Annotated in this window: 37 protein-coding genes and 1 tRNA gene (2 of these 38 only partly in view); 28 read left to right on the top strand and 10 right to left on the bottom strand. The window is 70.5% G+C overall.

Annotated elements, in window-relative coordinates:
- Positions 1-804: the 5' portion of an ATP-binding protein gene (locus ABD236_RS25960; RefSeq protein WP_344077424.1), read on the bottom strand. 183 nt of this gene lie to the left of the window's left edge; only the first 804 of its 987 coding nucleotides appear in the window; it begins with the start codon at positions 802-804; the stop codon falls past the left edge of the window.
- Positions 805-906: 102 nt separating this feature from the next.
- Here ABD236_RS25960 and ABD236_RS25955 point away from each other — a divergent pair, with 102 nt between their 5' ends.
- Positions 907-1734 carry a Fic family protein gene (locus ABD236_RS25955; protein WP_344077422.1) on the top strand — a complete coding sequence of 276 codons (828 nt, stop codon included), beginning with the start codon at positions 907-909 and terminating at the stop codon, positions 1732-1734.
- Positions 1735-2127: 393 nt separating this feature from the next.
- On the opposite strand, the gene ABD236_RS25950 is transcribed toward ABD236_RS25955, so the two are convergent.
- Entirely contained in the window at positions 2128-2964 is an 837-nt protein-coding gene (locus tag ABD236_RS25950; RefSeq protein WP_344077420.1) for an HAD family hydrolase, read from the bottom strand.
- A gap of 443 nt (positions 2965-3407) precedes the next feature.
- On the opposite strand from ABD236_RS25950, the gene ssd reads away from it, so the two are divergent.
- The 7 genes from ssd to ABD236_RS35075 all read left to right on the top strand — a co-directional run bounded on the left by ssd (position 3408) and on the right by ABD236_RS35075 (position 8986).
- Positions 3408-4511 (top strand): septum site-determining protein Ssd, encoded by a 1104-nt coding sequence (ssd, locus tag ABD236_RS25945; RefSeq protein WP_344077418.1) that lies wholly within the window; start codon positions 3408-3410, stop codon positions 4509-4511.
- Positions 4512-4555: 44 nt separating this feature from the next.
- Positions 4556-5749, top strand: a complete 1194-nt coding sequence (locus ABD236_RS25940; protein WP_344077531.1) for a TadA family conjugal transfer-associated ATPase — start codon at positions 4556-4558, stop codon at positions 5747-5749.
- Positions 5746-6621: a type II secretion system F family protein gene (locus ABD236_RS25935; RefSeq protein WP_344077415.1), complete on the top strand. Its 876-nt coding sequence runs from the start codon at positions 5746-5748 to the stop codon at positions 6619-6621. Before ABD236_RS25940 ends, ABD236_RS25935 begins: the two co-directional genes overlap by 4 nt.
- Complete coding sequence (locus ABD236_RS25930; protein WP_344077413.1) at positions 6618-7469, top strand: type II secretion system F family protein; 852 nt, start codon at positions 6618-6620, stop codon at positions 7467-7469. Before ABD236_RS25935 ends, ABD236_RS25930 begins: the two co-directional genes overlap by 4 nt.
- Positions 7470-7603: 134 nt before the next feature.
- Positions 7604-7804 carry a DUF4244 domain-containing protein gene (locus ABD236_RS25925; RefSeq protein ID WP_425543955.1) on the top strand — a complete coding sequence of 67 codons (201 nt, stop codon included), beginning with the start codon at positions 7604-7606 and terminating at the stop codon, positions 7802-7804.
- Positions 7805-7976: 172 nt separating this feature from the next.
- The gene (locus tag ABD236_RS25920) at positions 7977-8336 is read left to right on the top strand and encodes a TadE family type IV pilus minor pilin (protein WP_344077408.1); all 360 of its coding nucleotides are present in this window, start codon (positions 7977-7979) and stop codon (positions 8334-8336) included.
- Positions 8333-8986, top strand: a complete 654-nt coding sequence (locus ABD236_RS35075; protein ID WP_425543954.1) for an Rv3654c family TadE-like protein — start codon at positions 8333-8335, stop codon at positions 8984-8986. The genes ABD236_RS25920 and ABD236_RS35075 overlap by 4 nt, the downstream gene beginning before the upstream one ends.
- On the opposite strand, the gene ABD236_RS25910 is transcribed toward ABD236_RS35075, so the two are convergent.
- Positions 8886-11414: a DEAD/DEAH box helicase gene (locus ABD236_RS25910; RefSeq protein WP_344077406.1), complete on the bottom strand. Its 2529-nt coding sequence runs from the start codon at positions 11412-11414 to the stop codon at positions 8886-8888. The two genes, ABD236_RS35075 and ABD236_RS25910, sit on opposite strands and share 101 nt — an antisense overlap.
- 79 nt (positions 11415-11493) lie before the next feature.
- Between ABD236_RS25910 and ABD236_RS25905 the strand changes: the two genes are divergently transcribed.
- The 13 genes from ABD236_RS25905 (at position 11494) to ABD236_RS25845 (ending at position 30216) form a co-directional block, all read left to right on the top strand.
- Complete coding sequence (locus ABD236_RS25905; protein ID WP_344077404.1) at positions 11494-11847, top strand: STAS domain-containing protein; 354 nt, start codon at positions 11494-11496, stop codon at positions 11845-11847.
- Positions 11848-11932: 85 nt separating this feature from the next.
- Positions 11933-12376, top strand: coding sequence for an ATP-binding protein (locus tag ABD236_RS25900; RefSeq protein WP_344077400.1), 444 nt, complete (start codon positions 11933-11935; stop codon positions 12374-12376).
- A gap of 249 nt (positions 12377-12625) precedes the next feature.
- A complete protein-coding gene (locus tag ABD236_RS25895) occupies positions 12626-15019 on the top strand; it encodes a sodium-translocating pyrophosphatase (RefSeq protein WP_344077398.1) in 2394 nt (797 codons plus the stop codon).
- Positions 15020-15219: 200 nt separating this feature from the next.
- Positions 15220-15954, top strand: a complete 735-nt coding sequence (locus ABD236_RS25890) for a small secreted protein (RefSeq protein WP_344077396.1) — start codon at positions 15220-15222, stop codon at positions 15952-15954.
- A gap of 135 nt (positions 15955-16089) precedes the next feature.
- Positions 16090-17613, top strand: a complete 1524-nt coding sequence (locus ABD236_RS25885; protein ID WP_344077394.1) for a DUF7059 domain-containing protein — start codon at positions 16090-16092, stop codon at positions 17611-17613.
- Positions 17614-17927: 314 nt separating this feature from the next.
- Positions 17928-18143: a hypothetical protein gene (locus ABD236_RS25880; RefSeq protein WP_344077392.1), complete on the top strand. Its 216-nt coding sequence runs from the start codon at positions 17928-17930 to the stop codon at positions 18141-18143.
- Positions 18144-18413: 270 nt separating this feature from the next.
- Entirely contained in the window at positions 18414-21218 is a 2805-nt protein-coding gene (gene topA, locus ABD236_RS25875; RefSeq protein WP_344077390.1) for a type I DNA topoisomerase, read from the top strand.
- A gap of 142 nt (positions 21219-21360) precedes the next feature.
- Positions 21361-24741 carry a dTMP kinase gene (tmk, locus tag ABD236_RS25870; protein ID WP_344077388.1) on the top strand — a complete coding sequence of 1127 codons (3381 nt, stop codon included), beginning with the start codon at positions 21361-21363 and terminating at the stop codon, positions 24739-24741.
- 430 nt (positions 24742-25171) lie between these two features.
- Positions 25172-26377 (top strand): DNA polymerase III subunit delta', encoded by a 1206-nt coding sequence (locus tag ABD236_RS25865; protein ID WP_344077385.1) that lies wholly within the window; start codon positions 25172-25174, stop codon positions 26375-26377.
- A 350-nt stretch (positions 26378-26727) separates the two neighbouring features.
- Entirely contained in the window at positions 26728-28275 is a 1548-nt protein-coding gene (locus ABD236_RS25860; protein WP_344077383.1) for an alpha/beta hydrolase, read from the top strand.
- 96 nt (positions 28276-28371) lie between these two features.
- Positions 28372-28445: transfer RNA gene (locus tag ABD236_RS25855), tRNA-Thr, on the top strand.
- 219 nt (positions 28446-28664) lie between these two features.
- Entirely contained in the window at positions 28665-29453 is a 789-nt protein-coding gene (locus tag ABD236_RS25850) for a GntR family transcriptional regulator (protein WP_344077529.1), read from the top strand.
- Between the two features lie 4 nt (positions 29454-29457).
- Positions 29458-30216, top strand: coding sequence for a glycosyltransferase family 2 protein (locus ABD236_RS25845; protein WP_344077381.1), 759 nt, complete (start codon positions 29458-29460; stop codon positions 30214-30216).
- Positions 30217-30263: 47 nt separating this feature from the next.
- Here ABD236_RS25845 and ABD236_RS25840 read toward each other — a convergent pair whose 3' ends face one another.
- The gene (locus ABD236_RS25840; protein ID WP_425543953.1) at positions 30264-31175 is read right to left on the bottom strand and encodes an FkbM family methyltransferase; all 912 of its coding nucleotides are present in this window, start codon (positions 31173-31175) and stop codon (positions 30264-30266) included.
- 102 nt (positions 31176-31277) lie between these two features.
- The gene (locus ABD236_RS25835; protein ID WP_344077377.1) at positions 31278-32516 is read right to left on the bottom strand and encodes an amidohydrolase family protein; all 1239 of its coding nucleotides are present in this window, start codon (positions 32514-32516) and stop codon (positions 31278-31280) included.
- A gap of 178 nt (positions 32517-32694) precedes the next feature.
- Between ABD236_RS25835 and ABD236_RS25830 the strand changes: the two genes are divergently transcribed.
- The 5 genes from ABD236_RS25830 (at position 32695) to ABD236_RS25810 (ending at position 41352) form a co-directional block, all read left to right on the top strand.
- Positions 32695-33144: a DoxX family membrane protein gene (locus tag ABD236_RS25830; protein WP_344077375.1), complete on the top strand. Its 450-nt coding sequence runs from the start codon at positions 32695-32697 to the stop codon at positions 33142-33144.
- Positions 33145-33296: 152 nt separating this feature from the next.
- Positions 33297-34064, top strand: a complete 768-nt coding sequence (locus ABD236_RS25825) for a hypothetical protein (protein ID WP_344077373.1) — start codon at positions 33297-33299, stop codon at positions 34062-34064.
- A gap of 1479 nt (positions 34065-35543) precedes the next feature.
- A complete protein-coding gene (locus ABD236_RS25820) occupies positions 35544-36047 on the top strand; it encodes a hypothetical protein (protein WP_344077371.1) in 504 nt (167 codons plus the stop codon).
- Between the two features lie 502 nt (positions 36048-36549).
- Complete coding sequence (locus tag ABD236_RS25815) at positions 36550-36684, top strand: hypothetical protein (protein ID WP_344077369.1); 135 nt, start codon at positions 36550-36552, stop codon at positions 36682-36684.
- A gap of 621 nt (positions 36685-37305) precedes the next feature.
- Positions 37306-41352 carry an nSTAND1 domain-containing NTPase gene (locus ABD236_RS25810; RefSeq protein ID WP_344077367.1) on the top strand — a complete coding sequence of 1349 codons (4047 nt, stop codon included), beginning with the start codon at positions 37306-37308 and terminating at the stop codon, positions 41350-41352.
- 832 nt (positions 41353-42184) lie between these two features.
- On the opposite strand, the gene drmB is transcribed toward ABD236_RS25810, so the two are convergent.
- The 5 genes from drmB to ABD236_RS25785 form a co-directional block, all read right to left on the bottom strand.
- The gene (gene drmB / locus ABD236_RS25805) at positions 42185-44050 is read right to left on the bottom strand and encodes a DrmB family protein (protein WP_344077365.1); all 1866 of its coding nucleotides are present in this window, start codon (positions 44048-44050) and stop codon (positions 42185-42187) included.
- Entirely contained in the window at positions 44047-47298 is a 3252-nt protein-coding gene (locus tag ABD236_RS25800; protein ID WP_344077363.1) for a helicase-related protein, read from the bottom strand. Before ABD236_RS25800 ends, drmB begins: the two co-directional genes overlap by 4 nt.
- The gene (locus ABD236_RS25795; protein ID WP_344077361.1) at positions 47295-49199 is read right to left on the bottom strand and encodes a UvrD-helicase domain-containing protein; all 1905 of its coding nucleotides are present in this window, start codon (positions 49197-49199) and stop codon (positions 47295-47297) included. The genes ABD236_RS25800 and ABD236_RS25795 overlap by 4 nt, the downstream gene beginning before the upstream one ends.
- Complete coding sequence (locus ABD236_RS25790) at positions 49196-53959, bottom strand: DEAD/DEAH box helicase (protein WP_344077359.1); 4764 nt, start codon at positions 53957-53959, stop codon at positions 49196-49198. The genes ABD236_RS25795 and ABD236_RS25790 overlap by 4 nt, the downstream gene beginning before the upstream one ends.
- A 171-nt stretch (positions 53960-54130) precedes the next feature.
- Entirely contained in the window at positions 54131-54343 is a 213-nt protein-coding gene (locus ABD236_RS25785; RefSeq protein ID WP_344077358.1) for a hypothetical protein, read from the bottom strand.
- A gap of 542 nt (positions 54344-54885) precedes the next feature.
- On the opposite strand from ABD236_RS25785, the gene ABD236_RS25780 reads away from it, so the two are divergent.
- Both ABD236_RS25780 and ABD236_RS25775 read left to right on the top strand, forming a co-directional pair.
- Positions 54886-57033 carry a helix-turn-helix transcriptional regulator gene (locus ABD236_RS25780; RefSeq protein ID WP_344077527.1) on the top strand — a complete coding sequence of 716 codons (2148 nt, stop codon included), beginning with the start codon at positions 54886-54888 and terminating at the stop codon, positions 57031-57033.
- 3 nt (positions 57034-57036) lie between these two features.
- A protein-coding gene (locus ABD236_RS25775; protein WP_344077357.1) for a hypothetical protein crosses the window boundary here: on the top strand, positions 57037-57671 show its 5' portion. Its footprint extends 361 nt past the window's final position; only the first 635 of its 996 coding nucleotides appear in the window; its start codon is at positions 57037-57039; its stop codon lies off the right edge, out of view.

The raw sequence follows: 57671 nt of genomic DNA, 5'->3' as shown, positions 1-57671 counted from the left end.
GAGGGCCTGGAGGGCGAGCCGGTTGTCGGCCTCCAGGAGCTCGAAGCGCGGTGGGCGCCCCTTCTCCATCGCGCGCACCCAGTCGGAGTGTCCGACCGTCACCAGCAGGTCGTCGCCGACCTCGGACCGCAGGAAGTCCAGGTCGTCCTGGCCCTGCACCTTGTTGCCGACGACCTTGAGGGCGACCCCGAAGTCCCGTGCGTACTCCCGGTACTGGCGGTAGACCGAGACGCCCTTGCGGGTCGGCTCGGCCACCAGGAAGGTCATGTCGAAGCGCGTGAACATCCCGGAGGCGAACGAGTCCGACCCGGCCGTCATGTCGACGACCACGTACTCGTCGGGCCCGTCCACCAGGTGGTTCAGACACAGCTCCACCGCCCCGACCTTCGAGTGGTAGCAGGCCACCCCCAGGTCGGACTCGCTGAACGGGCCGGTCGCCATCAGCCGGATGTCCCCGTCGTCGAGCACCACCCGCCGCGCGCACGCCTCGTAGACGGGATTCGACTCGCGCAGCCGCAGCAGGCGGGAACCCCGGCCCGGCGGAGTCGTCTTGATCATCGTCTCGGCGGAGGCGATACGGGGGTTGGTGCCGCGCAGATAGTCCTTGATCAGCGGCAGCTGCGCGCCCATCGCGGGCAGCGCGGCCGCCTCCGGCTCGTCCAGGCCGAGGGCTGCCCCCAGATGCTGGTTGATGTCGGCGTCGACCGCGAGCACGGCGGCCTCGTTGGCGGTGAGGTGGCGGATGAAGAGCGAGGACAACGTGGTCTTGCCGCTGCCGCCCTTTCCTACGAAAGCGATCTTCATGTTCACCAACGGTAATCGCGCGACCGCGTGAGGTAGGGGTGGTGAGTGAAGAAGACCACTCGAAGGTGGGGTGTGGGCGCCGGGCGCGTAGCCTCGCTACTTATGAGTACGAACGCCTCGTCCGCCGCCGATCCGCTTGTCGCCCTGGGCTCGCTGCCGGGTGTCCCGGACGCCGTGGACTCGGTGCGCAAAGCCGTCGACCGGGTCTACGGGCACCGTGTCATGCGGCGCCGCAGCAACGAGATCACCTCGGAGGCGGCGCTGCGCGGGGCGCGCGGCAGCGCGGCGCTCTCCGGCGCCGACTGGGCCCTCGAAGAGGTGCGGCGGCGCAGCGACTTCGGCTCGGAGGCCGAGGCGCGCACGGTCGGCGCGGCCCTGCGGCTGACCGCCGAGGCGGGTCAGCTGCTCTCCATCTGGCGGCAGTCGCCGCTGCGGGTGCTGGCCCGGCTGCATCTGGTCGCGGCCGCCGACGCGGCCGACACGGTCGGCCGGCCCCGCCGGCAGGGCGAGCCGGTGGACGAGCCGCTGATCGAGCTGCCGCTGCCGGACGCGGACGAGGTGGCGGGCCGGCTGGAGGGCCTGTCGCAGCTGATCATCGCGGGTTCCTCGGCCCCGGCGCTCGTCACGGCCGCCGTGGTGCACGGCGAACTGCTCGCCCTGCGCCCGTTCGGTACGTACAACGGGCTGGTGGCGCGGGCCGCCGAGCGGATCGTGCTGATCGGCAGCGGTCTCGACCCCAAGTCCATCTGCCCGGCCGAGGTCGGCCATGCGGAGCAGGGGCGCGCGGCGTACGCGGCGGCGCTGGACGGCTATGCCTCGGGGACGCCGGAGGGCATGGCCGCCTGGATCACCCACTGTGGGCGCTCGGTCGAGCTCGGTGTACGGGAGTCGACGGCCGTCTGCGAGGCGCTTCAGCGCGGGGCGGCGTAGACACCGGCGTAGTCGGCCCGGCGCGAGGGGCGAGGCCCGGAAAAGGGTTGCGGCGGTACCGGATCGGTACCGCCGCTGGCATGTCCACCGTGTTACCAAGCGTCCTCGAATGTTGCCCATCAGGTCGGGAACTTCTGCCCGTCACCTGGTGCGGCTGGCCCGTAATCGACGGGTCGACGTCGCGTGGGTGCTCGATGTCCATGCTTCGGTCCGTGGGGCCGTGTTGCGTAGAAGGTGATCCTCTCGGATGTCCCAGGTCTCGCGGGCCGTTGACTTATTTGTACTCCAGGCCGGGGTGAAGCGGAACCCCTGGATGCACTTCTTTACTTTTAGGTTCAAACAGGGCAGAACGGCCAAGGCGCCTGACAGGGCCTTCGGGGCGGCGCCGCCGGGTCAGCCCGCGGCCGCCGCGCGCCGCCGGCTGGCGTACCAGACGAGTCCGGCGGTAGCCGCCGCGGCGCCCACGGCCGCCGCCGCGACCAGTGCCGGACGGGGCGGCATGGAGAGCGCGGGCAGTCGCTGCTTGAGCCGAACGGGTCGGTTAAAGACGAGAACCGGCCAATCTCGAATGGCCGCTTCGCGCCGGAGTGCCCGATCCGGGTTGACCGCGAACGGGTGGCCGACCGACTCCAGCATCGGCACGTCGGTGGCCGAGTCGCTGTACGCGTAGCAACGGGCCAGGTCGTAGCCCTCGGAGGCGGCGAGCTCCTTGACGGCCTCCGCCTTGGTGGGGCCGTAGGCGTAGTACTCGACGTCGCCCGTGAAGCAGCCGTCGGGGCCCACCACCATCCGGGTGGCCACCACCCGGTCCGCTCCGAGCAGTTCGCCGATCGGCTCGACGACCTCGGCGCCCGAGGTCGAGACGATCACGACGTCGCGGCCCGCGGTGTGGTGCTCCTCGATGAGGGAGGCGGCCTCGTCGTAGATGATCGGGTCGATCAGATCGTGCAGCGTCTCGGCGACGATCTCCTTCACCTGCTGGACGTTCCAGCCCTTGCAGAGCGCCGACAGATACTCGCGCATCCGCTCCATCTGATCATGGTCAGCGCCGCCCGCGAGGAACACGAACTGTGCGTAGGCCGTACGCAGCACGGCCCGGCGGTTGATGAGTCCCCCTTGATAGAAGGACTTGCTGAACGTGAGAGTCGACGACTTGGCAATGACTGTCTTGTCCAAGTCGAAGAAGGCGGCGGTCCGCGGCAAGGAGTGGTTTTCCACGAAGGCGAGCATAGGCGCCCACCATTCGGCGTACGCTGGGGCGTGTGGGTTTGCCTGAGAAGGCTCTCGGGTACACCATGGAAGTCACGGATCGTTCGCGACCGTGCTAACCCGGTCCGGCTCCTCCCCCCCCGAGTCGGCCGGAGAGACGACCCCCGCTCTCCCCCCCGGCGGGGGTCGTCGCATGTCCGGATGCATTTTCGGGCCTCGCGCACGATCCAGCTCCCCTCCCTCGGGCCGCGTCGGCTCCTCCCTCCACCTGTCCAGACTCGTCACCGTGCGTAACGGTTCCGGTGCGCTCTGGAAGTCACCGGTATAGGTGAACGGAATATTCACAACCGTCGAGTTGTCCACAGTTTTTGACCAAGATCCACTTTATTTCTGGAACCGCTCCACCGTGATTCCAGTTCGCGAGATCCGCGGACACCGGAATCACAGTGGAGGGGGCGGAGATCATGGACGGACGCATCGTGTCCGACCGGTCACCGAGTGCTCGGGGGAGGCGTTCGGGACCGCTGATCGTCACCGAGGACGAGGCGTTGCTCGACGACCTGCTGCGGCTGTGCGCCGCCGCCGGGGCCGAGCCGGAGGTGCACCACTCGGTGCCCGAGCGGCGGTCCGGCTGGGAGAGCGCGCCGCTGGTCCTCGTCGGGGACGACGCGGCGGCCCGGGTGCGCGGCGCCGCGCGAAGGCGCGGGGTGCTGCTCGTCGGACGGGACCAGGACGACCCGGGGGTGTGGCAGCGGGCGGTGGAGATCGGCGCCGACCATGTGCTGCGGCTGCCCGACGCGGAGCAGTGGCTGGTCGACCGGATCGCGGACGCGGCGGAGGGCGTGGGCCGCCCGGCGCTGACCGTCGGAGTCGTCGGCGGGCGCGGCGGGGCCGGGGCGTCGACGCTGGCCTGCGCCCTGGCGGTGACCGCCGCGCGGGCCGGCCGGCGCACCATGCTCATCGACGGCGACCCCCTGGGAGGCGGCCTGGACGTGCTCCTCGGGGGCGAGCAGACCGAGGGCAGACGGTGGCCGGATTTCGCCGCTTCGCGCGGCCGGGTCGCCGGAGGCGCGCTGGAGGAGTCGCTGCCGCATCTGCACGCGCTGCGCGTGCTGAGCTGGGACCGGGGCGACTCGGTGGCGATCCCGGCCGAGGCGATGCGGGCGGTCCTCGCGGCCGCGCGCCGACGCGGGGGCGTCGTGGTCGTGGATCTGCCGAGGCGGGTGGACGACGCGGTGGCGGAGGCGCTGGCGCAGCTGGACCTGGGGCTCCTGGTCGTCCCCGCCGAACTGCGGGCGGTGGCGGCGGCCAACCGGGTCGCCTCCTCGGTCGGCATGGTGCTGCGGGACCTGCGGGCGGTGGTCCGCGGGCCGTACGCGGCGGGGCTCGACGAGCAGTGGGTGGCGGCAGCCCTCGGCCTGCCCCTCGCCGGAGAACTCCCCGTGGAGTACGGCCTGCTGGAGGCCCAGGAGAAGGGTGCCCCGCCGGGCAGCGAGGTGCGCGGCCCCCTCTCCCGCTTCTGCACGGCGTTCTGGGAGCAGGCGCTGACAGGGGGTGCGGTCGCATGAGCGAGGCACGCGCGCGTACGGGACACATGGCCATGAGCAGCGCCATGCCCGCAGAGGGCCCTTCGGGTACGAGAGGTCGGGCGGCCCCCTCTCCGAGGCCGCTGCTCGACGCGGTGCGCCAGCAGCTGGCGGAGAGCGGGGAGGAGCCGACACCGGCCCGGGTCGCGGCGGCGCTGCGGGCCCAGGGGCGCCTCCTCGGGGACGCGGAAGTCCTCGGCGGAGCGCAGGAGTTGCGCTCGGAGCTGGTCGGCACCGGCCCGTTGGAGCCACTGCTCGCCGACCCCGAGGTGACGGACGTGCTGGTGTCGGCCCCGGACCGGGTCTGGGTGGACCGGGGCGCCGGGCTGGAACTCACCGGGGTCCGCTTCAGCGACACGGCCGCGGTGCGCCGACTGGCCCAGCGGCTGGCCGCGGTCGCCGGGCGGCGGCTGGACGACGCCCGGCCCTGGGTGGACGCCCGGCTGCCGGACGGCACCCGGATGCACGCGGTGCTGGCCCCGGTCGCGGTCGGGGCGGACTGTCTGTCGCTGCGGGTGGTGCGGCCGAGGGCGTTCTCGCTGGACGAGCTGGTGGCGGCCGGGACGGTGCCGCCGGGCGGCGACGGGGTGCTGCGGGCGCTGCTCGCGGCCCGGGTCTCGTTCCTGGTGAGCGGTGGCACGGGCTCCGGCAAGACGACGCTGCTCGCCACCCTCCTCGGCCTCGTCCCGGAGCGGGAGCGGATCGTCCTGGCCGAGGACTCCGCCGAGTTGAGACCCGACCACCCCCACGTGGTGCGGCTGGAGGCACGGCCCGCCAACCAGGAGGGCGCGGGCCTGGTGACCCTGCGGGACCTGGTGCGCCAGGCCCTGCGGATGCGGCCGGACCGGCTGGTCGTGGGCGAGGTGCGGGGTGCCGAGGTCACCGACCTGCTGGCCGCGCTCAACACCGGCCACGAGGGCGGCTGCGGCACGGTGCACGCCAACACGGCCGCGGACGTGCCCGCCCGCCTCGAAGCCCTGGGCACCGCGGCCGGGCTCGACCGGGCGGCCCTGCACAGCCAGTTGGCGGCGGCGCTCTCCGTGGTGCTCCATCTCGTACGGGACCGGGGCGGCCGGCGCCGGATCGCCGAGGTCCGGGTGCTCGAACGGGACGCGGCGGGGCTGGTGGTGGCCGTCCCGGCGCTGCGCTGGGGCCTGGGCGGCTTCGTCCAGGAGCGCGGCTGGGAACGGCTGCGGGTGCTGCTCGGAGGTGCGTGGTGACGGCCTGGGCGGCGGCGGGCCCGCCCGGGCTGACCCCGGCCTCGGCGGCTGCCGTGTGCGCCTTCGCGGCGGCCTGTCTCTCGGTGGGGCGGGAGCAGGGGCTGCGCAGGGCCCGGCTGATCGTCGCGGGAGGCGCGGTGGAGCCCGAGGAGCCGCCGTGGGGGCGGCTGCGGGAGCGGTTGCGCGCCAAGGCGCGTCCGGAGTGGCTGTGCCTGCCGGTCGCGGTGCTCGTGGCGGCGCTGGCGGGCTCGCTGCTGCCGCTGGCGGCCGGAGCGGTAGCGGTGCCGCTGGTGGGGCGGCGGTTGCGGGCCCGGGAGCGGGAACGGGCGAAGTGGCGCCGGGGCGACGAGGTGGTCGCCTGGTGCGGGGCGGTCGCCGGAGAGCTGCGGGCGGGCCGCCAGCCCGGCCAGGCGCTCACCCTGGCCACCCAGGACACCCGGGCGCTGGGCGGCGCCGAGCCGAAGGTGCTGGCGGCGGCCCGGTTCGGCGGCGATGTGCCCGGCGCCCTGCGGGAGGCGGCCCGTGAGCCGGGCGCGGAGGGGCTCGCGGGAGTGGCGGCGTGCTGGCAGGTGGCCGTCGACGGCGGCGCGGGCCTCGCGTCCGGCCTGGAGCGCCTGGAGGCGGCGCTGCGGGCCGAGCGCGACCAACGGGAGGAGCTGACCGCCCAGTTGACCGGGTCGCGCACGACGGCCCTGCTGCTGGCGCTGCTGCCCGCTCTCGGCCTCCTGCTCGGCACGGCGATGGGCGCGAGCCCCTTGCGGGTGCTGCTGCACACCCCGGCCGGGCTGGGCTGTCTGGCGCTGGCCGGGGTGCTGGAGGCGGCGGGCCTGTATTGGACGGCGCGGATCACCCGGGCGGGGGAGGGGAGATGAGCAGCGAGCTCGGGCTCGCCCTCGGGAGCGTCCGTGGGGGAGGAGTGCTGCCGGATGTTTTCCACAGGCTGGGGGTGACGGCGGCGATCGTGGCGCTTGCCCTGTGGACGGGGTGGGAGTTCGCCCGGCGGGGCCGGGAGAGGACGGTTCGGAGGCGGCTGGTGGCCCTGGGGGCGGGGCCGGGGCCCGTGCGGGGGGCTAGGTGGCGGGTGTGGACGCCGGGCGCCTGGCCGGCGGGCGGCGCCCGTGCGGCCCACGCCCTGGCTTGGGCCGGGCCACTGGGGGTGCTGGCCGCTGTGTACGTACTGATCGGCGGGGTGTCCGGAGCCGCGATGGGGCTGGTGGCGGCGTACGGGGCCAGCCGCTGGGCCCGTCGTCGTACGTCGGGCGGGGGGCGTCCCAAGGCGGAGCCAGACCCCGAACTGCCGCTCGCGGCCGATCTGCTGGCCGCCTGTCTGTCGGCCGGGGCGGGGCCGCGCGAGGCGGCCGGAGCGGTGGGGGAGTCGCTGCACGGCCCGGTCGGGCGACGGCTGGCCCAGATCGCCGCCGAGCTGCGGTTGGGCGGCGAACCGGCCGAGGTGTGGGGGAGGTTGGGGGAGATACCGGGCGCGGCTGGGCTGGCCCGGTGCCTGGAGCGGGCCGCCTCCTCCGGGGCACCGGCGGCGGGCCCGGTCGGCCGGGTGGCCGAACGCTGCCGGGCCGAGCGGGCCCGGACGACGGCGGCCCGGGCCCGGCGGGCGGGCGTACTGATCACCGGGCCGCTGGGGCTCTGCTTCCTTCCCGCGTTCCTGGCCGCCGGAGTGGCACCCGTGGTGATCGGGCTGGCGGGCGGGCTGCTCGGACGCTGAACGCCGATGGCCAGGCGAATGGCGCAATGCGACACGGAGGGTGCGAGACGGCTGCGTGACGCGGCCACGACTCACGAGCGCACGCGCCCATGCGCGTGATGGCGCGCGAACTCAACAGGCAGGACTGAAACGACATGGGGGTTGGCATGAGGACATGGATGCGGTGCGTCGCGCGACGGGTGCGCGGGGACGCCGGGATGACGACCAGCGAGTACGCGGTCGGAACGATCGCCGCGTGCGGCTTCGCGGCGGTGCTCTACAAGGTGGTCACGAGCGGGGCCGTCTCGTCGGCGCTCCAGTCGGTGGTGGAGAGGGCGCTCGATGTGCAGTTCTGAGGGCGGGGGCTCGGGGCCGGACGGCACTGGGCTGGGCGGCACCGGGTCGGGTGGCGGGTTCGGGTCGGGCGGCGCCGGGCCGGATGGCACCGGATCGGGCGGCGCCGGGCCGAGGAGAAGGCGTCGGTGTCAGCCAGCAGGCGGGCGCGGTCTCCGGGCCGACTGGGGCTTCGTGACGGCCGAGGCGGCCGTGGTGATACCGGCGCTGGCCGCGTTCGCCCTGGCGCTGATGTGGGGGCTGATGGCGGCCGCAGCCAAGATCGAGTGCCTGGACGCGGCCCGCGCCGGGGCCCGGGCGGCCGCGAGGTCCGAGCCGGAACCGGCGGTGCTGGCCGCCGCCCGCTCGGCGGCCCCGTCCGGGGCGCGGGTCGAGCTGCGCCGGGACGGCGACCTGTGGCGCGTACGGGTGGAGGCCCCCACCCGGGGCCCCCGCGCGCTGGCCCTGACGCTGAGCGGGGACGCGGCGGCGCTGGCGGAGGACACGGTGGGGACGCCCGCGCTGGGGACGCCCGCGGTGGGGGAGGAGCGATGAGGCCGGGGGTGCGGGGTGGCCGTGCGGCGGCCGCCGGAGACCGCGGCTCGGCGTCCGTCTGGGTGGCGGTGGCCGCCTCCGCGCTCTGTGTGGTGTTCGCTGCCGTCCTCGCCCTCGGGCAGGCCGTGGCGGCCCGGCACCGGGCGGGTGGCGCGGCGGACCTGGCGGCACTGGCGGCGGCCGACCGGGCGCTGTGGGGGACGGCCGAGGCCTGTGCCGGCGCCCGCCGGGTCGCCGGGGCGCAGGGCGGTGAGGTGGTGCGGTGCACGGTGACGGGGGAGATCGCCGACGTGACCGTACGGGCGAGGTTCGGCCCGTACGCCCCGGAGGTCAGGTCCCGTGCGGGACCGGCGGCTCCTCCGCCGTACCGGTACCGGCCACTGGGCCAGGGCCCACCGGAGCTCCCGGCACCTGCGGCTCCGGCGCCTCCCGGCCCGGCGCCTCCCGGCCCGGCGCCTCCCGGCCCGGCGCCTCCCGGCCCGGCGCCACTCGCTCCGGCGCCACCCGCTCCGGGACCGCCCGGCCCGGGACCACTCGCTCCAGGGCCGGCTAGTCCCGCGTCTCCCCCTCCGGCGCCGCCCCCTCCGGCATCCCCCGCTGCGCCGTCCCCTGCTCCGGCGCCTCCGGCGCCTCCCGCAGCAGTTCCGTAAGGAGCCGCAGTGCGCCGCGTTTGTGGAGGGGTTCGTTGCCGTTGCCGCACTTGGGGGACTGGACGCAGGACGGGCAGCCCGCCTCGCACTCGCAGGCGGCGATGGCCTCGCGGGTCGCGGTCAGCCACTCCCGCGCGGTGTGGAAGGCGCGCTCCGCGAACCCGGCGCCGCCCGGGTGGCCGTCGTACACGAAGACCGTCGGCAGCAGGGTGTCCGGGTGCAGCGGGACGGAGACGCCGCCGATGTCCCAGCGGTCGCAGGTGGCGAAGAGCGGCAGCATGCCGATGGAGGCGTGCTCGGCGGCGTGCAGGGCGCCGCCGAGGATCTCCGGGTTGATCCGGGCGGCGTCGAGCTGGTCCTCGGTGACCGTCCACCACACGGCCCGGGTGCGCAGGGTGCGGGGCGGCAGGTCCAGTTTGGTCTCGCCGAGCACCTCGCCGGTGATGAGTCTGCGACGCAGGAAGGAGACGACCTGGTTGGTGACCTCGACGGAGCCGTAGCAGAGGCGGCCGGCTCCCCAGGGGATCTCGGTGTCGGTGTCGAGTACGGAGATGGAGGTGGTGTCACGGGCGACGGTCGAATAGGGCGGACTGGCCTCCTCGACGAGGGCGACCGAGCCGTCGGGGTCGTCCAGGTCCAGACGCTTCACCAGGTACGTACGGCCCTGGTGGAGGTGGACGGCGCCGTCGTGGACGGCGGTGTGGGCGGCGGACGCGTCGACCGTGCCGAGCAGCCGTCCCGTGGACGCCTCGACGATCTGGACCGGGCGGCCCCCCTGGCCCCGGATGTCGGCGAGGTCGGCGGCCCGCTCGCGGCGGGTCCAGTGCCAGCCCGAGGCCCGGCGTCGGAGCAGCTTCGCGGCCTCCAGCTGCGGCAGCAGCCCGGGGCTCGCCGGACCGAACAGCTCCAGGTCGGTCTCGGTGAGCGGCAGCTCGGCGGCGGCCGCGCACAGGTGCGGGGCGAGGACGTAGGGGTTGTCCGGGTCGAGCACGGTCGACTCGACGGGCTGGCGGAACAGCGCCTCGGGGTGGTGGACGAGATAGGTGTCCAGCGGGTCGTCCCGGGCGACCAGGATCGCCAGCGCGCCCTCGCCCGACCGCCCGGCCCGCCCCGCCTGCTGCCACAGCGAGGCCCGGGTGCCCGGGTAGCCGGAGATGACCACGGCGTCCAGGCCGGACACGTCGATGCCGAGCTCCAGGGCGGAGGTGGCGGCGAGGCCGAGGAGCTCGCCGGAGTGCAGGGCCTGCTCCAGGGCCCGGCGCTCCTCGGGGAGGTAGCCGCCCCGGTAGGCGGCGACGCGGCGGGCGAGGGCGCGGTCCACCTCGTACAGCCGCTCCTGGGCGATCACGGCGGTGAGCTCGGCGCCGCGCCGGGAGCGGACGAAGGCGACCGTGCGCACTCCCTGGACGGCCAGGTCGGTGAGGAGGTCGGCGGTCTCGGCGGTGGCGGTGCGGCGGACCGGGGCGCCCTTCTCGCCGAGGAGGTCGGTGAGCGGCGGCTCCCACAGGGCGAAGACCAGTTCGCCGCGCGGGGAGGCGTCGTCGGCGACCTCGACGACGGGCAGGCCGGTGAGCCGGCGCGCGGCCACGGAGGGCTGGGCGGCGGTGGCGGAGGCGAGGAGGAAGACGGGGTCCGCGCCGTAGCGGGCGCACAGCCGGCGCAGGCGCCGCAGGACCTGGGCGACGTGGGAGCCGAAGACGCCACGGTAGGTGTGGCACTCGTCGATGACGACATAGCGCAGCGCGCGCAGGAAGGAGGACCACCTGGGGTGGCCGGGGAGTATGCCCAGGTGCAGCATGTCCGGATTGGTGAGGACGTAGTTGGCGTACTGGCGCACCCATTCGCGTTCCTCGACCGGCGTGTCGCCGTCGTAGACGGCGGGGCGGATCGCGTGGCCCAGGGGCTGGGCGAGGGCCTTCACCGAGCGCCGCTGGTCGGCCGCCAGGGCCTTGGTGGGGGCCAGGTAGAGGGCGGTGGCGCCGCGTCCGTTCGGGGCCTCGGAGCCGTCCAGGAGCGTGCTGAGGACCGGGGCGAGGTAGGCCAGCGACTTGCCCGACGCGGTGCCGGTGGCGATCACGACGGACTCGCCGTCCAGGGCGTGCTCGGCGGCCTTCGCCTGGTGCTCCCAGGGGTGCTCCGCACCGGCCCGCTGAATGGCGTTGATCACTTCCGGGCGGATGCGGTGCGGCCAGACTGCATGCCGACCCTCACGTGGGGGCAAGTGCTCCGTATGAGTGATGCGCGCAGCCCGGTCCGCTCCCGAGGCGAGCCGGTGCAGGACCGTGCCCGGGTCGGGTCGTTCACCCGTGCCCGTGGCGGGTGTTCTGGGGCGGAGATTCCTGGCCATCGGCACCGAGTGTGTCACTGGCGTGACGGACAATGGGCCCAAGGCGTCGTGCATGGCTGCTGGTAAGTGATTGAATGCCATCGCGGCTGGCGATCCGTTCTCTGGCTCCGCCGGGGAGACTCAGGGGGCGGCCGCTCGATAGCAAGGTGCTGGAGGATCCGTGGACCTGTCCCTGTCGACTCGCAATGTGTCCGGCCCTGGTGGCGACCGTACGGTCGTCGAGGTCGGTGGCGAGATTGATGTGTATACCGCGCCCAAGCTGCGCGAGCAGTTGGTCGAGTTGGTGAACGACGGCAGCTACCACCTGGTTGTCGACATGGAGGGCGTGGACTTCCTCGACTCCACCGGCCTGGGCGTGCTCGTGGGCGGACTCAAGCGTGTCCGCGCCCACGAGGGCTCTCTGCGGCTCGTCTGCAACCAGGAGCACATTCTGAAGATCTTCCGGATCACCGGGCTCACCAAGGTGTTCCCGATCCATGGCTCGGTCGACGAGGCCGTCAACGCCACTGACTGACGGCTCCGGAGGAAGGACAGGGGCACCGGGCCCTTCACGGCCCGGGGCCCCTGACAAGCACGCCCGTACGTCCGAGGGGGATCGCATGGCCACCGTTGAACTCCGCTTCAGCGCCCAGCCCGAACACGTCCGGACGGCCCGCCTGGTGGCGGCCGCCGTGGCGCGCCGAGCCGGGGTGGACGAGGCGGTCCTCGACGAGGTCAGGCTCGCTGTCGGCGAGGCGTGCAGCCGTGCTGTGGGGCTGCACCGCGCGTACGGGGTGACGGCGCCGGTGCGCGTCGTGCTGACCGAGGAGGAGAAGGCGTTCTCCATCGAGGTCGGGGACGAGGTGCCCGGTCCGGGTTCCGGGGGTGCCGCGCCGGGCGTGCGCGGTGCCGCGCCCGAGGACGAGCCGGACGACGGCGGGGAGGACGGGATGGGCCTCGCGGTCATCAGCGGCCTCGTCGACGACGTGGAGGTCACTTCGGACGACTCCGGCGGGGTCATCCGTATGACCTGGCCGATCACCGGGGCGACCGCCGAGCCCTGACCGACCTCTCACCACCCCGTGAACAGGCCCTGCTGAGCAGGGCCTTTTTCATTTTTGGCGATTATTCTCTAGATCGTTGATCAGCCGTCAATGCTTTTGCCCCATTACCGCTTTCGGGGGCCTTTTCGTGGCGCGATCATTTGCTGATGAGCGACTGAAGGTCAATTCCGCTGGCCGCGCCCTGTTTTGATCGTGTTCCGCTCCCTACAATCCGTCCACATCTTGAGCTCTGAACGTCAAGGAGGACGAATGGCGGGGCTCTTCAACCCACAAGAACTCGATCACCCCACTTCACTCGCGGCCGCGGTTCTGACCGACGACAACCGGTTGATCGTGATCGTCATCGCGGCCGTGGCCCTCGCGGCCCTGGTCGTGGCCCAACTGCTGGTCCGCCAGGTGCTGGCGGCCGGCGAGGGCAGCGAGTCGATGAAGAAGATCGCGGCAGCCGTACAGGAAGGCGCGAATGCCTATCTGGCCCGGCAGCTGCGCACTCTCGGCGTCTTCGCCGTCGTGGTGTTCTTCCTGCTCTTCCTGCTGCCGGCCGACAACTGGTCGCAGCGCGCGGGCCGGTCTGCCTTCTTCCTGATCGGCGCGCTCTTCTCGGCGACGACCGGATACGTCGGCATGCGACTGGCCGTACGCGCGAATGTGCGCGTGGCGGCCGCCGCCCGTGAGGCGACCCCCGCGGAAGGCGCACCTGAAAAAGATCTCACGGCCGTTTCGCACAAAGCCATGAAGATCGCTTTCCGTACGGGCGGCGTGGTCGGCATGTTCACGGTGGGCCTCGGCCTGCTGGGTGCCTCCTGCGTCGTCCTGGTCTACGCCGCGGACGCCCCCAAGGTGCTGGAAGGCTTCGGCCTCGGCGCCGCGCTGATCGCCATGTTCATGCGTGTCGGCGGCGGCATCTTCACCAAGGCGGCGGACGTCGGCGCCGACCTCGTCGGCAAGGTGGAACAGGGCATTCCGGAGGATGACCCGAGGAACGCCGCCACCATCGCCGACAACGTGGGCGACAACGTCGGCGACTGCGCGGGCATGGCGGCGGACCTCTTCGAGTCCTACGCCGTGACCCTGGTCGCCGCACTGATCCTCGGCAAGGCGGCCTTCGGCGACTCGGGCCTCGCCTTCCCGCTGATCGTTCCGGCGATCGGCGTGGTCACCGCGATGATCGGCATCTTCGCGGTCGCCCCGCGGCGCGCCGACCGCAGCGGGATGTCCGCCATCAACCGCGGCTTCTTCATCTCCGCGGTGATCTCCCTCACCCTGGTGGCGGCGGCGGTCTTCATCTATCTGCCGTCCACGTACGCCGAGTTGGACGGGGTCACCGACTCCGCCATCAAGTCGCACGACGGCGACCCGCGGATCCTGGCGCTGGTCGCGGTGGCCATCGGCATCGTGCTCGCCGCGGTCATCCAGCAGCTGACGGGGTACTTCACCGAGACCACCCGGCGCCCCGTCCGCGACATCGGCAAGTCGTCGCTCACGGGCCCCGCGACGGTCGTCCTGGCGGGTATCTCCATCGGCCTGGAGTCGGCGGTCTACACGGCCCTGCTGATCGGTCTGAGCGTCTACGGGGCCTTCCTGCTGGGCGGCACCTCGATCATGCTGGCGCTGTTCGCGGTGGCGCTGGCCGGTACCGGTCTGCTCACCACGGTCGGCGTGATCGTCGCCATGGACACCTTCGGCCCGGTCTCCGACAACGCCCAGGGCATCGCCGAGATGTCCGGCGACGTCGAGGGCGCCGGCGCCCAGGTCCTCACCGACCTGGACGCCGTCGGCAACACCACCAAGGCCATCACCAAGGGCATCGCCATCGCCACCGCGGTCCTCGCGGCGGCGGCGCTGTACGGCTCGTACCGCGACGCCATCGCCACCGCGGTGAACGACGTGGGCGCCAAGGGCAGCGAGATGACGCTCAGCATGGACATCTCCCAGCCCAACAACCTGGTGGGTCTGATGCTGGGCGCGGCCGTCGTCTTCCTGTTCTCGGGCCTCGCGATCAACGCGGTGTCCCGGTCGGCGGGCGCGGTGGTCTTCGAGGTGCGGCGGCAGTTCCGCGAGCACCCCGGGATCATGGACTACAGCGAGCAGCCGGAGTACGGCCGAGTCGTCGACATCTGTACGAAGGACGCGCTCCGCGAGCTGGCAACCCCCGGCTTGCTCGCGGTGCTGGCGCCCATCGCGGTCGGCTTCACGTTCGGCGTCGGCGCGCTCGGCGCGTACCTCGCGGGCGCGATCGGCACCGGCACGCTGATGGCCGTCTTCCTCGCCAACTCCGGTGGCGCGTGGGACAACGCCAAGAAGATGGTCGAGGACGGCAACTTCGGCGGCAAGGGCAGTGAGGCCCATGCCGCCACCGTCATCGGCGACACGGTGGGCGACCCGTTCAAGGACACCGCGGGCCCGGCCATCAACCCGCTGCTGAAGGTGATGAACCTGGTGGCGCTTCTGATCGCCCCCGCGATCGTCAAGTTCAGCTACGGGGCGGACGCCAGCCCCGCCGTGCGCGCGGTCGTGGCGGTGCTGGCCATGGCCGTCATCGTCGGCGCGGTCTACGTCTCCAAGCGCCGCGGAGTGGCGGTGGGTGACGAGGGAAACCACGAGATGGCCGCCAAGTCCCCTGACCCGGCGGTCGTTTCGTAGCGGCAGCGCGACAAGGACGGGCGGGCGGTGCGGATTGACGCACCGTCCGCCCCTCTCTTTGGGTCGGCAGCCGGGTCGTGAGCCTTGTCTCCCTTGGTGCAAATGGCTGCAAATACGAGCAGATCAGACGTACGGCACGCGGTTGTCGCCCACTTGGCGTGTATGTTCCGGGGCCGAGAGCCTTGGAAGGGACCGATCCGGTGAACAAGAAGCTTGCGGCCGCACTGTCCGGCGGCGCGGTACTGGTGCTCGCACTGTCGGGTTGCGGCGACGACGACTCCGACAAGAAGGTGAACGACTGGGCCAAGACCTTCTGCGACCAGGCCCAGCCGCAGATCAAGAAGATCACGGACGCCAACGCCGCCATCGAGAAGCAGACGGCCGACGAGAGCAAGCCGGCCGACGTCCAGAAGACCGACTCGACTGCCTTCCAGCAGATCTCCGACGCGTACAAGTCGCTTGCCGGCAGCCTCGACAAGGCCGGCGTGCCGCCCGTCAAGGACGGCGACAAGACGCAGCAGGAGGCGGTCAAGGAGCTGACCGCGTCGTCCACCTCGTACGCCGACCTCAAGAAGAAGGTCGACGCGCTCGACACCGGCGACCAGGCGAAGTTCGCCGACGGCCTCAAGGGCGTCGCCGACCAGCTGAACACCATCAGCAAGAGCAGCGACGACGCCCTCAAGAGGCTGGAGTCCGGCGACCTCGGCAAGGCCATGCAGAAGCAGCCCGGCTGCCGCAAGCAGAACGCCTCCGCGCCCTCCTCGGCCTCGCCCGCCGCCGGCGGCGACGCCTCCAAGCAGGCCTCACCCTCGGGCTCGGCCTCGCAGTCGGCCAAGCCGTCCGGGTCGGCGAAGCCCTCGGAGTCCGCCAAGGCCTCGGAGTCGGCGAAGCCCTCCGACTCGGCCAAGCCGTCGTCCTCGTCGAGCGGCGAGTAGCCCCCGGGCCGCGGCGGCCGAGCAGCACCGGACCGCGGCGGCCCCACCGCGCGCGAAGCGCCCTTTCGGACGGCCCGGACCCATGTGGGTGCCGGGCCGTGGGTGTTTGTCAGTGCCAGCCGCCACAATGGCGGGGTGAGTACGACCAGTGTTTCCGCCACCTCGCCCGCCGGCCTGCCCGTGCCCGACCGCGCCGCCCGGCTGCGCGACGCCCTGCTCGCGGCCGACTTCACCGCCGACGGCCTGCTCGACCTGCTCGGCGCCCCCGCCTACGCGGCGCTGGCCCGCAGCGAGACCGTGCCCGCCCTGCGGGCCACGCGGGGCGACGCGCCGCTCGACACGCTCGTACGGCTGTTCCTGCTCCAGCAGCCCGTGGCGTACGAGCGCGCCAGAGCGGCCCTGCCGGGCGACGAGGCCTTGGAGGACGGCTGGCTCGTCCGGACGGGCGACGAGGTGCGCGCCACCGTTGACGTGCGTCCGTACGGCGGCCCCGAGGGCGAGGACTGGTTCATCGTCTCCGACCTCGGCTGCGCGGTCGGTGGCGCGGGCGGGGCGAGCGGGCGCGACGAGGGCATGGTCCTCGGCGTCGGCGGCGCCTCCACCACGCTCGCCGGGCTCACCGTGCGCACCCCGGTGGCCTCCGCCCTGGACCTGGGCACCGGCTCCGGCATCCAGGCGCTGCACGCGGCGCAGCATGCCACCCGGGTCACCGCCACCGACCTCAACCCGCGCGCGCTCGCCTTCACCCGGCTCACCCTCGCCCTGTCCGGCGCGCCCGAGGCGGAGCTGCGCGAGGGCTCGCTCTACGAGCCGGTCGGCTCCGAGACGTTCGACCTGATCGTGTCCAACCCGCCGTTCGTCATCTCCCCGGGCGCCCGCCTCACGTACCGCGACGGCGGCATGGGCGGGGACGACCTGTGCCGCACGCTCGTCCAGCAGGCGGGAGACCGGCTGAACGAGGGTGGATACGCGCAGTTCCTCGCCAACTGGCAGCACGTGGAGGGCGAGGAGTGGCAGGAGCGGCTGCGCTCCTGGGTGCCGCGCGGCTGCGACGCCTGGATCGTGCAGCGCGAGGTCCAGGACGTCACGCAGTACGCGGAGCTGTGGCTCAGGGACGCCGGCGACCACCGCACCGGCCCCGAGGCCTACGCGGAGCGGTACGAGGCGTGGCTCGACGAGTTCGAGGCGCGCAGGACGAAGGCGATCGGCTTCGGCTGGATCACGCTGCACAAGTCGGGGTCCGAGCAGCCCTCGGTCACCGTCGAGGAGTGGCCGCACCCGGTCGAGCAGCCGCTCGGAGAGGCCATCCGGGCGCACTTCGCCCGCCAGGAGTATCTGCGCACCCACGACGACGCGGCCCTGCTCGGCGACCGGTTTCGGCTCGCCGACGAGGTGGTGCAGGAGCAGGTCGGGCTGCCGGGCGCCGAGGACCCGGAGCACGTGGTGCTGCGGCAGAACCGGGGCATGCGCCGGGCGACCACCGTGGACACCGTCGGCGCGGGCTTCGCGGGCGTCTGCGACGGCCAGTTGGACGCCGGCCGGATCCTGGACGCCATCGCCCAGCTGCTCGGGGAGGACCCGGTCCGGCTGCGCGACCGCACCCCCGAGTCGATCCGGATGCTGGTCGGCCAGGGCTTTTTGGAGCCGGTCGGGGAGTGACGCGTGCGCCGCTGGGCCGCCGCCGGGACGGGCGCGCGCGAAGGGGCGGCGTACGACAGGTGAGGTAGGGGCGCTCCGGCATGCGGCGGGGGCGCCCCGGCGGAAGCCGTCGGCGGCGGGGAGGGAAAACAAGGGTGTGAATTCGGCCAACCCCGCCGGAGTCCACCGCGCCCCGCCGCACCACCCGTCCCAGCCGCCCGCCCGAGGCACAACCGCCCCAACACGCCCGGAGGCCCCGCAGTGGGCCGGATGGAGGGGTGGCCGTTCACCTGGAGTTCGCCGGGGCTCCTCCCGCGGGTGCCAGGATCCGCGCCATGAACGGGATGGGTGGGGCGGAGGCCGGTCCGGCCGTGTTCGCGGGGACGGTTTTCGTCCTGTTCGGCGGCGCGCTGCTGCTGTGGACGGGGGCCCGGCTGCGGCACGGGGCGCCGGTGGCGGACGGCGCGGGGCCGCTGGCCTCGGCGGTGCTGGCCGTCTTCTTCGGCGCGGTCCTCCTGCTCGCCGGGGTGTGGTGCTTCACACGCCTGTGAGCTCCGGCGGTGCCCTCGCGCGCGCCGCGGCCCGCCGTGGCGCCGCGCCGGGCCGGACGGGCTCGTGCCCAGGTCGCCGCTGGGACGAAACGCTTTTCAGAACGGATCGGGACGGTCCAGGCGGCAGACTCGCCGTAAGTCGGGTTACCGTTCGAGTGGCCGCTGCGGGCTTTTGCTGTTTGACACGGGGGCGGGTTGTACCGTCACACTCCGCAGCGACCGTACAGCTCGTACGTGCCACCCGAGTGCCGACCGGAGAGAAGAGCGAAGTTGTCCCCGACCAGCGAGACCGCAAAGGGCGGCCGCCGACTCGTCATCGTCGAGTCTCCTGCCAAGGCGAAGACGATCAAGGGCTACCTGGGCCCCGGTTATGTCGTCGAGGCGAGCGTCGGGCACATCCGCGACCTCCCGAACGGCGCCGCCGAGGTGCCCGACAAGTACACCGGCGAGGTGCGCCGCCTCGGCGTGGACGTCGAGCATGACTTCCAGCCCATCTATGTCGTCAACGCCGACAAGAAGGCCCAGGTCAAGAAGCTGAAGGACCTGCTGGCCGAGTCGGACGAGCTCTTCCTCGCCACCGATGAGGACCGCGAGGGCGAGGCCATCGCGTGGCACCTCCAGGAAGTCCTCAAGCCCAAGGTCCCGGTCCACCGGATGGTCTTCCACGAGATCACCAAGGACGCCATCCGGGACGCCGTCGCCAACCCGCGCGAGCTCAACCAGCGCATGGTCGACGCCCAGGAGACCCGCCGCATCCTCGACCGCCTCTACGGCTACGAGGTCTCGCCGGTGCTGTGGAAGAAGGTCATGCCGAGGCTCTCGGCGGGCCGCGTCCAGTCGGTGGCGACCCGGCTCGTGGTGGAGCGGGAACGCGAGCGCATCGCTTTTCGTTCTGCTGAGTACTGGGACCTGACCGGGACGTTCTCCACCGGCCGGGCGGGCGACGCCTCCGACCCGTCCTCGCTGGTGGCACGGCTCGCGTCGGTCGACGGCCGCCGGGTGGCGCAGGGCCGCGACTTCGGTCCCGACGGAAAACTGAAGAGCGACGTCCTCCACCTCGACGAGACCAACGCCAGGGCACTGGCCGCCGCCCTCGCCGACTCGGCCTTCGCCGTGCGCTCGGTCGAGTCCAAGCCCTACCGCCGCTCGCCGTACGCCCCGTTCCGTACGACGACCCTCCAGCAGGAGGCCTCCCGCAAGCTCGGCTTCGGGGCCAAGGCCACCATGCAGGTAGCCCAGAAGCTGTACGAGAACGGCTTCATCACCTATATGCGTACGGACTCCACCACGCTCTCCGAGACCGCGGTCTCGGCGGCCCGTGCGCAGGTCACGCAGCTGTACGGCGCGGACTACCTCCCGGAGAAGCCGCGTACGTACGCCGGGAAGGTCAAGAACGCGCAGGAGGCGCACGAGGCGATCCGTCCGTCGGGTGATCGTTTCCGCACCCCCGCGGAGACCGGTCTGACCGGCGACCAGTTCCGGCTCTACGAGCTGATCTGGAAGCGGACGGTCGCCTCCCAGATGAAGGACGCGACGGGCAACTCCGTCACCGTGAAGATCGCGGGCCGGGCGAGCGACGGGCGGGACGCGGAGTTCACCGCGTCCGGCAAGACGATCACCTTCCACGGCTTCATGAAGGCCTACGTCGAGGGCGCCGACGACCCGAACGCGGAGCTGGACGACCGCGAGCGGCGGCTGCCCCAGGTCGCCGAGGGCGACGCGCTGTCGGCCCAGGAGATCACCGCGGACGGCCACGCGACCAAGCCGCCGGCCCGCTACACCGAGGCCTCCCTGGTCAAGGAGCTCGAAGAGCGCGAGATCGGCCGTCCGTCGACGTACGCGTCGATCATCGGCACGATCCTCGACCGCGGCTATGTCTTCAAGAAGGGCACGGCCCTGGTGCCGTCCTTCCTGAGCTTCGCCGTCGTCAACCTGCTGGAGAAGCACTTCGGCCGGCTGGTCGACTACGACTTCACCGCGCGCATGGAGGACGACCTCGACCGCATCGCGCGCGGCGAGGCCCAGTCGGTGCCGTGGCTCAAGCGCTTCTACTTCGGCGAGGGCGAGGCCGGCGCGGGCGCCGCCTCCGACGCCGGGAACGGCGACGGGGACCACCTCGGCGGCCTCAAGGAGCTGGTGACGGACCTCGGCGCGATCGACGCGCGAGAGATCTCGTCCTTCCCCGTCGGCAGCGGGATCGTGCTGCGCGTCGGGCGGTACGGGCCGTACATCGAGCGCGGGGAGAAGGACGCCGAGGGCCACCAGCGCGCCGACGTGCCCGAGGACCTGGCACCCGACGAGCTGACGGTGGAGCTCGCGGAGGAGCTGCTGGCCAAGCCGAGCGGCGACTTCGAGCTGGGCGCGGACCCGGTGAGCGGCCACCAGATCGTGGCGAAGGACGGCCGGTACGGGCCGTATGTCACCGAGATCCTGCCCGAGGGCACCCCGAAGACGGGCAAGAACGCGGTGAAGCCGCGCACCGCCTCGCTCTTCAAGACGATGTCCCTGGACACGGTCACGCTCGAGGACGCGCTGAAGCTGATGTCGCTGCCGCGCGTGGTGGGCGCCGACGCCGAGGGCGTCGAGATCACCGCGCAGAACGGGCGGTACGGGCCGTATCTGAAGAAGGGCACGGACTCGCGCTCGCTGGAGTCGGAGGACCAGCTCTTCTCCATCACCCTGGAAGAGGCGCTGGCGATCTACGCGCAGCCGAAGGCGCGCGGCCGCGCCGCCGCCAAGCCGCCGCTCAAGGAGCTCGGCACCGACCCGGTCAGCGAGAAGCCGGTCGTCGTGAAGGACGGGCGCTTCGGTCCGTACGTCACGGACGGCGAGACCAACGCGACCCTGCGGACCGGCGACAGCGTGGAGGACATCACTCCGGAGCGCGGCTACGAGCTGCTCGCCGAGAAGCGGGCCAAGGGCCCCGCCAAGAAGACGGCGAAGAAGGCCACGGCCAAGAAGGCACCCGCGAAGAAGACCGCGGCGAAGAAGACGGCCGCCAAGAAGACCGCGGCCACGGCCAAGAAGGCTCCGGCCAAGAAGACGGCCGCGAAGAAGACGGCCGCGGCCGAGTAGGCGCCACAGGCGCTGACAGCGCCGAAACGACGCCGAGTACGCGGCCGGGGGTGATGCCCCCGGCCGCGTCCCGGTGAGCGGATCCCGCCCGTATGTTCGGGCGGCCCCTCGGGGATCTGGGCGCTCCGGATAGGCTGGGCGGATGACGCGAGCCGAGCATCCCCAGAGCTCCGAAGGCGTAGGAGCGACCCCCACGGTCGTGAGCCCCGTCTCCGACGCCCTAGCCGCCGACTCACGCGAGCGCGCCGTCCGGGCCCTGTTGCGCATCCCGCCGCTCAGGCGGTTGTGGAGCGCGCAGTTCGTCGGCGGTGTCGGCGACGCCCTCGCCGTACTCGTCCTCCTGCTGCTCGCCCTGCAGGCGGCGGTCTCGGAGGACGCCCTCGGCGGTGGCTACCGGGGCGCGGCCTTCGCCGTGGCCGCGGTGCTCGGCGCCCGGGCCCTCGCGACGTTCCTCTTCGGGGCGGTCCTGCTCGGACCCGTCTCCGCGCTGACCGCGCCCAGCGGTCCCCTCGACCGGCGCTGGACGATGGTCGGGGCGGACGGCCTGCGCGCCGCGCTGCTGATCATCGCGCCGCTGTGGATCGACTGGACCCCCGACAACGCGCTGTTCTTCCTGCTGGGCACGGCCTTCGTGGCCGGGGGTGCGGAGCGGTTCTGGACGGTGTGCAAGGAGAGCGCGGCGCCCGCGCTGCTGCCCGCGCCCCCGCTGGAGGGCGCCGCCGTGCGCCCCCTGCCGGACCATCTGGACGCGCTGCGGCGCCTGTCGCTGCGTACGACGTTCGCCTCCGTGCCGACAGCGGCCGCCGCCCTGCTGGTGGCCGCGCTGGTGAGCATGGGGCTCGGCAAGGGCGTCGACTGGTTCTCGCTGCACCAGGCCGCCCTCGGCTCGTATGTGGCGGCCGGGCTCTTCGCCGCGTCCGTCTCCGTATTGGTGCTGCTGGAGCTCCCGGACTCCCCGACCCCGCGCGCCCGCTCGCCCCTGGAGGGCCTGCGCAGGCCCTCGACCGGCGCGGGCCCCGACAAGGGCCGTACGGGCGCGGTGCCGCTGCTCGTCCTGGCCTGCGGGTCGGTCGCGGGCGCCGTCGCCGCCGCCGCGGCCGTCGCCGTACTGCACGCCGCCGACCTGGACGGCGGCCCGGCCTCGTTCGCGCTGCTGGTCCTGGCGCTGGTGGGCGGCACGGGCGTCGGCGTCCGGGTGGCGCCCAAGGTGCTGCCGGTGCTGTCGCGGCGCCGGCTGCTCGCGCTCGCGATCGCCGTCACGGGTGTCGCGCTGCTCGCGATGGGCCTGGTGCCGGACACGGCGACCGTGCTGTTCATCGCGCTGGCCGCCGGTCTCGCGGCCGGTGTCGCCGCCAACAGCGGCCACACGCTGATCGACCAGGAGACCGAGGAGTACCGCCGGGCCCGCACCACCGACCACCTCCAGGCGGTCGCCCGGGTCGCGATCGGCCTCGGCGCGATCCTCGCCCCGCTGGTCGCCGCCGCCATCGGCCCGCACCGGCTCGCGGGCGACGGGTTCGTCTTCGCGCACGGCGGCGCCGGCTTCACGCTGATGCTGGCCGGCGCGCTGCTGCTGCCGGTCGCCGCGGTCGTCCTGGCCAAGACCGACGACCGGCAGGGCGTGCCGCTGCGGCGCGATCTGCGGGACGCGGTGCGCGGCGCCGACCCGGCCCAGGCCCCGGCCGCCACCGGCTTCTTCATCGCTCTGGAGGGCGGCGACGGCGCGGGCAAGTCGACGCAGGCGCAGGCGCTGGCCGAGTGGATAAGGGCCAAGGGCCACGAGGTCGTGGTGACCCGTGAGCCGGGCGCGACCCCGGTCGGCAAGCGGCTGCGCTCGATCCTGCTCGACGTCTCCAGCGCCGGGCTCTCCAACCGCGCGGAGGCCCTGCTGTACGCGGCGGACCGCGCCGAGCACATCGACTCGCTGGTCCGCCCCGCCCTGGAGCGCGGCGCGATCGTCATCTCGGACCGCTACATCGACTCCTCCGTCGCCTACCAGGGCGCCGGCCGCGATCTGTCGCCGACCGAGATCGCCCGGATCAACCGCTGGGCGACCGGCGGTCTCGTACCGCACCTGACGGTGCTCCTCGACGTGGCGCCGGAGACCGCCCGCGAGCGGTTCACGGAGGCGCCGGACCGGCTGGAGTCGGAGCCGCCCGAGTTCCACGCGCGCGTACGTGCCGGGTTCCTCACCCTCGCCGCCGCCGACCCGTCCCGCTACCTGGTGGTGGACGCGGGCCAGGAGCCCGAGGCGGTCACCACCGTCGTACGCCACCGGCTCGACCAGGTGCTGCCGCTCTCCGAGGCCGAGGTGAAGGCCCAGGAGGAGGCGCGCAAGGCGGCCGAGGAGGAGGCCCGGCGCAGGGCCGAGGAAGAGGCCGCGCGCAAGGCCGAGGAGGAGCGCCTGGAGCGCGAGCGCCAGGCGCAGCTCGCCAAGCTGCGCGCCGAGGAGGAGGAGCGCAAGCGGCGCGAGCTGGAGGAGGCGCGCCGCCGCGAGGAGGAGCGCCAGGCCGAGGAGGCCCGGGCGCGGGCCGAGGAGGCCAGGCGCCTCGCCGAGGAGGAGCGTGTCCGGCGCGAGGCGGAGGCCAAGGCCGCCGCCGCCGAGCAGGAGCGGTTGCGCAAGGAGCACGAGGAGCAGGCCCGGCTGCGCGCCGAGGCCGAGGAGCGCCGCCTGGAGAAGCAGCGCAAGGCCGAGGAGGCGCTGCGGCGGGCGGAGGAGGCCCGGCGCCTGGCGGAGGCGGCGACCGCCGCGGCCGCCGCAGCGGCGACGGCCACGGCCGCCACCGCGTCTCCCTCTGCCCCGGCCCCGGCCGCTGCCAAGGACGCGGCGGGCACGTCGGCCGCGCCTGCTTCGGCCACGCGCGCGAAGCGGAAGCCCGTGGGGGAGTCGGCCTCCGAGGTGACGGTGCCGACGCCCGTCGTGGACCCGTCCGCGGACCCCTCTGCGGGTCCGTCCGTGGACCCGTCCGTGAACCCGTCCGCGGACCCCGAGGTGAGCCCCAACGAGGTCACGCAGGAAGTCCGGGTGCCGGGCAAGGCCGCCCCGGACTCCGCCGAGACCACGGTGCTGCCGCAGGTCCCGGCCGATGCCGAGGAGACGACGGTGCTGCCGTCCGTGAAGGACGCGGACGAGACGACCGTGCTGCCGCCTGTACGGGAGGGGGCGCGGGGCGCCGACGCCGACGCCGACGCCGACGAGACGACGGTGCTGCCGTCCGTGCGGGAGGCGGCGGGTTCGGGCTCGGCGCGGGACGCGGACCGCTTCCCGCCGGGGATCTTCCGCGACGAGCAGCAGCCTGAGCGCCCGAACGAGCGGACGCGCGAGCTGCCGCAGGTCGACCCCCAGCAACTGGGCGCCGAGCCCGGGGCGGGTCGGGAGCCGGAGGCGGAGCGGGGCCGTCGGCCCAGGCGGCGTTCGGACTGGGCGGAGGAGACCCCCCTGGACGATCTCCCCACCCTCGCTGACGAACTGCTCGGGCCGCACCCGGACGAGGACGACGACCGCAGGGGGCGCCGCCGCTGACGTGGGGGCGGGTCACGGCTGCCGGACCCGCTGGCTTGGCCGCCGCTGACCTGCGGGCGGCCGGGGCACGGTGGTTGGTTCCGCTGGGGGCGGGGCCGTGATCTGCGGGCAGGTCGCCGCTGTCGGTCCTGGCGGGGTCGCCGCGCCGCTGACGTGTGGGCGGGTCACGGCTGCCGGGCCCGCTGGCTTGGCCGCCGCTGACCTGTGGGCGGCCGGGTCACGGCTGTTGGTTCCGCCGGGGTCGTCGGCGGTGGCCTGCGGGCGGGGCGCGGCCGCTGGTTCCGCCGCTGCCGCAGCCCGTGACCTGTGACCGGGTCACCGTCGTTGACCTGCGGGAAGGCCGCCCTGAGCGGGATTGTCCGACCCCTCCCTCACAATGGGGTCGTAGCGGGGACGTACGGGGCGGAACAGAGCGCGGAGGCGGTGACCCATGACGGTGTGGGACGACCTGGTCGGCCAGGACCGGGTGCAGGAGCAGCTGGCCGCTGCCGCACGCGACGCCGACGCGCTGGTGACCGCCGCCTCGTCCGGCGAGGCCGCCCCGGACGCATCGAAGATGACGCACGCGTGGCTGTTCACCGGTCCGCCCGGCTCGGGCGGACCGACGGCCGCGCGCGCGTTCGCCGCCGCGCTCCAGTGCGTCAGCCCGGACCGGGCGCTGGGCGGCCAGCCGGGCTGCGGCTTCTGCGACGGCTGCCACACCACGCTGGTCGGCACGCACGCGGACGTCGAGATCGTCCGCACCGACCTGCTCTCCATCGGCGTCAAGGAGACCCGCGACCTGGTCCGGCGCGCGCAGCTCTCGCCCGCCGTCGGCCGCTGGCAGGTGATCGTCCTGGAGGACGCGGACCGGCTCACCGAGGGCGCGGGCAACGTTCTCCTGAAGGCCGTGGAGGAGCCCGCGCCGCGTACGGTGTGGCTGCTGTGCGCGCCTTCGCTGGAGGACGTGCTGCCGACGATCCGCTCGCGCTGCCGCCACCTGACGCTGCGGACCCCGCCGGTCGAGGCCGTCGCCGATGTGCTGATCCGCCGGGACGGCATCCCGCCGGAGACCGCCCTCGCCGCCGCCCGCGCCACCCAGGGGCACATCGGCCGGGCCCGCCGCCTGGCCACGGACGAGCGCGCGCGTGCCCGCAGGGCCGCCGTCCTGAAGGTGCCGCTGCGGGTCGAGGACGTGGGCGGCTGCCTCAAGGCCGCCCAGGAGCTGGTCGACACCGCCACCGAGGACGCCAAGCAGCTCGCCGAGGAGGTCGACGTCAAGGAGACCGAGGACCTGAAGGCGGCGCTCGGCGCCCAGGCGGGCGGGCGGATGCCGCGCGGCACGGCGGGGGCGATGAAGGAACTGGAGGACCGCCAGAAGCGCCGCAAGACGCGTACGCAGCGGGACAGCCTGGACCTCGCCCTCACCGAGCTCACCGGCTTCTACCGCGACGTGCTGGCCCTCCAGCTGGGCTCCCGTGTGGCCCTGGCCAACGAGGAGGTACGGGACGGGGTGGATCGCATCGCGCGCGCCTCGACGCCCGAGTCCACCCTGCGCCGTATAGAGGCGGTGCTCGCCTGCCGCGAGGCGCTGGACCGCAATGTGGCACCGCTGCTGGCGGTGGAGGCGATGACGTTGGCGCTGCGGGCGGGGTAGGGGCAGGGCCCGGGGCTGGGGGCCCGGGAGGCGGCCCCGGCCGACCGGGACGGCCCCGGCTGACCGGGACGGCCCCGGCTGACCGGGACGGCCCCGGCTGACCGGGACGGCCCCGGCTGACCGGGACGGCCCCGGCTGACCGGGACGGCCCCGGCTGACCGGGACGGCCCCAGCCGACGGGGATGGCTCCGGCCGCCGGTGGTCGTGCCGCTCACCCACCACCCCCGTTGCACCACCCCCGCTGCACCACCCCCGTCGACCTCCCCCGTACGTTCACCGCCTCACTCGTACGAGCCCTCGTCCGCCCGCCGACAGGGCACGTGCCGTCACTCCCCGGTTACGCTCCGGGGATGGACTCCAGGCGTCTGTTTCGTTTCTCCGCCCTCGCCGTCGTGACCGCCGGGCTGCTCGCCTCCGGCTGCTCGTCGGGCGGCTCGTCCACCACTGCGACCGCGTCCACCGCCTCGGCCGGGGGCGCCCAGACGTCGGCCGCCGCCCTGCGCCCGTACTACCAGCAGAAGCTCAGCTGGCGGGCGTGCGGCGTCCCGGGCTTCGAGTGCTCCACGATGAAGGCGCCGCTCGACTACGCCAAGCCGACCGGCCCCTCCATCGACCTGGCGGTCGCGCGCAAGAAGGCCACGGGCCCGGGCAAGCGGATCGGTTCGCTCCTGGTCAACCCGGGCGGCCCGGGCGGCTCGGCGGTCGGCTACCTCCAGCAGTACGCGGGCCTCGGCTACCCCGCCCCGGTGCGGGCCCGGTACGACATGGTGGCCGTCGACCCGCGCGGGGTGGCCCGCAGTGAGCCGGTCGAGTGCCTGTCGAGCGGGCAGATGGACGCGTACACCCAGGTCGACCAGACCCCGGACGACGAAGGCGAGAAGCGGGCCCTGGAGACGTCGTTCCGCAACTTCGCGCGCGGCTGCGAGAAACACTCCGGGAAGGTGCTGCCGCATGTCTCCACGGTCGAGGCGGCGCGTGACATGGACATCCTGCGGCAGCTGCTCGGCGACGAGAAGCTGCACTACGTGGGCGCCTCCTACGGCACGTTCCTGGGCGCGACCTACGCCGAGCTGTTCCCGGACCGCACCGGCCGCCTGGTGCTGGACGGCGCGATGGACCCGTCGCTGCCGGCCCTGGAGATGAACCGCGACCAGACGGCGGGCTTCGAGACGGCGTTCCAGTCGTTCGCGGCGGACTGCGTGCGGCGCACGGACTGCCCGCTGGGCACGACATCGGTGGCGGACGCGTCGACGCGCCTGAAGAAGTTCTTCGCGGACCTCGACGCGAAGCCGGTCGACACGGGCGAGTCCCGCAAGCTCGGCGAGGCGCTCGCCACGACCGGTGTGATCGCCGCGATGTACGACGAGACGACCTGGCCCGAGCTGCGCAGCAGCCTCACGCGCGCGACGCACGGCGACGGCGGCGGCCTGCTGACCCTCGCCGACTCGTACTACGAGCGGGACGCGGAGGGTAAGTACGCCAACCTCATGTACGCCAACGCGGCCGTGAACTGCCTGGACCTGCCCCCCGCCTTCTCCGGCCCCGACGCGGTCGCCGCCGCGCTCCCGTCCTTCCAGAAGGCCTCCCCGGTCTTCGGCGAGGGCTTCGCCTGGGCGATCCTGAACTGCGCGTACTGGCCGGTGAAGGCCACCGGCACCCCGCACCGCATCGAGGCGAAGGGCGCCGCCCCGATCGTGGTGGTCGGCACCACCCGCGACCCCGCCACCCCGTACAAGTGGGCGAAGTCCCTCGCCTCCCAGCTCTCCTCCGGCCGCCTCCTCACCTACGACGGCGACGGCCACACGGCGTACGGCCGCGGCAGCGACTGCATCGACACCGCGATCAACACCTACCTCCTGGAGGGCACACCCCCGCCCGCCGACAAGAAGTGCACCTGAGCTGCACGACTCCCTCGAACAGGGGTGGTCAGGAGCACCCCGGGAAACTGTGTAGACTTGGCCGCGTTGCTGATCGCACCATCGTGCGGACGGCGTGCCGCCTTAGCTCAGTTGGCCAGAGCAACGCACTCGTAATGCGTAGGTCTCGGGTTCGAATCCCGAAGGCGGCTCAGAAAAAGCCCAGCTCAGACATGTTCTGAGCTGGGCTTTTCTGGTTTCTGAGCCGGGGGGGGGGCGGCCGGCCCCGGTGTGGCCAGCTCCGCTCTTCTGAAGACCCAGGAGACGTTTCTTGCCACCCGCCGCCACGAGCAGGCTCCGGAGGTCGCCGAAAAAGTCCTCTTGATGACTCGTATGCTGATCGAGGTCGTACGACGGGAACGGTGAGCAAGGTGGCAAAGGTCTACGAGCGGATCGCCGACGAGCTCAGGGAGTCCATCCGGGCCGGTCAGCTGGCTCCGGGGGACCGGCTGCCCACGGAGGCAAAGCTCTCCGACCGCTTCGGGCGAAGCGTGCCGACGATCCGGGAGGCCCTGCGTCTTCTGCGGGACGAGGGGCTGATCGAGAAGCAGCACGGACGTGGGAACTTCGTCCGCCGTCCGCGCACGCCGGTGGTGCGTAACAACGCCCGGCACCAGTGGGAGAAGAACCGCGCCCGGGAGCCCGAGACGACGCGGTTGCGGACCGGCGCCACGGAACATGACACGGGACTCACGGTCAACGATCTCGTCTTCCAGGCCTCCTACCGCGAGGTGAAGGCGGACCAGGAGCTCGCGGAGGCCTTCGGTGTCCCCGAGGGAACACTTCTCCTCCAGCGCGGCTACCGCACGCGCTACAGCGCAGAGACCGCACCGTTCAGTCTCGTGACCTCCTACCTCGTCCACGATCTCGTTGTCGGCAATCCCGATTTACTGGACGAGTCGAAGGAGCCGTGGCCCGGCGGCACCATGAATCAGCTCTTCACCATCGGCATCGAGCTCGGCCGGATAGAGGAGCGCGTCACCGCCCGCCCACCCACCCCGGAGGAGGCGGAGGAGCTTGAGCTCCCGGCCGGCACGGCGGTCGTGTTGCTGCGGAAGACCTCGTACGACATCCACGAACAGCCCGTGGAGGTCTCCTACGTCACGGTGCCCGGCGATCGCACGGAATTGATCTTCAACACTCCACTGGAAAGGTGGTGACGCCGTGTCCCGGCGCATCATCGTCGTCACCGCTGTGCACCCGCCGTCCGCCAAGTTCCTGCCGGAGGCCTACAAGTCCCTCTGCGACCAGGAGCTTCCGGACGGCTGGGAGTGGCACTGGGTCATCCGTGAGGACGGCAGGAGCGAAGACGTCGCGCCGCATGTTCCCGACGATCCGCGGGTGACGTTCAGGCAGGGCCGGGCCGGTGGTCCGGGGGTGGCGCGGACGATGGCGCTGGCGGAGGCGGACGGCGAATACGTCAAGATCCTCGATGCCGACGACCAGCTCGTCCCGGGCACGCTCGCCCGCGATCTGGCCGTCCTCGAAGCCGACCGCGGCATCGGATGGACGACGTCCCGGGTCCTCGACCTTCTGCCGGACGGCTCGACCCTCGGCTTCGACCAGGACCCCGAGGGCGGTCCGATCGAGCGCGGCGAGGTGCTGCGGCACTGGCAGGAGCATGGCTACCGCGCGCAGGTCCATCCGGCAACCCTCTTCATGCGCCGGGATCTCCTCGTCGCGCTCGGGGGATGGATGGCGCTTCCGGCCTCGGAGGACACGGGGTTGCTGCTCGCGCTGGACGCCGTCAGCCGCGGGTACTTCACGCGCGAGGTCGGGCTCGTCTACCGCAAGTGGGAAGGGCAGTCGACCAGCCAGGCCGCCCACACGGACACCACCGAGCGCGACGCGCGCATGGCGGTGGTGGAAGCCAGGGCGAAGGCCTTGTCGCACTTCCAGTGGCACTTCCCGGCCGAGGACTGACCTGTGACCTGCGCGCTACGGACTCGCGCAGCCGTACCACGGCTTGCTCAGCCGAGGCTCTCAGCGTCGATGCGAGAGAAGACCAGATCGCTCTCCGAGTCGATCGGCGCGCGCCACCGAACCGGTACTGCGGCGGGGCCACTGAGGGCGGCGGGGTAGGACTCCGGGGCGTAGTCGTTGGTCAGGCGGTACGTGTGGAAGCCGTGCTCCCGCATGGTGGTCAGCAGCTCGGTGACGTCGTCGCCGAGCTGCTTCATGCGGTGGGGGGTGACCTCGACGGTGATCTCCGCGTCGGGCCGGAGCCTGTCGAGCAGGGGGGCGAGACCCCGTACGACACTGCCTTCCGCACCCTCGACGTCGATCTTGATGACTCGGGCGTTGGCGATCTCGGCGGGGTCCAGGATCTCCGGCAGGGGACGTGCCTCGATCTCGAAGGTGGACTCGGCCGGCCCGTCGTAAGGGACCGTGCTGGTCGCGCCCATGTTCCGCGAGCTGGCCAGTATGAACGTGAGCATCCGGCTCCGGTCGGAGACTGCGGAGTTGACCGCACGGATGTTGTCGCAGCCGTTGATCCGGGCATGCCGGAGTACCTGCGCGTGGAAGGTGGGGGAGGCCTCGATGGCTACGACGCGACCGGTCTCACCGACGAGGCGCGAGGCGAGCACGCTGTAGTACCCGATGTTGGAACCGACATCTATGAAGGTGTCCCCGGGCCGAAGCCGGCGCTCCAGCCAGCGAGTCAGGTGCGGCTCCCAGATGCCGAACATGTACAGGTACCGCTGGATCAGGTCCGTCGTGTCCACGGCGAAACTGGCACCGAAACGGGTGGGGACCACGCGTTTCCGGGGTTGGTCTCGTAAGCGCGGGTTGAGGAAGCGTGCGGAGAGCGACGCTTTGCCGATCGCCGACGGAGCATGGCGGACGTAGCCGCGCCCGAAGGTGACCAGAGCCTTTGACATGGGGTTGTCGCCCATCCGTCCGCCTCTCCGCAGGTCCGACGTGAACGGTAACGCTGGGAGTACGGGTGCTCCCAGCGTCAGTCTGCGGCGATACGGAGCTGACTATGCGCGCGAGCCGGCTGCCCGTTCCCGATCGAACGGAAGGTCAAGCATGCGGATGGCGTTCCCGCGGAGCAGCTTGTACGCCACCTCTTCCGGCAGCCCCGCGACGTGGTCCTCCGCGACCGACTTCGTGTGGGGCCACGTGGAGTCGACGTGCGGGTAGTCGGTCTCGAAGGTGGCGTTGTCCCGGCCGACCACGTCCAGCGAGGCGATGCCGTGCTTGTCGCGGAAGAAGCAGCAGAAGATCTGGCGGTAGTAGTAGGTGGAGGGCGGCTCGGGGATGAGGTCCTTGACCCCGCCCCAGGCGCGGTGCTCCTCCCACACGTCGTCGGCGCGCTCCAGGGCGTACGGGATCCAGCCCATCTGCCCCTCGGAGTAGGCGAGCTTGAGCTGCGGGAACTTCACGAGGACCCCGCTGAACAGGAAGTCCATCATCGACGCCATGGCGTTGTTGAAGGAGAGCGAGGCCTGCACGGCGGGCGGCGCGTCCGGGGACGCGGCGGGCATCTGGCTGCTGCTTCCGATGTGCATGTTCACGACGGTCCCGGTCTCCTGGCAGACCGCGAAGAAGGGGTCCCAGTAGCCGGAGTGGATGGAGGGGAGCCCGAGGTGGGTGGGGATCTCGGAGAAGGTGACGGCGCGTACCCCGCGTGCGGCGTTGCGGCGGATCTCGGCGACGGCGAGATCGATGTCCCACAGCGGGATGAGGCAGAGCGGGATCAGCCGCCCACCGCTGTCCCCGCACCACTCCTCCACCATCCAGTCGTTGTAGGCGCGTACGCAAGCGAGCGCGACCTCCTTGTCCTGCGCCTCGGCGAAGGTCTGCCCGCAGAAGCGCGGGAAGGTGGGGAAGCAGAGGCTCGCCTCGACGTGGTTGAGATCCATGTCGGCGAGCCGCGCCTTCGGATCCCAGCAGCCCCGCCGCATCTCCTCGCGAGTGATGCCGTCGAGGGTCATCTCGTCCCGGGTGAAGCCGACGGCCGCGATGATCCGCTTGTACGGGAAGAGGAGCCCCTCGTACTCCCACCAGTCGGTGATCTGGCCCGCCGGGTCCGTGGTGAACCGGTACTTCCCCCCGACGTACGCCAGGTCGCCGATGCCGGCCGTGAAGGGCTTGGGCCCCTTGTCGCGGTACTTGCCGGGCAGCCACGTATCGAAGAGGTGCGCGGGCTCGATCACGTGGTCGTCCACGCTGATGACCCGGGGCACGCCACCGGTGCCGTTGTCGCCGTTGACCACGCTGTCTACCCCCTGCTGCCTGCCGGTTCAACCGACTCGAATCTGACGCTCCATCAGATCGAGGCTAGGGCGTCGCCCGCGAGGCGGCAAGGAGGAGTGCGAGCCAGGCTCTTGCGCGGGCGCCCGAGTTCACGGTCAACTGACGCTCCATCAGGTGGGCTCAGGGAAGGGATCCGGGATGGAGACGATCTGGCTCAGCGGAGCGGAGTGGTTCGCGGTCCTGCGGATCGGGCTCGGCCTGTGGTGGCTGGAGAGCTGGCGCCACAAGGACAAGAAGACGTGGTTCGCCGGCGGGGGGATCGGCTGGGCCGCGGGAATCGCGGAGGAGCACCGCTGGCCGTTCGTGCGGCGAGGCTTCGATGCGGTGGTGAAGCCCCGCCCCAAGCTGATGGCGTACGTCGTCGCCTACGCGGAGCTGGCCCTCGGCCTCGGCTTGATCTTTGGCTTCCTGACGCCGATCGCGCTCGTCGGCGGGTTGCTGTTGAACCTCATCTACTTTGTTCTCATGATCCATGACTGGGCTGAGCAGGGGCAGAACTTGATGATGGCGCTTATATCTGTGGGCGCTCTGTTCGCCGTGTGCTGGCAGAGCTGGTCTGCTGATGCAACGCTCGGGCTGTTTCTCTGAGTGGCCCTGTGGCGAGTAGGCGCCTGAGGCACCTGCGTTGAGAGATGAAAATGAGCCGCAGCACCTGGAACCCGCCAAGCGGAAGCCCTGGACCTCAAGCCATGCTCAGGAATCCATGATTCCCGTGGTCAGGTGATCACGGAACTGGGTTAATGAACCTGTCGTTCATGAGGAACAGATCTGGGGGAGGGTGTCTCATGGGCAGGAAACTCAGGCATGGGATATTGGCCTGCACGGCCGCGACGACGGTAGTGCTGGGGGCGGGTATCCCGGCATATGCGGATGGTCCTACCGCAACGAGCCCCTCTGTGGGCCAAGTGACGAATCCAGGAACGGAACCGGGTCCGAACGACCAGTTACCGGAGACGGACGCGGACGTCGTTCATTCTGCGCCACCGGCTGAGCCGGAAGAGACCGACTTGGTGGAAGACCCCACGCCGGATCCGCTTCCTGAGACGGACAATGCGGGCGGGGCCAATGGCGGCGTGTACTGCGGCCCCGGGACCACCTCGGTGTACGTACCGAGAACCAGGGGAGCGCGGTACCACTATGGAGTCGGGCCGTCGAACACCAACTACAACGGCACCTCCCGGACGGCACGGACCACCTTCACGTCCGAGGTGACGGGGGAGGTCGGCGTGAGCGTCTCGGCTGGCCTGAAGACGAGCGTGAACTTCCTCGTGGCGAAGTCCGAAGTCCAGTGGAACGTAGGCTTTTCGGTCAAAATGACGGCAAAGGTCGGCAATCAGATCTCCGTCGACACTCCGGCTCACAGGAGTACGCACGGGAAATACGGTGTCTACCGGTTGAAGACAACCGGGGTGAGCTACCTGATGTACAGCAACTGCAAGACCAGCGCACAGAAGATGATCACTAGCTACATCCCGATACGAGTGGGCTGGTACATATGGGAAGACTGACGCGCCCCGCCCCCGCTGCCTGTGCGCTGACGGCCGTAGCAATGCTGATTGGCGCGGTTGGCTGTAGCGGCGGGGACGGCGATAGCGACGCTGCTCCCAAGGCGGCCACCCGATCGCCTACGCCCTCTGCCTCAAAGTCGATCACTCCGCCGACTGGCAGGCCCGAGCATATAGATGGCCAAACGGTCACGCGGGCGCCAAAGCCGATGGGGAACGGGAAAGTCCTCACGAGTGTCAACTCCCGCAACGGCAACGCGGAGCTCCCACTCGGAAAGATTCACTCAGGGCGGTTGGCTGTTCAGGTCAACTGCCAGGGAAGCGGAAAGATCAGTGTCGCGATTGATCCGAGTGGCCTCAGCTTTCCACTGGAATGCGTGGCCGCGGAATCGAGCAGTACTTATAACGAGGTGCATCTCAAGACAGACCGATCGGAGGGCGCGCTTCACATCACGGCCCCTTCCACGGTCCGCTGGGCACTGACTGTCGAGCAGTAGCCGGGCTCCGACTACGGCGTCTGCGCAGGGCTCAAGCGTGTGCTCTCCCGCTCACGGGTGGGAGAGCACACGCTTTTTTGCTGCCTTGGAGTGGCGAGCCAGGTCTTGACGGCGTTGGGGGGATGAGTGCAACAGCGGTGGCCTGCATGCCAGCTGTATCTGGCACTTGGGTGTGCCGAGGCTCAGTGGTTGTCACCGTCGGCGCCAGATAGCCTGCGAAAAAAGGGGGGTCGAAACAGTCGGCCAGAGAGGCGCTGCAGTTGTCACACATGGGCGACGCCTGGGTCGTACGGAAACCGGTGCGCAGTATTCCTCGCGAGGACCTCATCGCCATGCTTCGTGAACGGACCCCGGCATGCGGACCTGCCCGTGACGCCTTGGTCGCCGGAGGCGTCTTCGACGTGTCGGACGGTCTGGTCCCCGCCAGTCGGCACGCGGGTGTGTTCGCGATCCGCATCCGCACAGCTGCTCGGCGTGGCCACACAGTCGGAGGCCTTGCCGCCTCGGTTGGAATCCTCCGGCAGGCCGGGGAAGAGCTTGTGCGCACCGGTCTCATCTACTCCGTGGACAGGTCGTCCGTGTTCGCGCTCTTCCTGAACTCCTCAGCGACAGAAGTGCTGGCCTGTGCGGGCGGGCTCCGGCCCAAATCCCCAACAGGCGCCGACAGATGCCCTCGAGTGACAACCAGCCTGCCTCTGTGTCACCTCTCACGCTTCGGGTCATTGGACGTACCGCGCGCTGACGGGCACACGAAGCGGCGCGGGCGGATCTGGGTATCCAAGGGAGGGTCACGGGCGAGAACCACCCCGAGCGTGATCTCCTGCTGCCGTCGGCACGCCGTGACGACGACGTCTCCTGAGCCAACCCGGTGTCGCGGCCCTGGTGTGTTGGCGTCGTACATGCCACCCTGCCCGGCAGCCGTTGCCTGGGGCGAACAACGGGCATCTGACCGTGTGCGCCGGGCCGGGACGAATGGGAGATGTCGATGAGCGACTCCACCAGCGCCGCGCGACTGGTCACCGCACAGCCCGACGACACCGCGACCCCCGACATGGCTCTCAGGGAGCGCCACGCGACGCGCGCCCGGAAGGCTTTGGACCGGGCGGCGGCGACGTGCCGGTACGCCGGCATTGCTGAGCACGACGCCAAGAGCGTCCCGAGGGACCCCGCCGAGAAGGCAGCCAACGCCCTCCGCCTGGCAGCCCAAGTCCTGGCGGCGCTCCCCGAGAGCCCCCTGGACCCGGCGGCGGACGCGCGATGTGCCAGAAACGCGGCTGCTGCTGCGGCTGTGGCTGCTCAGGTTGCGAGGGACGAGGAGGAGACGAGTGATCTGTCCGCCGCTGCCTACCGTGCTGCGCTGGTGGCGTCTCAAGTCGCGATGGAGGCCGCCGGCCGCGAGGGCTTGGGGAGGAGCGAGGGTCTCAACGCGAAGGCGGATGAGGCTGAGGAGCGGGCGACTCTGGCGGCGCAGGCGGCGGGTTGGATTTAGAACCGTTCTGCTCACTCCGTGGCTGGGCGCAACGCACCAACGGTTTCGGAGGGCTGGTGCAGCGGTCAGTTGCCGATCTTGGTGAGATTCCTCTTCAGCAAGCCTCGCTGGTCCGCGAGTCCTTTAGGCGATGGGGTGTCCTAATGCCGTCGGACTGATCGACAAGAAAGCCCGAATCATCGGGATCGAGGTGTACAAGTAGGGCAGAGGCGAGGCACGAGGGGCCTCATGATCCGCATGTCCTGGAGGGGAAACGCGCATGTTCGGTAGTGGCAGGACCCTGAGCAGTTTCAAGCTCGGCGACAAGGTCACGGTCGGAGTGCCAAGCGATAGGCCCTTGTACCACCATGGCTCACACGGGACCGTCGTCACCATAGGCACCAAACGGGTCCACGTGAGGATGGACAAGGCTGCGTTCGACAGCCACGACGGAGAAGTGGCTAACTTCCTCCCTGGTGACCTGGAGCCTGGCCATGTAGGAACCCCCCGAAACTCCGAACGCATGAATGATGCCTTCACTGCCCTCAAGCTGGCGGCCGGCACCGATCTCGTGGCTGTAGCGACGGAAGCTGGGGTCATCACTGCCGAACAGGGAGAGCAGATTAAAGCCGTATGGGCCGGGCACTTGCAGAGCTGACGCGCGGAGCCATGGTGCTGCTCAGGCCCTGCCCAGTACGAGTACCTGGCTGTGGGACAGCGTCGACACACAGCCGAAGCCTGATCTGAGGATCGAGCGCCTCGCTACGTCTGGTAACGCCGAGGAGGCCGCCCCTCAGAGGGCGGCCTCCTCGGCGTTGGCAGTTGCCGGCGCCTTCTGCGGCCGACCAAACCCACCCGCATGGGCCCGGCGCCAGTCCCTCCCCTGTTAGGACTGGTGCCGGGCCACACGGTCGGCGTCGATCCGTGCCGCAGTACGGCACGGATCAAGGGATGCCGGACCCGTGGTTGATGCGCCAGCCACCCGCATGGGGCTGGGGCTCCACGGATCCCTCTTGCTCACGCGGCGAGGCCGTCGCCGCCGCTCCCGGGCTCCGAATCAAAGCTGACCGAGAACGTGCGGCATCATGAGCTGTCTCTTCGAGCGCCGGGCTGGTGGCCCCCTCTGGGCGTCGCCCGGATGATGCGCTGCTGCGTCGAGATCCTGCCAGCTGCGGCTCCAACTGAGGAGGTTCTGGCATCCGGTCCACGGCTTAACCGCAGGTCAGCCGTATAGGGTGAGTTTTCCGGTCCGGATGTCCAGGCGCGGGGGAAGTAAGGAGTGGAGACCTTGAGTTCCGACTCAGGGGCACGCGCAGCCTTCGCGGAACGTCTCGCGCTGCTGTACACGGAGGCCGGCAACCCTCCCCTCAAGCGCGTCGCCGAGGCGGTCGTGCGGCTTCAGCGTGTCGACGAGCGAGGGCGCCCCGTACGGGTGTCCGCTCAGCGGATCAGCGACTGGCGACGGGCCCGGAACGTGCCTGCCCACTTCGCCGCCCTCGCCGTGGTGCTGCATGTCCTGATACCCGACGCCCGCCGCTCGCGCCCCGTGCCTGTGTCTCCCGGCCTGTACGACATGGCGCAGTGGCAGAGCCTGTGGGAGCGCGCGGTCGCCGACCCGGTCGGCGAGCGTTCTGAGGCACCCGCGCAAGAGGATGAGCGGCCTCCGGGCGAAGCCGCGAACGTCCCCGGCAGCGTGTGCCCGTACCGAGGACTGGCTTCGTACCGTCAGCAGGACGCCCGGTGGTTCTTCGGCCGGGAGCGGAGCAGGGACGCCCTCGTCGCTCAGCTTCGCGCGGCGGAGAAGACGGGCGGCCTGGTCATGCTCGTGGGTGCCTCGGGAGCGGGGAAGTCCTCCTTGCTGAACGCCGGGCTGGTGCCCGCGTTGCAGAACGGCGGACCGAGCGGCCAGGGCCGCCAGCCGAGGCAGGTCCTTCATCTCGTGCCGGGAAGCGATCCTCTCGCGGAGCTGACTCGCCGCATACCTGAGCTCGCGCCTGTCGTCTCCGCCTACACCTCTGTCTCGGCCCCCGCCTCCGCCCCCGCCTCGGAAGAGCCCGGTACTCCCGAGTTCGCCCACGCGGTACGGGAAGCCGTCACGGCCTGGGCGAACCGCGAGACCCCTTCCCCCGTCCCTCCGGTCGTGATCGTCGACCAGTTCGAGGAGACCTTCACCCTCTGCTCCGACGAGACGATTCGGCGTACGTTCGTCCAGCTCCTCCACGCCGCCTGCACCCCCGCCGACTCGGCTGACCCGGCCGACCCGGCCCCCCTGCTCGTCGTCCTCGGCATACGCGCCGACTTCTACGAGCGGTGCCTCGGGTATCCCGAACTGGCCGACGCCCTGCAACACCGCCACATGGTGCTCGGGCCGCTGACCACCGCCGAGCTGCGGGAAGCGGTGACCGGACCGGCCAAGGCCGTGGGCATGGAGCTCGAACCGGGGCTGGCGGAGCTGATCGTCCGGGAAGTCAGCGCCGACGGCCCGCGTGGAGTGCACGACGCGGGGGCGTTGCCGCTCCTCTCGCACGCGCTCCTCGCCACCTGGCAACGGCGTAAGGCCGGACGGCTCACGCTGGCCGGCTACCGCGCGGCCGGCGGAATCCAGGGAGCGGTGGCAGCGACCGCCGAGCGTGCCTGGTCGGGCCTCGACCCGGCGGCACGTACGGCCGCGAGGCTGCTCCTGCTCAGGCTGGTCAAGCTGAGCGAGGACACCCAGGCCACCCGTAGGCGAGGGACGCGCCGCCAGCTGGCGGAGGAGTCGACGGACCCCAACCGGACCGAGGAATCGCTCGAAGCGCTGGTCCGCGCCCGACTGGTGACGCTGGACGCGGAGACCGTCGAGATCACCCATGAAGCGCTGCTCCACGCCTGGCCACGCCTTCGCGAGTGGATCGACGAGGACAGGAACGACCACCTGCTGCGCCAGCGGCTGGAGGAGGACGGCCGGGCCTGGGAGGACTCCGAACGGGACTCGTCGCTGCTCTACCGGGGTTCCCGCCTGGAGCAGGCCCAGGCCTGGGCGAGATCCGCCGGTGACACCTTCCTCACCCGGAACGCCGTGGAGTTCCTGGCCGCTTCGGGCAGGCTGCGCAAGCGCACGGTCTGGGTCAGTCGCAGCGCGATAGCGGCTCTGGTCGTCCTGGCGCTCCTCGCTGTCTGCTCGGCGCTCGTTGCACGGCAGCAGCGGGACGACGCCGTGTTCGAGCAGGTGGTCGCCGAAGCCGACCGGGCCCAGCACACCGACCCTTCGCTCTCCGCCCAGCTCGCCCTCGTGGCGCACAACCGGCGGCCTCACGACGAAGGCGCGAAGAACCGGCTGATCTCGATCGTGAACGCTCCGCTGGCCACCCCGCTCCGCGGCCACACCGGAGCCGTCTATCTCACCTCGTTCAGCCCGAACGGCCGGCTCCTGGCCACCGCCAGCTACGACCGTACGGTTCGGCTGTGGGACGTGACCGACCGGACCCGGCCCAAGCAGCTGGCCGTACCCCTCACCGGTCACACCAGCTGGGTGAGCAGCGCGGTCTTCAGCCCGGACGGGAACACCCTCGCCAGCGCTTCGGACGACGGCACGATCCGGCTGTGGGACGTACGGAACCCAAGTCGCCCGCAGCCGCTGGGCGCTCCTCTGACCGGCCACGACGGAACGATCTACCTCCTCGCCTTCAGGCCGGACGGGCGCACCCTGGCCTCCGCCGGTGAGGATCACACCGTACGGCTGTGGGACGTGGCCGACCCGCGCCGGCCGAAAGCCCTCGGCGCCCTGACCGGCCACACCGCCGCCGCGCGCTGTGTGGCGTTCAGCCCGGACGGGCGGACGCTGGTCGCGGGCGGCGATGACGGCTCCATCAGACTGTGGAACACGGCAGATCCGCTTCAGCCGGCGCCGATCGGAACGGGGCTGACCGGCCACACGGGCACGGTGCACTCCGTGGCCTTCAGCCCTGACGGCCGTACGCTCGCCAGCGGCGGCGCGGACGACACCATCCGGTTGTGGAGCATTGCCGACCCGCGGGACGCGGCACCGCTCGGCACACCGCTCACCGGCCACACCGGTGCGGTCTGGTCGGTGGCCTTCAGCCCGGACGGCACCAAGCTCGCCGCCGCCAGCGCGGACAGCACGGCGAGCCTGTGGAACGTCAGCGACCCGGCGTACCCGTCGCAGGTCGGCGAACCCCTCGCGGGGAGCAGTGGCGAGATGTACGCCCTTGGCTTCAGCCCCGATGGCCGGACTCTGGCCACCGGGAGCGGCGACAGCAAGGTCCGCCTGTGGTCGATACCCACGTCGGACATGATCGGCCGTATCGGAGCGTTCCGTCCGGACGGGCGGGTGCTGGCCACGGCCGCGCGCGATCACCGGGTCCGGCTGTGGAACGTGGAGACCCCCGACCGGCCCGTGTCGCTGAGCGAGCCGTTCACGCCTGGGGACGGTGACGTACGCGCGCTGGCGTTCTCGTCCAACGGTCGTACGCTCGCGGTGCTGATGAGGAACAGCGCGGTGCAGCTGTGGAACGTCACCGATCCGACCCGGCCGAGCTCCTACGGGGCGCCCATCGCGCTGCGCACGCGTTTCTCCGGCCCGGACGCACTGGCGTTCAGCCCGGACGGGCGCACCCTGGCGACGGCCTACGACGACCGTACGGTCCAGCTGTGGAACGTCGGCGACCCGGCCCGGCCGCGCCCGCTCGGCACCCCGCTCTCCGGACACAAGGGCTACGTCAACTCCCTGGTCTTCAGCCCGGACGGCCAAACCCTCGCCAGCGGGAGCGCGGACAGCACCATCAGGCTGTGGGACGTGGCAGACCCGCGCCGCGTCTCCCCGCTCGGCGCGCCCCTGACCGGGCACCTCGGCCCCATCAACGCGCTCGCCTACAGCCCGGACGGCCATACGTTGGCCAGCGGCAGCGACGACGACACGGTCCGCCTCTGGAACATCACCGACCCGCTCAAGGCCGCCCGGTTGGGCTCCCCCCTCACCGGTCACACCGAGGCGGTCGTGTCGCTGACGTTCAGACAGGACGGCCGCACCCTGGCGAGCGGCGGCAACGACAACGCGGTCCGGCTCTGGAACGTGGCTCGCCCCTCCAAGGCCACGCGCATCGGTCAGTCGATGAGCCCCAACGCCAAGACGGGAAATTTCTTGTCGTTCAGCCCCAACAGCCACCTGCTCGGGGTGTCGAGCGGCAGCGATACGGTCCGGCTCTGGAACTTGGACGCCGATGAGGCCATCAGTCGTATTTGCTTGACCACTCAGGGTGTCCTCACGCCAGATAAATGGCATGAGAATCTACCTCGACTCTCGTACGCGCCGCCTTGCGACCAGTAACGGGTGATGTGATCCCGGTCACAAGTCCTTGTTGGGGTCGAGTAGCCCATTCCCGCAGCCCAGCAGCGTTGTTACTGTTGGCCACAGCCCGACCGCTGGTGCATCCCCCGTCTCCAGCGGTCGGGCCCTTGCGTGCCTGGCATGTCTTGCGGAAATTGCGAAGCGCTTTTCGTGCGGTGGGAAATAGGCCCGCACCAAGGCAATGGCTAGGCATAACGGAGATCGGGTCCGGCTATGTGGATGAACCAGACCTGTTGCTGCTGGCAGGGGGGAATCCTAGAACACTAATTTGGTGATCGGGTCACGACCGTGCGTGGCGTCAGTCGCACCCGTAGTCGGATGGCGCGTGAAGTCCCCGTGGGGAAGCCCCTCGGGAGCTGGTGGTCTCACCGGTGGTCTCAGTCGCCCGTCATTCCGCGCCGAGCCGTCGACGTCCGCCGATGTGTGCAGCGGTCCTGAACTGGCGCGGGAGCCCCCCCCATGGCGGACATTCAGGGATGCCAGCCGACTAGGACCCGACAACTCGTAATGCGTAGGTCTCAGGTTCGAATCCCGAAGGAGGCTCAGAGAAGCCCCAGGTGACCACCTCCGTGACGGCGCCTTCGGTATGGACGCCGAGGGCGCGCCAGGGGATCGCGGCCTCGCTCAGGGCCGGTCGGCTGAGACGGTGGTCCGCGGGGGCGGATGCAGAGCGGATCGCGCAAGTGAGCGCCTTGACGCTCCGGGCTGCGCCCGCACGATCTGTGGAGCCTGCCGGTGGTTTCTCAGGCCCTGAAACCGGGAGAGCGGCACGTGTCGGATCACCCTCGACGCCATTGCGGAAGGTTCGACGTCACTGTCCCAGGAGACCTCCGAAGTACCCGAGGCGTGGGTTGTCGGGGGTACCGACGAGCAGGGCGCGGTCCAGCAGGATGTTGTTGTGCTCGCAACTCGTCTCCGGCAGCATCACGCAGGCGTGGCAGGCCGCGAGGTTGATTCCGTCGACACCGGACGCCTCGGTCTCCATGCAGAGCGGGTCCGAGGAACACCACTCGGCACGGCGGACGGCCGAACGCACCGCACGACCGAGTGCCTCCGGCTCACCTTGGGCGACCAGACCACCCAAGCTGCCCGCGGAGTCGCTCGTCGCCGTGTAGACGAGCACCCCGGCCATGTCGTCGGCGGCGTACAGGCGCTCGCGCAGGGCTGCGGCCGGGTACCCCGCCTCCAGGCTCCACTCGTTGATGAGGACGTGGGCCAGCGTGTGCAGCAGCACCATGCGAGGGGTGGCGGGAGAGGGTACGACCATGCTCGGGTCATCGATCCGCTGCTCGAGCACGCGCTGGTGGGCGCTACGCATTCGCTCGACCCGGGCCGCCACCGCCACGGTCTTTTCCCAGGCACCCAGTCGGGCCTCGTCCAAGCGGAGGAAGACTCCCTCACCCCGTACCTCCATCGCCGGTAGCCAGCGCAGCGAGCGTTCCGACAGCGGCATCTCCGTCGAGGCGGTCATCGACTCGGCGTCGACGAGCCGGGTGAACGCCTTGAGGGCGCGCACCTCGCGAAGCTTCTTGACCAGCATCGGACCGGTGACGCCTAGCGGGTCGAGCATGCTCTGGTCGCCCAGCGGGGCTTCACAGACGAACTGCTCGTCACGGGAGTGCCCGCTCTCGTCGTTGCCCGCGCGGAGCCGTTCGTACTCCTTGTTGCGCAGCGCGCGGTAGCGGTGGTCGAAGGTGGGGGCCGACTCACTGTCGGGATCCTCCTCGCGCTCCGCGTCGAGGAGTGCCATCACCTCGTCCAGCGGTATCGGACACTTTCCCTTGAAAGCGCCTTTGAGGTAGATCTCGACTTGCTCGGGCGCGTCGTACTCACGGAGTGCTGCCCAGTGTTCGGCGAGCGGATCCGAGCGGCCGTCGCTCCACGGCGGGATGGAGAGCGCCGACTTCAGTACCGGTCGCCACACCGCCGACGAACCGCGCTGCAAGGTGCGCAGCGGAAGCCCACACCCCGGCGCCGGGGTGGACGAACCGAGCCAGGGACGGGTGCCTTGGCATTTGAGGCCCAGGTCCTTGAGTGCCTGCCTGCGGAAGGAGCCCTCCATCGAGACCTCGGGGGCCTGCCCGCACGTGCAGGAGACGAGGATGGAGCGGAGCGAGGAAGTGCGCCCGGTCGTCCGCATCTTGAGCTTCCCCCCGCACTGCCCCACCGACGTCGCACCACGGTCCGTGGTGCGATGGACCCACTGCCAGTACGGGAACTCGCCGAGGTGGCCGGCTTCACACGCGACGACGAAGCGGGAGGGGACCAGGTCGACCTCGCACGTACCGCAGACGCTTCGCCCGCTGGGCGGGTTGAAGTCGCGGTGTCGTTGCAGGTCGTTGCACTCGGGGCAGGAGTGCATCAAGGGGAATCGTCGGACCCGGAGACCGTCCTTGCTGGTGTCGTCGGAAGCGGGTGGCAGCCGGAAGTAGTCGACCTCCAGCACTCGGGCCAGGCGCCGCTCGTGGATCCGTGGGGACTCGTCACGGCTCCAGCTCTGTTCAGCTTCGTCGAGTCCCGAGACGATGAAGGACTCCTGGTCGACGGCGATGAGAGACCCCACGCCGTACGTGGTGATCGCCTGGGCGCGACGGACCGCACCGCGCCGCGGAAAGTTATGGGCAGGAGTGGCGCCGTTCGCGCCTGCCCGGCGACGGCGGGCGGGGGGCGGGGTCATCGGTTTCCCTCCATGAAAAGCACGGTCTCGGCGTCGACATCGCGCAGGCTCCACAACGTGGGATATGCCTCGGCGTCCCGTGACTCGTCGTCGTACGCCTTCAGGAGCGAAGGGGTACGGCTGCCCCTCTGAGGTTCGAACAGCAAACCGTTGTGGATGTCGGCCTCGGCGCACCACCACTCGACGAACTCGTCGAAGGCCCGCGACACGGCGCCGGTCTCCTCTCTCGTGACCGCCTCCACCCGCCCCAGGAGGATCGACTTGATGCGTCCCCGGAGCACATGTTCGTACGACTCGACCTGGCCGGCTCCCTCATTGGGTCGAGCGGCCGGAATCATGATGCGGGCGAGGGCGACGATCACCGCGTGCAGGCCCCGGTCGCGGGCCCGGGCGGAGAACGGGGTGACGGAGGTGGACTCGACCTCGCGGTACAGGGCCGAGTGGAAGTGCTGGAAGCTCTCGTAGTGGGAACGGTCCCGGGGCCGGGCCGCGTTGAGCATGACTGTGACCAGCCCGGGGTGCGCGCGGCCGACACGGCTGGTGGCCTGGATGTACTCGGCGGTCGTCTGCGGCTGGCCCATCACGGCCATGAGGCCGAGGCGGTCCACGTCCACGCCGACCGCGATCATGTTGGTGGCCAGGAGGACGTCCACCGTGTCATCACCGGGCAGCCGCTTCTCGATGCCCTTGAGACGGGCGGGGATCTCGCTGGCGTCGATACGACTCGTCAGCTCCGAGTAATGGGCGACCGAGCGGACTTCCACCCCCTCGCGCTCGGCGAGCATCTCCAAATAGGCCACTACGTCATCATGGACCTGGAGTTCTGCGGCGGACAGCAGTCGAAGGCTGTTGAAGTAGCCGACGAGACTCCAGTACGCGTCGCGCACCTGGTCCTCAGTCCTCGCCTGTTTGGCTCGGTGCAGCAGGGTGGCGTACGTGCGGATCAGGAGGGTGGACTGGCTGGTGCCCGGCGCCAGGAGGCCGACGTAGCGGCGGCTCGCCTTCTCCTCGCGTGGGGCCTCGACCGCGAACCACGAATCACGGGCGTCCAGACCGGCGGGCGGGAACTGCCGCACCTCGCGGGCGAAGAGGTGGCGACCCTGATCGGCGGCCCGACGGATGGTCGCTGTGGAAGCGATCACCTTGGGCCGGTCGGCAAGTGCGTCCACGGCAGTCTCGTAGAGACCCGTCAGTGTGCCCAATGGTCCGGAGATCAAATGGAGTTCGTCCTGGACGATCAGCTCCGGTGGAGGGGTGCCGCCCTCCGGGTCGTCGTCACGGTTGAAGAGCGCAGAGGTCGCCGGGCGCCAGGGCATCGACGCGAACTTGTCGACGGTGGCGATCACCAGGGTCGGCCGTGCGTCGTACACAGCTTCGTCGATCAGATGGACAGGCAGGCCGTCGTTGAAGTCGCAGTCCGCGCCGGAGCATCGGACGTGCATCCGCTTGGCATCCTCGTCGGCTTCGTAGTCCCGTGCGTCCAGGCGGGTCCCGCACCAGGGGCAGGCATGAAGTTGGACGGGATTCTCGGTTGCGAGGCGCTTGTCGAGATTCCGTCGTAGCTCATCGAGCTTCAGGCCTGCCACGGCCAGCGTATTGGGGGTAGCGGAACGCCCCACCCACATGCCGACGGAGAACGCCTCATGGCCCAACTCGGGTGTCCGGCGCCGCATGCGCTCCATGGCGCAGAGCAGGATCGCCGCCCGCTCGAACTGCTGGAGAGTGAGCAACCGCAGTGTGTAGCGCATGAGGACCGTGACACCGCCTGCGCCCTTGCGGATCCGACGCAGGAACGACGTGAAGGCGATCAGCCCGAGGTAGGCCTCCGTCTTGCCGCCACCGGTGGGGAACCACAGCAGGTCGGCGAGCTGCCGGTCATGGTGTTCGCGGTCGTCGATGCCGGCGAGGCACAGCAGCACGAACGCGATCTGGAAGGGGCGCCAGTGGCCGGCGGCCGGGTCGGGGGCCCCGACGCGTCCGTCTTTCACCCATTTACTGCGGGCACGCTGGTCTGCCATGGCGCGGTTCGCGAGACGGAACGCGTGCATGAGATCGGGCTTGGTCCGCAGCAGCTCGATACCCTCACGGATGCGGTCGAGCGCCTCGCGGCAGGCCGTCACCTGCTCCCGCGCAGGCTTCTCGTGGCGGCCGCCCGTCAGCGCCTCCGCCTCGGCCGACTTGCTGTCGATCCAGTGCTCGTAACCCGTGGCGAGTCCTTCCAGAGCGGCCAGGACCTCGGCATCGGGCTGCTCGGCCAGCCTCAGCATGGACAGCGCCGAACTGTCGATCTCCGGGTTGGAGTCGGTGAGCAGAACCTCCACGGTGGGTACGAACTGACTCCGCACCTCCGGGACGGCAGGCGTCTCGGCTTCGGTCATACCGATCGGCTGCGGAGTCCAGTCCCACTCGGCGGCGCAGCCGTGGCCGACCGCGAAGGTCGGGGCGTGGCGGTGCAGCAAGCGGCTCGTGGCGATCTCCGGGTCATGGTCGGCCGCCGGGGCGGGGCGCTCGACGAACGCGGTGGAGCCGTCGGCGGCCCGGACCGTCAGACCGCACTGGAACAGAGAGAAGGCGTCCTGGAGATCCCCTTCTCCGACCTTCTGACTGTTGATCAACGTGACCGTGACCGTGACCGTGCCGGTGTTCTGATCGAGAGGCCGGACGTTGACGTGCAAGGAGGCTTCGGGGGAGAGCGGGATCGACTTCCTCGGATCCGGCTCGGTCACGTCGATGGTTCGATCAGGAAGGGCAAGTACCTTGCGCTGCCACCACTCTCTCTGGTCAGCAGTGGTACGGGCCTCGGCGCGGCGGGCCGGGACGCGTCTGCCATCGGCGTCGGTGGGCTCGTAGACGGCCGCGCGGGTCGAGATCACGATCGAACGGCTTATGGCCGGGAGGACCGCGAAGGTGAGACCCATGGAGGAGGGGCGCCTGTCCCCCGAGGCGCCGATGTCCTGCGCGGTGCCGGAGTCCTCGACTTCCTCCCGGGTGAGCAGAGGGGCGGCGTCCAGGCCCTGCTGTTCTTCCGCCCGGTCGTCCTGATGCTCCTTCGCGGCCCTGTCCGCGGCGCGCGGATACAGCACGCCGGTGAGGTACCGGTCGATCGGGGCGTCCTGGGTGAGCACCTCGCCCCGGTCGTCCGGCACGGCATCGTCGGCGGGGCCGAGGAGCTCACGGCGGAGGCCCGCCAGGAGCTCCTCGTCCCGGACCCGGTAGTGCTCGGAGTGTCGGCCTGCCACCTGCGTCATGCGCGTCGCTCCTCGTGGTCGTCGGCTCTCCGGTACCGACCGATTCCGGTGAGTCGAGGGCAGATCCACACGCCTCGCTCTCCGAGACCGGCGTTGGCGCCGGCGGCGGTGCTGCCTGTCACGGTCTCCAGTGTGTCGATCCGCAAGCCGTGGATTTCGTCGGGCCACCAAGGGTCCCAGGTGCGGTTTACTTTCTGGACCTGGAACAACTCCTCGCGAAACCTCCGCGACGCCTCGCCGATCTCCCGCCCCGCGTGCAACAGGGCGTACGGCGGGCTCTCCGCCTCGCCCATCGGCAGGTCGTGGCGCCTGCGCAGCAACACCTCCTGGCCAGGACGGACCTTTTCCAGGAGATACACCTGGGTGGCGACGGCGTCCGTAGTCTGGCCGGGTGGGTCGTCGCGGCTCACGTCCACCGGTTCGGCGACGATCCCGTACCGGTCGTACGACCGCCACGAGCCGAGGTAACGACGGCCGTTGCGTCGGCCCCCCACCGTTTTGAAGAGCGGCAGTTCGGGGGGGCTCACGTGGTACAGGTCCTGGCGGGCGCGTGTCATCGCCACGTAGAGCGCGCGGGTCTCGGCGGGCAGATCCATCTCGTCCTGGTACCGCTTGCGCAGTGCGGCGACGGTCGGTGGTGTCAGGACGATCACCCGGTCGAACTCCAGGCCCTTGGCCCGGTGCACCGTCGACACCATGATGCGGGCGGCCTCCGGGTCGGCTGCGTCGTCCGGAAACCTGCCGTCGGCGATCAATCGGCGCAAGCGGTCCAGATCGAGCACTCCGCGCCCCGCTCCGCGAGCGACCCGACGGAGCACTGTCCACAGGGCGGCGACATCGGGTTCGTACGGAAGAGGGACGTCCCCGAGAAGAGCGTGGAACCTGTCCTCGGGGAGGACGGACGCCTCCGTCCGGCGAAGCAACTCGGCCACCCAGTACGGCACCGGACGCTCCTCCAGCGGTCGCCGTAGCCCGTGGTCGATGCCGTGCGTGTACAGCAGGTCGGAGACCACGAGGGCCTGCTGATTGTCGCGAGTGAGGACGGCGCATGTGTCCGAGAGGTCCCGCAGACCGTCCAGGGTGAACTCGTCATCGAGGCCGCCCATGCCGTTTGCCGGATCCAGAAGGAGGTCGCGAAGCTCTTCGTAGAGCCTTCCCGCCTCGGCCGGATCGCTCAGCCGCTGGAGTCGGGGGCCGAGTGGCAGCGCCACCCGGGCCTCAGTGGTGCCGGCGCGGAAGTTTCGTGTGAGGTGCAGCTCCACCAGGTCATCGGGGTATGAGCAACGTAGCCAGTCGAAGAACCGGCCGGTCTCGTCGACGCGTTCGACCGGGTCCTCGATCTGAAAGCCGTACAACGACTGGGCCGCGTCGCCGACGACGGTGAAGCCGCAGGTGTCCTGGTACCGGTCGAGAAGCGTCTCCACCAGTTCACGGCGGCCACTCAGCAGGTCCTGCACCTCATCGATCACGACATGGGCGGGTGGGACCGCGTCGCCCATCTCCAGCGCGCCTTTCTCGATCGCACGGGTCGCGGCGGCGATCCGCTCATCGAAGCCGACCACCCCCCATTCGCCGTCCGGATGGGCCTGGAGCAGCACCTCGTAGGCCCACGCGTCGAAGGTGCGGGCGCGCACACGGTGGGCTCGTTCCCCATGCCGGGAGATCCGTTCGCGCAGCTCCCGGGCTGCGGCCCGGGAGAAGGTGAGCACCAGGATCTCGGAGGCTTCCAGCGCCTGTTCGGGGTCCTCGTGGCCGCACAGCGCGTCGAGCCGGCGAACCAGGGTGTGGGTCTTGCCGGCGCCGGCGCCGGCCGTGACCAGTACACGGGCATCCCAGGGCTGTTCAACCACGGCCAGCTGTTCGTCGGTGAGCGGAGGGCTGCCCTGGTAGATGTCGCTCACTTCCGGCTCCAGAGGTGCTCGAACTGGGTGAAGGCGAGGTGGGTGTCGAAGTTGGCGATGTTGTCGCTGACATTGAGGATCAGACAGCTGTCCTTGCCGCCGTTCAACGGCCCGCGCAATCCGCGACCGATCATCTGCTGGTAGACGTTGGTGCTGTAGACCGGCCGGGCCACGACCACGGCACGAGTGGCCGGCGCGTCGAATCCCTGGGCAAGGACACCGTAGTTGGCGAGCACCCGGACACGGCCGCGTCGAAAGTTCTCGATGCGAGTGCGACGGTCCTGTGCACTGGTCGTCGAGTCCACCGCAGCGGACGGCACGCCCCGGTCGTTCAGCATGGCCGCCAGGTACTTGGCGTGGTCGACGGAGGTGGCGAAGAGCAACGTCGGCCAGTCGTGCGGCAGGTCGGCCACCGAGTCGACGATGCGACGACTGCGCGTGTGGTCGTCGGCGAGTCGCTGTTCGGCAGAGCGGGAAAGCATGGCCATGCGGTCGGCGTGCGTCTTTTCGTCCTGTGTGAGTTCGATTCGGCCGCCCTCGAGGGTGCGGTGCTCGACCTGGGCGAGCATGCCCCAGTCCTGGAGATCGCGATAAGGGTCGCCCGACGGGAAGACTCCTTCATCGAGTCGCCGATTGCCGAAGCGTCCGACCAGGCGGCGGGTCTCCTCCTCGTTGGTGTTCCGGAAGGGGGTGGCGGTAAGGCCGAGCAGATGGCGTCCTGTCTCGTACTGGGTGAGCCCCAACCGGTTCAGGATCTCGGTGTATCGCTTGGAGATGGCGGTGTGAGCCTCGTCCACGATCACCAGCGCGGCCTGACGCAGCCAGGCGTACTGGTCGGTGCCCAGGCACCGTTCCAATTTGGCGTCGGTGGCGACCACCAGATGCGGGTTGTCGGCGACGTCCCCGACCTCGTTCGTGCTCCACAGCCTGCTGATGGTGAGCGGACGTTCGGCGCCGACCTTGCTCCAGACGAACTTCCAGCTCTGGACGGCCTGCTCGCACAACTCCTCGGTCTGTGCGACCCACAGCAGTGGACCCTTGAGGTCGCCGACTCGCTTCACCCAGCGGATCACGGCCTCGGCGGTGACCCGGGTCTTGCCGGCGCCGGTCGGCAGCGACAGCATGCCGCGCTGGGGTGCCAATCGGTCGAGCATGGTGGAGATGTTCCGTACCAGGTCCTCCTGGTACGCGTGGAGACTCGGGAAGTCCCGAGGGCCCTCGACGGTCTCGAACGGCGGTGGGGACGGAGCCCTCGACCCGGCGAACGCGATCGGCAGCCTCAGCTCCGAGACGAACGCGATGGCCGCGGACGAGCCTCCGTACGCGACCGGGGCATGGGGGTAGCGTCCCTGGATGTCCCGGGCATGCTGTTGGAGCACACCGTCACCGTGTGCGTTGAACGCCATCTGCGCGATCCGGCGCCCGGTCGGCTCCACGCCGTCGGTCGCCTGGAGTTCGGCCTCCACCAGCCCTTCCGGGAGGCCGGCCCGGAGTGCGTCGGCGCCGATCAGCAGCTCGATCTTCGTCACCACGTCCGTGGCCTCGCGCACTGCCTTCTGCGCCGCCTTCAACTCACTGTCCCGGGCCATACGGTCCTGGTGCTCCAGCACCGCACGGCAACCGGCGGCGCCGAGACCCAGGCCGAGTTCGCGGTCGATCAGGCGCAGCATCGGCTCCGGGGCCAGAGGAACTCGGACCTTGACGGTGCTGTCCTGGCGCACGGCGTCCAGGAAGGAGGCACGCGTGCCGTTGGGCGTACGCGTGACCTCTTCCAGCTCGCTGCACCTTTGCACCATGCTGTTCCGGTTCCCGCTGTTCAGGCGCTGCCGCAAGGCAGGGAAAAGCTCGACCAGCGGCACGGGGTCGCCCTCGGGTACCTCACGGGTCTCCAGGCTGATCACGTCGGCGTAGCGGAGCATGCCCCACTTCTCGATCATCAGCTCGGCATCGTCGGCGGTCGGCACGAGCAGCGTCGGGAGTTGCTCGGCGCGCAGCGCTTCGTACTGAGCGGTCCCGACGGCGACGGTGATCTCGTTGTCGGGCCGAGTTCCCCAGGTGTCACCGATCCGGCAACGGGTGAGGGAGTCCTCGGGGAAGTCCGCGCCGAATCGGGTCAGCATCACATAGGTCGCGCCGACGAAGGAGTCGTCCTCGCTGCGGGTCACCTCGTCGAGGAGCGCGTCCCAGCGGTCGGCGGGGACCTCGTCGACGGTGGTCGGCAGCCGCAGCCTGCGGGCCTTCTCGGGGGAGATGTCGGCGACCGGCAGTACGTCTCGGTAGTGGGCGAGCTGGGGACCGACGGCCTCCTTGAGCGGCCTGATCCCTTGGGAGGTGGCGATCGTGCCGAATTTCCTCAGCATCCATCGGATCGGCGAGGGAACGGCCTGTCGTGTGCTGGTCTGCGTGCCGATCTGGCGCGTCCAGTTGTCCACCACGGCGTCGTCGGGCAGTACTTTCAGGAAGGCGGCGCGTGATTCCTCGGAGAGGGCGCGGAAGAGGTGGAGTGGACCGCCGATTGCGGCGCCCTCGACCTTCATCCGGCTCAGCGCAGGACGCGGAGCGCGACTGTCCAGGCCCCGCAGGTAGGCGGCATGGACGGCTTCGCGGTACTCCACGAACCAGGCTTCGTCTTCACGGGGACGGACCCCACCGGACGGTCGTTCTCGCAGGCCGACCTGCGAGAAGAAGGGAGTGTCGTCGGAGTGGAACGCCATGTCGACAGCGATGCTCGGGTCACGTTTCGCATCGGCCACCACCCCCGGCAGCATGCAGTCCTCGACCGGCCGGAACCGACCGTCCGTGGTCCGTACTCGAAGCGTGGAGCAGGGAGCGGGCACCTTCTCCAGGACTTTGTGCGCGAGCCGACGCACCCCCGCCTGACGGAACAGCTCCCAGAACCGCTCCCAGTCCGAGTCGCTGTAGTGGTCGAAGCCCTGATCGAGGACACTGACGAACCGGCCCTCGACATCGGCCTCCCGGATGCCCAGAACGTTGAGCGCGTGAGCCAGCGACGGGTCCTGGGCGAGCTTGTCGACCACGTACACCAGGGTCTCCCGTAGGCCGCCCTGGGCCGTACGACGGAACACCTTGCCGTGCATGGGCGCGACAAGGCCGTGCTCCTCGGTGAGCACGATGTGCGCCTTACGGGCCTCTTCGGCGTAGGGGGAGCGGTTCTCGATCATGTCCGCGAGGATACGAACGGCCACCGCCGACGCCTCCGGGGTCCCGCTCTCGACCAGAGCCTCCAGCCATTGCCGGACATCAGCCCGCTCATGCCCGGCCGCCGTGATGATGTGTTCGACCTTTCCGGAGCGCAGGGCGTCCGCCTCGGCACTCGGGTGAAGCCAGTTCGAGGGGCGCTCGGGGCAGTCGTGCCACATCCGCAGCCACTTGGACAGTTTTTTCAGGTCCCTGTCGAGGCGGGGGTGGATCCTCAACGTGGTCGGGATGCGCAGGACGCCGTCCTGGTCGGGCAACGCCGGGCGGTCCGCCGTGCGGGCCCAGATCTCTCGGGTCAGGAACTCGTCGGCCCAGCTGATCGCCTCCTTGACCCGTCCGGGCAGCAGCGGGAGATAGGCGGCAGGGTCCTCTTCGGGTGCCAGGACCGGGAGGGAGTCGACGACCAGCTTTGCCGACACCCGGATCATCTCCTGGTTGAAGGGAGAGGAGTCGAGGAGGTTCTGGCGGTCCTCGTTCGTCTTCCAGGCGCCGTTGAGGATGCCGCTCAGCGACATCTCGTACTTGGTCGGGAAGAAGGACCAGAACTTGCCGCGCCCACGTGACCGCGGGCTGATGTACAGGCCGCTCTCCGGGTCCCTCTCCAGGGCAGGCACGGCCCAGGCGAGGGTGAGTGAGAGCCGGCCGTGCAGTTCGCCGGCGTCCGCGCGGGCACTCGGACCGGGTTCGTGGGTGGTGGTGAACACGCGCCACCGGTCGGTGGCGACGGCCTTCCCGGTCCGCTGCTCGACTACGGTGTGCAAATCGCCGGTCTGCTGGGCTGTGAGTGTCCGACGGGCCATGGGCCGTGGCCGGCGGTCCTCCAGCACGACCTCTGCGACGTGCGGCGAGAAGAGCTGGAAGCCCACCGGGAATTCCTCGCGGGGCTCGCCGTGGTCCTTGGCACGTCCACCGTGCATGTCCCGGCCCAGGCGGTCGTCCGCCTTCGGGAGCAGAGGCAGGCGTACGACGGTGGTGGCCCAGTTCAGCAGCTCGTTCAGGACATGATCCGAAGCGCGCTCGGCCTGCACGTCCAAAGGACGGGCCATCCGCAGCACGGGGGCGTCGAACTCAGGGCCGTAGCGTTCCGTCACCCCGGGCACGGCCCTGATCTGCTCGTACGACCATGCTCGGTCAAACCCGAAACTTCCGGTGCTGCTGAAGAATTCCGGTGTGTCCGTCACCACGAGAACCGATTTGACGCCCACCCCGAAACGCCCGATCTGACCGCCACGCTTCTTCGACATGCTCATCCGGAGGATCGTCTCTGCGCCTTCCGAGGTCACCGGGCGGCCCTCGTTCGCGCAGTACAAATGGGTTTCCGTCAGGATGACGTGGACCCGCCCACTCGACTCGCCGGACATTTCATCCGCTGCATTCTGAACGAGCTCGAAGAGCTGACGATCACCGTATCCGCCCTGGGTGATACGGCGCTCTCCATTGGCGTGCTCCGATACCAGACCGGGGTCCACGGCGTAAGTCTGCAGGACACGCGAGGACTGCTCGAGAACGGTTTGAACAACCGAAGAGGACGATGGCGACACTGCTTCTGCGCTCCTGGGTGTCAGAGATCCGGACGAAAGGGGGAACGAGGGGCCGGCCGGCCCGTGTTCGTCGTGGCGCTGGGCGTTGTTCTCCACAAGCCTTCGTGGAGCGCAGGGTTCACGGTGGAGGCGTCGCTGTTCAGGCCGAGGCCTGGGCTCGTGACGTGCAGATCAGGCCGGGGGAGCGGTCTCACCCGGAACGTCCGGCAGCCCCTGAGCCACCTTTGCCAGAACAGGGAACCCGTTGGTGAAATCCTTCTCGGACAGGTTGTATTCGTGAAGGATCCTCAGAACCTCACCCCTGCTTCCGGCCACCTTGATCGCCAACTCGAATGCACTCGAATCCCGAAGCGACTCCAGCGACTCACTGTCCTGCTCATTCATCTGAACTGCCCCTGTCAGGTTGCATCCTGTTAACCGCACAGGGGTGTATTCGGGCACGCGTCCCCCGTGTGAGCGAAATGGAATCGACGGTTTGAGTGAGACTTGTTTACCGGATCAAACTAGGGGGTGGGAATGTTGTGAGGCCACCCCTTTTCTGGAATTCCTCTGTCGAAATCCTACGGGGGCGTCGGTCGCTAAATGGGGTCGGAATTTTGGGCGCACTTCTCCCTCGGTCGCCCGGCCTTCCCGATTTCGGGATTCGCAAGCGAGATGGGATCCCCATCGTCAACGAACCTATCCGCTGTGCACTCGAACGCGCAACCCGAACTCCGGTCCCTCTAAACGGAGTTGGCCACTCCATGGCTCGGCGAAGATGTTCAGGCGCGTTGATACTCGACTATTTGGGGCAACTTGGACACCAGGCTGAAAAGACGTTGGGGATTGAGGGCGATCAACTAGTGGTTGACGCTGTCGCGTTTGTCAAATTAGCCTGGGTCCACACCATGCGATCGGCATGGTTGCGAGGAGAGAGCAGGCGGCGCGTGGAGACAGGTGAGGAGTTCGGGCCCTGGTTGGCCCGACAGCTCAAGCTCGCCGGGAGGACGCAGGCCGAACTGGCTGACGAGCTCAAGCTGACCCGGGCCGCTGTGTCCGCGTGGATCACGGGCAGGTCGACTCCTCGTCCGACCGTCATGACGGAAATCGCCAAGGCGCTCGGCACTGACGTGGGTACGGTGCACACCCGCACCACCGATACTCAGGCCGGCCTCCCCGTCAGCTGGTATCACCGCTCCGGCTACCCCGACGGCGGCCGCGACCTGGGTAATGCCGCCGCTTTCGCCTTCGACGCCGATGTGCAGGTCCTCGCTCGGGAGACGTGCCAGAACAGCCTGGACGAGCGGCTGACGGAGAACGGCCGCCCGGTCAGGGTCCGCTACACCCTGCACGAGCTCACCGGCGAAGCCCTGGACGCCTTCCGCGAGGCGATCCTCTGGAACGATCTCTTTCCGCACTACTCCGCCGTCTCGGAGACCGCCGGTAACCAGAAGGTCGGACGGGTGGTGGACGCCGGGGTGCGCGACATGTACGAGAAGGGCCGTCTGGTCCTCCTGCGCGTGGACGACTACAACGCCTCCGGGCTCATCGGTGACGACTACGGGGACGGCAAGTTCGCCGCAGTGGTCAGACGACAGCTGGAGAGCCTCAAGTCCGGTCCTGGCGCGGGCGGTTCGTACGGCTTGGGCAAGGCGACGCTGTGGGCCACCAGCTCTCTTGGGCTTGTGCTGATCAACTCAACCCTCTCCGTACCTCACGAAGGGCGGAGAGAGCGGCGGGTCATCGGCCGTCTCGAACTGCCGTGGCGCGAGGTCGACGGCGAGTCGTACGCGGGCCCCGCGTGGTTCGGCCGCCCGGATCCCGAGTCACCGGGTGCCAAGGTCGCTCGCTCTTGGTGGGCGGACGAGGAGACCGTGGAGAACCTTTATTTGACCCGGGAGAACGACGAGCCCGGTACGTCCTTCCTCATCGTCGGCGCGCACGACGTGGCCGGCCTCGCCGCGAACTCCTCCGAAGCCGACGAGGGGTTCCCCGGCGACGACGAGAGAGATGAGGACACGCGTGACATCAAGGCGATGCACGCCCGACTGGTCGAGGCGCTGGGGCGTGACTTCTGGGCCGCGATGACCGGCGGGGGCGGCAAGCTCCCCCTCCTGGAGGTCTCTGTCCGTGCCCTGCGGAACGGCAAAGAGGTCGTGGCGGAGCAGCAGGTGGACCCGTCTGTCGAACAGCCCTCCCGGACCCGTGCCCTGAGGGCGCACTACGAGGGCACCACGGTGGATCGTCTCACCGAGGCCGGGCAGGTGGCGGCGCGGAGCATCCCGCTGAAGCTGCCGCTGTCCGGCGGTGCCCGGGGGACGTTCGGTACACACCAAGCGGTTCTGCTGGTCACCGATGCCGAGCGGGACAAGGACGGGGGGAAGAACCGGATGCACTCGCTGCGGGGCAATCGGATGACCGTCAGGAGGACCCTGGTCCCGAGACTGCCGAACAGCACTACTCCTTTTCAGGCCGTGCTGTTGGTGGGTGAGGCGGCAGGTGAATCGGCTCCCTTCGCGAAGGAAGCCGAGGAATTCCTGCGTGCGGCGGAACCTCCCGAGCACGACCGTTGGGGGCAGACGGAAGAGTTGACACTGCGTTGGTCACCGTCGGCGTACCGGCGGATCAACGCGCTGACCGCCGAGGCCAACAACGCGGTGAAAGAGCTTGTCGCACGGCCGAAGCGCAGCAGCGGGGAGGGTGGTGAGGCCCTGCGCAGGGCGTTGACGGTACGAGCGCGACCGAAGGCCAAGACACCCCCCGGCCCGGTGGTTCCGGTCCTGGACGGGCTCGACGCGACCGTCGGCGACGGCGGCGAGTGGCAGATCACCGGTGAAGTGAGCATCCCGCGTGGCGACGAGATCGTCCCGATGGTGCCGGTGGCCCAGCTCGATGTGCGATCCGGGGGCCGCCCCAGGTTGGACTGGGCGGAACTGGTGGGCGTCGAAGGCTGCGAAGCGGCGGACGGGACGCTCTACTTCACACCTGGCGCGAGGCACGCGAAGTTCCGAGGAACCACCGACGTCACCAGCCACCCGGTCAGGACCGCCCTCACCCGTCTCGTGGTCGAACTCCGCGCCGGCAAGGGGGAGTGACGCGTGAAGTTCTATCCGTACAAGCGGCTCAACCGGCCGGTCGCGCTCAGAGTGACCTCGGTCTCCCTCAAGCTCCCCGACGGGACCCGCGATCAGTTGGAGACCAGCGCGTACTCGACCCAACAGCAAGCTGTCGCGCTCGGCATCGCGGGCCACAGAGACTGGGTGAGCGCCACGATCCGTCTTTCGGCGACGCTGCCTCCCGGGGCGAACACGCCGGACGCGCCCTGGTCGGATCTGTGTGTCCTGGCCGTACTGACGGACGGCGAGACCAATGTCCGTACCTCTGCGAAGCTCACGCCCGACGCGGAGGACAGCCGGGACTGGTCCGGCTCACTGGAGGTGTTCCGTGACGATCACCTGGGTCGGGCCTCCCTCGCCGTGTACGCCGTCGGGACAGTGGAAGGGGTACGCGGACGGTCGATCGCCGAGACCGACCGAGGCTGGATCATCGACACGGTCTCCGACGAGCCCGTCCGGGGACTGCAACTCGACGTTCAGAAGGCGTCCTTCAAGAGAAGCTCCCGGGAGTGGCTCCAGGCCTACGCCGACGCGCCCTGGATCGTGGAGGCCTCGGCCAGAGTTCCGACCGTGTTCGTCAACACCGATGTCGAAGGTGTCATCGACCTGCTGGACAG

Source organism: Streptomyces crystallinus (assembly GCF_039521265.1).
GTDB lineage: Bacteria > Actinomycetota > Actinomycetes > Streptomycetales > Streptomycetaceae > Streptomyces > Streptomyces crystallinus.
The sequence above is the reverse complement of the archived record's forward strand: the minus strand, read 5'-3'. Positions and strand labels throughout refer to the sequence as shown.

Coding starts and splice junctions, on each gene's coding strand:
- ABD236_RS35075 (WP_425543954.1), top strand. CDS start 8,333: ATGAGGCCGGGGGTGCGGGGTGGCCGTGCGGCGGCCGCCGGAGACCGC.
- ABD236_RS25950 (WP_344077420.1), bottom strand. CDS start 2,964: ATGCTCGCCTTCGTGGAAAACCACTCCTTGCCGCGGACCGCCGCCTTC.
- ABD236_RS25955 (WP_344077422.1), top strand. CDS start 907: ATGAGTACGAACGCCTCGTCCGCCGCCGATCCGCTTGTCGCCCTGGGC.
- ABD236_RS25940 (WP_344077531.1), top strand. CDS start 4,556: ATGCCCGCAGAGGGCCCTTCGGGTACGAGAGGTCGGGCGGCCCCCTCT.
- ABD236_RS25800 (WP_344077363.1), bottom strand. CDS start 47,298: ATGACGCAGGTGGCAGGCCGACACTCCGAGCACTACCGGGTCCGGGAC.
- ABD236_RS25910 (WP_344077406.1), bottom strand. CDS start 11,414: ATGGCATTCAATCACTTACCAGCAGCCATGCACGACGCCTTGGGCCCA.
- tmk (WP_344077388.1), top strand. CDS start 21,361: ATGACGCGAGCCGAGCATCCCCAGAGCTCCGAAGGCGTAGGAGCGACC.
- ABD236_RS25880 (WP_344077392.1), top strand. CDS start 17,928: ATGAACGGGATGGGTGGGGCGGAGGCCGGTCCGGCCGTGTTCGCGGGG.
- ABD236_RS25785 (WP_344077358.1), bottom strand. CDS start 54,343: ATGAATGAGCAGGACAGTGAGTCGCTGGAGTCGCTTCGGGATTCGAGT.
- ABD236_RS25925 (WP_425543955.1), top strand. CDS start 7,604: ATGGGGGTTGGCATGAGGACATGGATGCGGTGCGTCGCGCGACGGGTG.
- ABD236_RS25895 (WP_344077398.1), top strand. CDS start 12,626: ATGGCGGGGCTCTTCAACCCACAAGAACTCGATCACCCCACTTCACTC.
- ABD236_RS25840 (WP_425543953.1), bottom strand. CDS start 31,175: ATGTCAAAGGCTCTGGTCACCTTCGGGCGCGGCTACGTCCGCCATGCT.
- ABD236_RS25815 (WP_344077369.1), top strand. CDS start 36,550: ATGAATGATGCCTTCACTGCCCTCAAGCTGGCGGCCGGCACCGATCTC.
- ABD236_RS25820 (WP_344077371.1), top strand. CDS start 35,544: ATGAGCGACTCCACCAGCGCCGCGCGACTGGTCACCGCACAGCCCGAC.
- drmB (WP_344077365.1), bottom strand. CDS start 44,050: ATGACCCCGCCCCCCGCCCGCCGTCGCCGGGCAGGCGCGAACGGCGCC.
- ABD236_RS25825 (WP_344077373.1), top strand. CDS start 33,297: ATGAACCTGTCGTTCATGAGGAACAGATCTGGGGGAGGGTGTCTCATG.
- ABD236_RS25830 (WP_344077375.1), top strand. CDS start 32,695: ATGGAGACGATCTGGCTCAGCGGAGCGGAGTGGTTCGCGGTCCTGCGG.
- ssd (WP_344077418.1), top strand. CDS start 3,408: ATGGACGGACGCATCGTGTCCGACCGGTCACCGAGTGCTCGGGGGAGG.
- ABD236_RS25865 (WP_344077385.1), top strand. CDS start 25,172: ATGACGGTGTGGGACGACCTGGTCGGCCAGGACCGGGTGCAGGAGCAG.
- ABD236_RS25930 (WP_344077413.1), top strand. CDS start 6,618: ATGAGCAGCGAGCTCGGGCTCGCCCTCGGGAGCGTCCGTGGGGGAGGA.
- ABD236_RS25860 (WP_344077383.1), top strand. CDS start 26,728: ATGGACTCCAGGCGTCTGTTTCGTTTCTCCGCCCTCGCCGTCGTGACC.
- ABD236_RS25900 (WP_344077400.1), top strand. CDS start 11,933: ATGGCCACCGTTGAACTCCGCTTCAGCGCCCAGCCCGAACACGTCCGG.